Raw genomic sequence first — 57,671 nt, forward strand, 5'->3', positions numbered from 1 at the left:
CCAATAACCAATAACCAATAACCAATAACCAATAACCAATAACCAATAACCAATAACCAATAACCAATAACCAATAACCAATAACCAATAACTAATAACCAATAACCAATAACTAATGACTTCTTTTTCAGGGATTGACCGATCGCACAAACCAATTGCCATCCCCGTCGCGCCCGTAAAGCGATCGGTTCTGGGGTTCCCCCCGCAACTCCAAAAAATCCACCGTTTCCGGTTCCAACAGCAGCAAGCAAAAACTAGGCAGCGGCTCGATCGCATCTGGGGAAGCACAATCAAAAGCAGTAGCCTCAGCCTTGTCTTTCCCAGGTTCGGGCCAACCAAACTGCACCCGCGCCCCCTCAGAAAGCTCCTGCCAAGCTGTGCGGCGGGCTGCGTACAACTCTACATCTGGACAATCTGCCCCTGCCAAAATCAGTTGTCCAGCAATCCGAAATTGTTCCCGAGTTTTAGGGAAATACCAGCAAATCTCCCCCCAAGGATAGAGATTAATTTCCTCTGCCTTTTGACTGCGAATATCTGTAATAAACTTTAACTGGTTGGTGTTTTCCAAAAAGCCTCGAAACACCACAGTGCGGTTAGCAGGACGCCCGTCAGGACGAACCGTTGCTAGTTGCAAGTAGCGGGCATAGGCAAGACTGCGGTTGCGGTGGAGCGATCGCGCTAAGGGCGATCGCCAAAGTGCTAAAGACATAATGAATATCCTATTATATGGGTAATTGGCGATCGGTAGTTGGCAATCAGTAATCGGTAATCGGTAATGTACTAAGCCTGCTTCTTCCTTTTAGTTAATGACCAATGACTAATAGACCTCTTGCAAAAAAGATATATGTTATAATCAGAGGCTTTGAATTAAACATCTCCCATAATTGTGGAACAGGCATCCTGCCTGTTATTCACAGGCTTTTTGGGAGATATCTAATCAACTAAAGCAAAACTTTCCATTATATCAGAAAATTATTTTGCAAGAGGTCTAATGACTAATGCCCTATGCCCTATGCCCTATGCCCAATGACCAATGACCAATGACCAATGACCAATGACCAATGACTCTTGTTTTGCTATTAGTAATATTATGTCAAATACAGCCTCAAAACTCAAAACTATTGAAACTCCCCACAGCGGCTACCACTGGGACGGCAGTTCCCGGCGCTTTTTTGAAGGCTGGTACTACCGAATAACATTACCAATTCACGGACAATCCTTTGCATTCATGTATTCCATAGAAGACCCCAGAGGCGGTCAACCTTACAGCGGCGGTGCCGCCCAAATTCTCGGCCCCAAAGATAGCTATTTGTGCCGCACCTTCCCCGATGTAAATAAGTTTTGGGCGCACCGAGACACATTGGGTTTAGGACATTGGGGCAAAACAGATTTACAAATTAAACCAGAATATTTAGAACCACAAGTATTCGACAGCCGTATCGAAGAAGGCTATCAAGCTACTGCTACTTTGAATCAAGGTTATCTGCACGATCCAGGAACTGGAAATCACTGTTTTTGGCAATACGAAATCAAACCTGTTTACGGCTGGGGAAACTCCGACGAACTCCAAAAATCCACGGCGGGAATGCTATCTTTTTTGCCAGTGTTTGAGCCTGGATGGCAAATTTTAATGGCTCACGGTTTAGCCACGGGTTGGATCGATTGGAACGGCGAACGCTATGAATTTAAAGACGCTCCCGCTTACACCGAAAAAAACTGGGGCGGTGCTTTTCCGCAAAAATGGTTTTGGATAAATTGCAATTGTTTTCAAGGCGAAAGCGATTTAGCATTAACTGCTGGGGGTGGCAAGCGGGGCGTGCTGTGGTGGATGGAATCGGTAGCAATGATTGGCATCCATTACCGAGGCAAATTCTACGAATTTGTGCCTTGGAATTCCCAAGTAACTTGGAATATTGAACCTTGGGGAAGCTGGAAAATGCAGGCGAGAAACAGCCAGTTTGAAGTTGAGTTAAGTGGCAGTACAAAAAGTTCTGGCACCTATGTGCGAACTCCTACAGCCAAGGGTCTGGCTTTTTGCTGCCGCGATACGACGCACGGCGAATTGCGCTTGCAACTGCGAGAATTGTTGGGGGGAAATGTTGAGAAAAATGGCAAGCAGCGCTCTAAAATTATCTTAGAGGCTCAAAGTTCTTTGGCCGGTTTGGAAGTTGGCGGCGGGCCGTGGGATGCAGTTTGGCGATCGAATTAAGTCAGTAGTCATTAGTCATTAGTCATTAGTCATTAGTTAAATGTCTATTAATTACTGACTGCTGAGAACTCACAACTGCCAACTGCCAACTGCCAACTGCCAACTGTCAACTGTCAACTGTCAACTGTCAACTGTCAACTGCCAACTGTCAACTGTCAACTGTCAACTGTATTCAGACTTTACTTTAAATTAAAGCCAATTTCTTCATTATTAATAGAGCCGTCGGGCATTATCGCTCCATTCAGCACCGCACCTCTGAGATTTGCTCCCGTTAAATTAGCGCCTTCTAGATTAGCATTGCTCAGATTTGTGACTTGTTTGGAACCTCGGAAAAAGAAGCTGTGCAAATCAGCATTTGTCAAATTAGTGTCTGCCAGATTAGCATATTGCAAATCAGCACCGTGCAGGGTCGCATCAGTTAAATTAGCTTGGGTGAGATTGCTTCCCCAAAGTCTAGAATCCAACAAATTAGCATCTTGTAAATTGGCGCGACTCAGATTTGCCAAAGTCAGATTAGCATCCCACAATTTTGTGCGGTTGAAATTAGCTTCGGTCAAATTGGCTCGACTGAGATCCGTGCCCAAAATATCAGCATTTGCTAAATTGGCGCTGGTGAGATCTGCGTCAGAAAGGTCAGCATTTTTTAAATTAGCACCGGACAAGTTGGCGCCGCTCAGGTTGGCACCGCTCAAGTTGGCTTCTTGGAGATTAGCTCCTCGCAAATCGGCAGCGCTCAAATCGCATTGCTTCCACAGAAAGCTGACGCACCAATTATCTTTTAATAGCTGACTCAGATCCTCGGCATTCGCGGCAATCACAGGAGGAGTTAAGTAGAGACTAAATAGGGCGATCGCGAATACTGTCGCGAAGAAAGTTTTTAACGTCAGAACTATTTTCATTGACACTAATTGCAATAGATTCTTGATGTGTAATCAGAGCATATCAAAGAATAAGCAACTTTCATCGGCAATATTACTCAAAAATATCAGTGAAATGTCGATCGCCCTTAGCCCAGCCCCCAACTTAACTCGGCGAGTCGCGGGTGAATCCTCTTACCTAGAAAATGGGTTGCTTCACAGATGCGTCGGTGCTAGAGATTTTTTTTCCCTAAACCCTGTATCAGATGCTCGCAAGTGCGATCGGAATTTACTGATAGCATATATTGCGACAATGCAAGAAGCTGTTGCCCATTTAAATTGTATATTTTAATAAACTATTCTCCTCCAGCGTCAAATATTCTCAACCTCTTCCTCTCTCCCTCTTTCTCTGGTGAATCTGGCTAGCAAAAATAAATTGTTCAGTTCGCTTAAAACTACGAAATTTAGCGGTTTATAGACGCAATTATCCTTGGTTGTGACTGGCGTCACGAACTAAACCCAACTGTCATCACACAAATCAATCCCCGAGCATCACCAAATCTCCTCAAACTTATCACCTCCCCGAGAGTACGGATATCACTGTCAGTAGCTGAAAGATGCAAGAAAATTAGAGCATACAGTTAAACACCCGCCCTCCCATGCGTACTATCCCCTTTCTCCCGAGTCAATTAGCTGTCACAACTATTTTCAATTCGATCGAATTTTTGGGATTCGCCAATACTTCAGGTAAAGTATTTTCGGGCGAGCAAGCCCAAGCGCGACAAGAGGCAAATTTAGACGTTAGCACCAAGAAGGTTTACAGTGCAGGTTTAAAAAGTCTCGAACAAAAGGACTTGCACGCTGCGATTAAAAATTTCACCGCCACAATAAACATTAATCCGCAATTCGCACCAGCTTACAACGATCGCGGTGTTGCCCGCTACAGATTAGGCGACAAACAGTCTGCGATCGCCGATTTAACTACCGCCATCGAACTCAATCCCTATCGAGCCAAGTATTACAACAATCGGGCGTTTATGCTAGCTGGCTCAAAAGATTATGCTGGGGCGATCGCAGATTACAACTCAGCACTGATGCTCAACCCCAATTTGGCTCAAGCTTACTTTAACCGAGGCACTATCCACTTGCAAATGGAAAATTCCCTCGCAGCACTAGCTGATTTTGAATCAGCAATTCGCCTCGATCGCAATTTTGCCAAAGCTTACTTCAACCGAGGAGTGACTAGATATAAATTGAGAGAAGTTCAAGGAGCATTTGAGGATTTTCAGAAAGCAGCAGGGCTATTTAAGCAGCAATCGAGAATGGATTGCTATCAAGATGCTGTCTCTAAACTTAGAAAGTTATGTTATTAATTAAATTTGGCATAAGCCATAAAAAATAGATTGTATAACCAGGGGCTGGCATCTAATAAAAGATATGGATATTGAGCCGAAAAGTATTAGAAATTGGGTCGAGTTGAACTCAACCCAATTCACTTAAAACTACCCAATTCTTAAGGCTACATCGCCAGTGGGTAGGTCATTAGGACGAGGAACAATCGGAGACAAAGGAATTGCAAAAACTGCATTTCTGACGGAATCGACAGTAGCATTTTTTACAATAGCAGGAGACCCAGCTAAGTTAATTAAAGTATCGCTGCCAGATTGAGTGAATGTGGTATCCGATAATTTTCCTGTCAAAGCAATGCGATCGCCTTCACCTGGTTTAAAATCAAGTATTGTATGATTCGTTGGGAGTAGCAGAATAAAAGGCAGACTCGCAGGATCGACTCCGACCAAAACAAAAGTATCTGCACCACTACCTCCGGTGAGAGTATCGTTGCCTGTATCCCCAATCAAAATATCATTGCCATCGCCACCATTTAAGACATCATTCCCTTGCCCACCCCGTAAAAAGTCGTTACCAGCATCGCCATTAAGAGTATCGTCGCCGAAATTTCCGTTGATAATATCGTTGCCAACACCACCGCTAATTAAGTCGCTACCTTTGCCACCTCTGAGAAAATCGTCGCCTGCTTCCCCGGTGATAGTGTCGTTGCCTTTGCCGCCGTTGATGGCATCATCAATCGATGAACCGATAATGCGATCGTTGGCGCTACCTCCGCGCACGCCGCTGGGGTTTTGCTGAGAGTCTTGGGCAGTGACTTGATAGTTGTTCGGCGTATTAGGCAAGTTGAGCGATCGCAAAGGCAGATTTACAAAATTAGTATTATTCACAAAACTATTCAACACAGCAGCATTGGGAATAATACTCGAAACCCGACTGGGGACAATCCCTGCAACAACTTTGGCACTCGAAATGCGATCGCCCTGCTGCACCGCATTAACCGTCTCAAAACCTTGAATTACATTGCCAAAAACAGCATAATTGCCATCCAAAAACGGCAAAGCATCCAAAGTAAAATAGAACTGCGAAGAAGCCGTATTTAAACCACTATTAGAACGAGCCATTGCCACCGCCCCTTTCGTGTGAGGCAACTGTGGCTTTTGCGTGACAACTTGGTTGTAAACTGGCTGTGCCGCCCCTTGCGGCTTGATTTCCAAAGGAATAAAACGCGCCTGATTAGTATCCGGATCGATAAAATTACCCGTTCCCAATTGACCCGCCGGAATGCTAGTATCCTTGCTGCGCGGATCGCCCCCTTGCACCACAAAAGGATCCGGCTGGCGCACAACTCGGTGAAACATCACCCCATCGTAGGTGCCACGTTCAACTAAATCAACAAAATTTCCCCCAGTAATCGGCGCATTAGTGCCGTCTACTTCGATCGTCACCGGTTGACCATTAATTACCTGGACTACTGTAACTTTGCCTGTTAACGGGAGTGCAGCGCTCATAAGTAAATTGCTATTTGAGTAAGTGATATTTCGGTTTGATACCAAATCCTGGCTAAATGTTCCCTTTATTTCCTAGCCAGCAGAAGCGGGCATCCTCTGTATAAAAGCGGTTTTAAACACCGAATCATCAAAGGGGTGGGTAACTCAGATTTAGCAAGCACAGCAGAATCCCCACACCATACCTGTACTCAGGTTAGTGTGGGATGAATGCGAGGCAATGAGGAATTGACCGACGAGCAATATTGAACGCAGTTCAATTAGCGATGTCGGTCGGTGACTCATTGCCAATCTTTGATGTTGGCAATGAGTCAATCAGCTCTTCAATGACTTGAGTCATTGTCTTATCGGATTGAACAGCATATAGCCGTAACTTATGGAAACGTCGCTCAGACATCCTTAATCTTAATTGTTTATTTTTCATGTGGCTACACAATGGTTACACAATCATGCTACCATAGTGCTAACAGGAGGTAAAAGCAAATGAGGACGGCATACCAGTACAAATTACGCCCAGGCAAACAACAAGCAATAGAATTAGACAGGTGGTTGTCTATGCTTTGCGCTCAATATAACTATTTGTTGGCAGATAGATTTAACTGGTACGAGCAAAATCGTTGTCCTATCAATGCTTGTCCTCTTGTTTGTCACCTTCCAGAATTACGGGACAATCCCGATTACTACAGTCAAAAGAAAACACTACCTAACCTCAAGAAAACTCATCCTTGGTATGGCGAAATTTACTCGCAGGTTCTTTAGGATATTGTCAAGAGAGTCAAGGTAACTTTTGATAGATTCTTGAAGGGTGACAGTAACGGAAAACGTAGTGGCAGACCAAGATTTAAGTCTCGCAACCACTACAGAACCTTTACCTATCCTCAAATGAAGGATGGATGCTTGCAAAACAATTTAATCAATCTTCCGATGTTTGGAAAAGTTAAGGTTGTTTTGCATCGTTCCATTCCGAATGGTTTCAAAATCAAAACTGCTTCTGTCACTAAAAAAGCTGACGGTTACTATTTAACCCTCAGCCTGGAAGATGCGACAGTGCCAACAATTAAACCAGATTTCAATCCAGATTTAATAACTGGTATCGATGTTGGCTTAAAGGAGTTTTTGACAACTTCTGAGGGTAAAACTGTTGCTATACCTCAACATTATCGCAAATCTCAAAAACGTTTAAAAGTTATTCAGAAGCGTGTTTCCCGTCGTAAAAAAGGAAGCAATCGAAGATTAAAAGCGGTAAAACAGTTGGGCAAGCAGCATAAAAAAGTTGCCGACAAACGTAAAGATTTTCATTTCAAAACTGCTAACAACTTGTTGAAAAAATATGATGTTGTCGCGGTTGAAGATTTGAATGTCAAAGGACTTGCGCGTACATGGTTGGCAAAATCTGTTCTTGATGCCGGATGGTCAAGCTTTCTGTCGATACTGACAAACAAAGCCGAAAATGCTGGTTTGTTGGTTATCCCTGTTAAAGCGTCTGGTACAAGTCAAGATTGTTCTACTTGTGGGGTTAAAGTTCCTAAGAAGCTACATGAGAGATGGCACGACTGCCCCCATTGTGGATGTAGTCTTGACCGCGACCATAATGCAGCAATAAATATCAAAAACAGAGCGGTAGGGCATTCCGTTCTTAAAGCTCAGTTAACGTCCGAAGCAATAGCTGGAGTCGCTGAGAAGCCTACACTGTACTGTACGAGCGTCAGTGTAGGAGTATGTCACTATTAGAAGCAATTCGCGAATTGCCCCTACCCATTTAATCAGAAAACTGTAAACTTGTGTTAAGTACAGTTCTACTTGTTAATTTATGATTTCCCGGCGCAAGTTTTTTAGCACTTTATTGGCAATTTGTCTAGCCTTTCTGAGTTTCAATTTTGCCCCTCCAGCCTTGGCCCTCGGTGGCAAGCTGCCGGCAGTGAATCAAGCCGCACCAGACTTTAGCTTACCGACAAACAGCGGCGACGGGCAAATCTCGCTGTCCGATTATCGCGGGAAGTGGCTGGTAGTCTACTTCTATCCCAAAGATTTTACATCCGGTTGTACGATCGAAGCGCGTCGATTCCAGCAAGACTTGCCGAAATACTTAGCAAAAAACACTCAAATCATCGGCATCAGCGCTGATGATATCAACTCCCACGCGGAATTTTGCGACTCTGAAGGTTTGAAATTTCCGCTATTAGCAGATACCGACGGCAAAATAAGTAAAGCTTACGGTTCTTGGATGAGTTTTATCTCATCCCGGCACAGTTTTATTATTGACCCTGAAGGCATTTTGCGGGAAACCTTTGTCAAAGTTAATCCCGCCATTCACTCCAAAGAAGTATTAGCTCGTCTAGGCGAATTGCAGGCCAACAGCTAATATTGTGTCACCTAGAATAACCGCAATCAAATAGGTTCGTAGTGAGGACTTTAGTCCTTCTTCAGGATTGTAACTAATCACCGTAAAAATAGGTTAGTAGTGAGGACTTTAGTAGGATTGTAACTAATCACCGTAAAAATAGGTTAGTAGTGAGGACTTTAGTCCTTCTTCATGAGTTTATAAGGACTAAAGTCCTCACTACTAACCTTATATTACTTATTTTAGGGGACATGATGCCTGGTAACGAGACAAGCTGTAGAGCAAATCTAAAATCGCCTGTCCCGCCACAATCAGTGAGAATTGAACTTGCTATTTACAGCAACAGGCTCTGAAGAAGATTCCGGCTCTGAAAGATTTCTTTTTCGGCTAGCAAAACGGCGTTCCGGGTCAATTCCCTCAAAAGTTGGCGGCAACCAAACTCGGACTACTAACAACACTCCCAAAACTAGCAAGAATGCGCCTGTTGACAATATTTGAACCCAGGGAGTTTCCAGAACTCCCCGAACTATAACTTCTCGCAGAACAGATACAATACAAACTTCAACCGCCACGCCAATCGAAACGCGCTGCTCTTGCAAGTAAATAATGAGCAGCCGAAACAATTCCACCAAAACCAATAAAAATAGAATGTCGGCCGTCACTTCCTGAAAATTCAAAGGAGGCAGCAGCGAAAAAAACATTTCTCGCAGTTCGAGTACCATGAAACAGAACAAACCAATACACAAAGAAATTACAATTAAGTCTTGAACTGTTTCCAGACCGCTGACTATTAGTTTCAAATTCAACCATTTAGGAGGGGAATTAGTCTGGTTATTTGAACGGTTTTCCATTGACTGCTCCGGGAATCTGTTGGACTTGCTTACAGCTTAAGTTAAATTCAGCTTATATTTGCCCAAAAACAGGTTTAATTTATTTATAACCATCATCAAAATTCTGTCTAGTGACAATTTCCTAGCAACTTTTATTTATCACGCAGGCGGGTTGACTTTTTGCCAAGGTTTGTGCTATGTGAAACCTGATATTAGTAGATTTCGTGAAAAGTAGAGCTCAAAATCCTAAAATGCTGCAACTGAGATAAAATATGAAAATTGTCAATAATTATTTACAACAGCTCGATCAACTCGAGCTAGCGACTAAGGGCTCAAATCATACAAAAGCCGGAAAGTCAACCCAAAAAAGCCACCAAGAGAGGATTGAACACAATGGCATTTACACTCGCACCATTACCCTTCGCCGCTGACGCCCTAGAGTCAGGTCATATGTCGGCCAACACGTTTTCGTTCCACCACGACAAGCACCACGCTGCTTACGTGACCAATCTCAACAAACTGATTGAAGGCACCGAACTAGCCAGCAAATCCCTCGAAGAAATTGTGACGGCATCTGCTAAAGACCCATCCAAAGCCGGCATCTTCAACAATGCAGGTCAAGTTTGGAACCACAATTTCTTTTGGAATTCCCTCAAAGCGGGCGGTGGCGGCACTCCGACAGGAGCTTTAGCTGATAAAATCAATGCCGACTTTGGCAGCTTCGACAAATTCAAAGAAGAATTTAAGGCTGCTGCGACAACTCAGTTCGGCAGCGGCTGGGCTTGGCTGGTTGTGGACAACGGTACTTTGAAAGTTACCAAAACTGCTAACGCTGACACCCCGCTAGCACACGGCCAAACTCCTTTGCTGACTTTGGATGTGTGGGAACACGCTTATTATTTGGATTTCCAAAATCGCCGTCCCGATTACATTGCTAATTTCCTAGACAATTTGGCTAACTGGGATTTCGCAGCAGCAAATTTGGCTGCGGCTTAGTAACATCTGAGTTTTAGAACTGAAGTCCTCACTACGAACTTTTATCGGTTTGTAGTGGGGACTTTAGTTTTTGTTTCCGAGGACTGAAGTTCTCGCTACTAATACCGGTAATGGGTAATTGGTAATTGGTAATTGGTGAGGGGCTTTTAAGCTTTTAACCTGAAAGCTTTTTTCTGATTTCCGACTACTGATTACCAACTATCGATTACCGATTATCCTAATACCATCTTTCAGAAATCGTGCGACATAACAATTGTTGGATTTGTTGATTTTCCCCGATATCTAAGGTGCATCGCCAGTCGAAAAGTCGATTCAATGCCTGGCATTGAAAGAGAGCGACACACTCTGCAAATACAGTCGCATCATTTTTAACAAATGGTATATAGCCTTTCTCAAAAAGATGAGGTATGGCTGACAGCTTACATAAACGCTTAAATCAAGAGCGCCTTCTTCCCAACAACGTCCGCGAATCTTTGTGAGAACCGCTATAACTTAATAGGTTCGCTTAGTCCTGCAAAAGTAATGATGTAATTCGATGTAACCATTTCTATACAAGGATTAAGAATGCGAAAAACATTAATTGTAGACCACTAAGTAGGTCGGCGCTGTAAAATGCAAATATGTAAACGATTGTAAAGTATTCAAATACACATCTAGCAGCACTCGTTAGCCTTGTTTACATATTGTTACATAATAAAGTTTATTTAATCTCGCCTACCTACCTACTTAAATGGATGTAAAAATAGGTGTGGTATTTTAGGTATTTCCACTGCCTTGCACGGTATCTTAACCTGTGGAGATCGAGCCATGTGTGGGAGGGAAGGGATAGTAAAGACCTCCCGACCTCGCAAAATCGGCACTTTTCCCCTTGCTATAGCAATTTTGTTGTAACAGATAGATGTGGGGACAGATAAATGTGTGGACAGATAGATGTCTGGAGAGATATATTTTAAATATTGGGTGCAGAAACTTTTAACATAACTTTGGGAGTCTAGAAAATGACAAAAAATGTATCGGTAGTGATTCCATCTTATAATTGCGCCCAATTTTTACCGGAAGCAATTGAGAGCATTCTGGAACAAAGCTACCCTCCGTTTGAGGTGATCGTAGTAGACGATGGCTCTACTGATGATACGAAAGAAGTCTGCGATCGCTACCCGAAAGTAACATACGTCTATCAAAATAACCAAGGTGTGGCGGCTGCACGCAATACTGGTCTGCGGGTTAGTACGGGAGAGTATATTCTTTTCCTGGATAGTGATGATTGCCTGTTACCTGAAGCGATCGAGATTGGAGTCAAGCATCTCAACGCCCTGCCAGAGGTGGGCTTTGTCTTTGGTCGTTATTTCTTCTATTCCATTCAACCTGATGGCTCCTACAAAGTAGAAGAGAAATATGAGAATCAGCCTGAAGTTGCTAATTATGAAACTATTTTAGCTATCCGGCATAGGATTCAATGCGGTTGTATTATGTTTCGCCGTGCTGCCCTCGATACTGTCGCCATTGAGTCTATCGGTGCATTTGATCCAAGTGTATTAGCGATCGAAGATTACAATTTATGTTTGCGAATTGCCCGTAATTTTCCTGTCTATTTCCACGGTGAAGTCGTTTCTCAATATCGCTACACTGGCAATAATATATCCAGTAAATCGACCTACTTTCTGATCCATGCAATTCGAGATCATTCTCAGCAATGGAGTTACGTTGAACAAACTAAAAAAGAAGAATATCTAGTTGCCTATGAAGAAGGAAAAAAACACTGGACTAAGCTTTTTGGCGATCGATTGCCTTACGAAATCCAGAAATATATACGAGCTAAAGAATGGGTTGCAGCCTTGGGGATCCTGAGATTAATCTTGTATTACGATCCCAAATTCCAATCTATCGATCGGGCAATCTACGAAACATCCTATGCAACTCTGATGTCAGAGGTACGAAAGCTCCCCCTTCAAGACTCCTTAGCCTATTGGAAAAAACAACTTGCTGGAGCCCCTCCTTTATTACCCCTACCCACTGACCGACCGCGCCCCCCAGAGCAATCCTTTCGGGAAGCTTCTCTGTCTTTTGGCATTTCTGGGGAAATCGCGACTGCCTTAGGTATATTGGCCGAGCAGGAAGGGGTCACTCTCTCAACAACCCTGTTAGCCGCCTTTAATATTTTGCTGTATCGCTATACAGGTACAGAAGACGTGATTGTTGGCTCCCCTTTTGTGAGCCGTGTGAATTCAGAAAATTTTGTGAATGCTGTCCCCCTTCGTACAGATATGTCCGGCAATCCCACGTTCCTAGAGTTTCTGGGACGAGTGCGGAAAGTCGTTTTGTTAGCGCAAGCCTATCAAGATGTACCCTATTGTTTGTTGGTCGATCAATTTTGTCCCGAGATCGATTTGAGCTATTCTCCTCTGTTTCAAGTGACCTTTGTCTTTGAGGAAAATATTCCCTTCCAAACGATCGATCTGTCAAAATTAACAGCAAGTCCTTGGGTGATTGAAAATAACGAAGGGAAGTTTGACTTAACTTTGTACTTAAAACCAACCAGCGAAGGATTGGAGGGGAGTTGGTCTTACAGCAGGGATTTGTTTGATGCAGAAACCATTGAACGAATGAACGAGCATTTCCAGATTTTGTTGGCTGGGATTGTGGCTCATGCAGAACAACCGATTTCTGCATTGCCGTTGTTGCCAGACAAAGAGAAAAATTTGTTGCTTGTGGAATGGAATCAGACTCAAACAGATGAGTCACAAGATCGATGCCTCCACCACTTAGTGACTCAACAAGCAGAAGCAACTCCAGAGAAAATTGCGGTTTCCTTTGAAGGTCAAACATTAACTTACCAAGAACTGCATCAACGGTCCAATCAACTAGCCCACTATTTACAAAAAAAAGGGGTAAAACCAGATGATTTAGTTGGCATTTGTGTCGATCGTTCTCTGGAAATGCTGGTGGGATTATTAGGTGTGCTGAAGGCGGGCGGAGCCTATGTTCCCATAGACCCGAACTACCCGGACGATCGCGTGGAATACATGATCGAGAATTCCGAAGCCAAACTATTGTTAACACAACAGCAGCTTGTCAAGAACCTGCCTACCAAAGCAGCCAAAGAAGCATTGGTCATCTGTTTGGATGCGGATTGGTCTCTCATTGCCCAAGAGAGTCAGGAAACACCGATCGCAAGTGTTACGCCAGAAAATATGGCCTACGTCATTTACACGTCTGGTTCTACGGGTAAGCCCAAAGGCGTACAAGTTCTTCACCGCGGCGCAGTCAATTTTTTACGTTCGATGCGCGAGCAACCGGGAATCTGTGAGGCGGATATTTTGCTGTCTGTCACCACTCTCTCGTTTGATATTGCAGTCTTAGAACTGTACTTACCCCTGACTGTGGGAGCGCAGGTTGTCATCCTGAGTCGGGAAGCTGCCATGGATGGCAGAAAGTTATTAAGGACGATCGTCCAATTGGGGATTACGATCCTGCAAGCTACCCCAGCGACTTGGCGATTATTATTGCTGGAACCGGGTTGGGAAGGTCAGTCCCGGATGAAAATGCTCTCCGGTGGGGAAGCCATGCCCAAAGAATTGGCTGCCCAATTGTTAACCAAAGGTACAGAACTTTGGAATATGTACGGGCCGACAGAAACAACAGTTTGGTCAACGGTTTATCAAGTCAAAGATGCCGAACAGCGAATTTTAATTGGTAAGCCGATCGCCAACACCGATATCTACATCTTAGATCCTCTCCTGCAACCCGTTCCCATTGGGGTGGCTGGGGAATTACATATTGGTGGTTCAGGATTAGCCCGGGGCTATTTGCAGCGTGACGATTTAACCACAGAGAGATTTATTCCTAATCCATTTCGGGAAAGCGAACGAATCTACAAGACGGGGGACTTAGCGCGTTATTTGCCAGATGGAAATATTGAGTGTTTGGGTCGCCTAGATTTTCAAGTCAAAATTCGCGGTTTTCGGATCGAACTCGGTGAAATCGAGTCTGTTTTGGTCAAACACCCCAAGGTGCAGCAGGCCGTTGTCATCGTCAGGGAAGATGTTCCAGGCGACAAGCGTCTAGTAGGCTATATTGTCTCCCTCAACAATCAGAACCCCACCATTCAAGAACTGCGAAGTCTGCTCAAGGAGTACGTACCAGAATATATGGTGCCATCTATCTTTGTTTTCTTGGAAGCTCTACCCCTAACACCTAATGGTAAGGTCGATCGTAAAGCTCTACCCGTACCCGAACAATCTCGCGAAGCAAAACCAGTCGAATCCGCCACACCCAATCCTCCCGCTCCCTCCGAGACGACAAATAAAGTACAGCAAGAAAAGCCAAGAGAATTGGCCCGTCCCCAGGATGATTTGGAAATTCAACTCATCAAGATTTGGGAAAAAGTATTGCATACTTCACCCATCAGTACCACAGATAATTTTTTCGAGTTGGGAGGACATTCCCTATTAGCGATATCGCTAATTCGTGAAATAGAGGAAACCTACAAGAAAGAGCTATCTTTAGCTATTCTTTTCCAATCACCAACGATTCAGCAGTTGGCTAACACCCTTCGCGAAGAAGGATGTTTGTCTTCTGCACAGGCTTTAGTCACGATTCAGGAAGGCAGTTCCAAACTACCTTTATTCTTCATTTACGGCATATTTCTTTACTATGATTTGTCAAGACACCTCGGCAAAGACCAGACCTGTTATGGAGTTTATCTCAACGAGGAAGTCAGTATGTTCCAAAAGGATAAACTTGACAAATCACCAACGGATTTAGTGAGTGTTGCAGATATGGCAACTCGCTATCTCAAAGAAATCCAAAAACATCAACCTAAAGGGCCTTACCTCCTAGCGGGTGAGTCATTAGGTGGCTTAGTAGCCTTTGAAATGGCACATCTACTTCATTTACAGGGTGAGGAGGTAGCTTTACTGGGTCTTTTGGATAGTGCGATTCCAGGAAAAAACAAACTGTCATTCAGCCAGAAGCTGGCTTTTCATCTCAAAAAGCTGCGCCAACAAGGGCTTCCCTATTTGTTAAAAAAGATCCTAAAATCGAAGACTAAATCGACTTCTGGCATGATGATTAATAATCATAAGGTAGATCCTGGAGTAGAGTTTCGGAATTACGCTTTCAACAGTTACAAGCCACAACCTTATCCAGGCAGGGCGGTTTTGTTCCGAGCGAAGGATGAAAGTCACTTTAGCACTTTGGAAAACTGGAAGGATCTGGCAGTTGGAGGATTAGACATATATGATATCCCTGGAGATCATCTAAGTATTCTTCAAGAACCCAATGTCCCTGTCTTGGCCGAAAAAATGAAAGTGCATATCGATCGAGCCTTAGCAAAACTTTAGGCTGTTGAGTTGAACGACTTATAAAAGCGATTCAACAGGCTATGACAGATCGAACAATGCGTCAAAGCGTCGCCAATCTGGCGGCGCAAATCCAATCTGAAAATGGTATTTTGCCAATGCAGTTGCTATCGTACAGGAAATCTAAAATCCTGATACTGTTTGCGAATAACCGGTATTTTAGTGGAGGAATTCAAAAGGGAGCATCTCTTTTTTGAAAAAATTAATTATTATAGTGCGCCCTGTCGCGAGCTCGCGAGTGCTGCAATACTCGCTCTTCGGGGATAGCACTATAGTAAATGCAAAACTGAGATGCTCCCATTCAAAATCCCGTAAGTCATTCCCGAATCTAAAATCTAAAATCCGCGAAGGGGACAGTAAGTGCCGAGTTCGGTTCAGAAATCTCAAATTGTGTTATAGTGCTATCGGTAACTCTTTTACAAATTTTGTAGTTTCAGTGGCTGTTCGCGCGATGACCTCTTCACCAACCATAGCACCCGTTCGATCGAGTCAAGTTACCCGCAAGCCTTATCCAAATTATCGGGTAATAGTCCTCAACGACGATTTCAACACGTTTCAGCACGTTGTGGAATGTCTGACTAAGTACATTCCAGGCATGACGAGCGATCGAGCTTGGAAACTCGCCGACCAAATCCACAACGAAGGCCAGGCCACCGTCTGGGTTGGCCCGCAAGAGCAAGCAGAACTTTATCATATGCAATTGAGCCGTGCTGGGCTGACAATGGCTCCCCTAGAGTCTACTTAACTGCTATTGGCAATCCTGGACGCATTTTAACCAAAATCTCTCCTGGGCTAGCCGTGCGATGAAAGCAATCTCAGCCTCAAAGAGATTGCTTTCATCGTATTGCACCTCAGACAAGGAATCTTGGTGTTGGTGCTGATTTACCAACTCAAATTGTTGATATTTTAGGATTTACACGCGCGGGTGAGAAACCCGGTTTCTTCTTAAATACTGCGCTTCCACACCAATATTTCTCGCACAAACCGGGTTTAGAAGAGCGTTTAGTGTATTTATCTACTTAAATTTTTAAGACCACACTTTGGTTAATACATATAGCCTTTCTTAGAAAGATGAGGTATGACTATAAATGGAGTTTTTAATGCGACCTCGCTTACTATATAATAAATATAAGAGCGCTCGCATCCCAACAACGTACCTCACTTTTTTGAGAACCACTATAGATCTACAGGCTGATTTAAACCCAGAACTTATTGGAGTCCGCTTAGCTAAATTTGAAACCTGCCAAAATGGCAACATGACTCTATCTTGATGATTTAGATTATTGGAAAAGGTGAATAATCTTGCAATCACTTAGGAATGAGAATTAAATAACTTACAAATTGATGGTTTTTGTGGGATGGGCGTCCCGCCCGTCCTCTCATGACTGGCGGGACGCCCATCCCACAAATATGTATAAATTATTTAATTCGCGATGCTTATTGGGCTGGAATTGCCAAAGTCCTTTGAATCAAATTTTCGGACGGGTTCGTCTGTCCATCCCACAAGAAAAAAAAATTGTGGATGGGCTGGCGAACCCGTCCTAGCTATTTTTGCAACAAGTCTATTATCGCAGTTGACGATCGCCCGCGAGCACTCTCAATCAGGCGATCGCGCTCACATCTCAAATCTTGAACCGAAGCGACCCGAATCTGTTACAATTTTCAACATAGCCAGAACATCACACTCGCCGGAACTCACTTGCATAGGGATATAAGCCCCGACTTAAGTCGTGGAGAACCGAAAAAATAGATATTTAGTTGAATATCCCAGATTCATCTGTAGAGTCAATCTAAAATCTAAAATCTCAATTCGATGACACCGGAGTCAATCTAAAATCTAAAATCTAAAATCTAAAATCGACCGATGGAAACCCTGCAAACCCAACTTTATCAACTCGCACAATTTGCTAATAATTTAGTCAACACTCAACTGACACACCTGAGTTTAGTCAGTGTCGGAGTGATTTTTCTGGCAGGGTTGCTAACGAGCTTGACGCCCTGTATGCTTTCCATGTTGCCGATCACGATCGGCTACATCGGCGGATACGAAGCAAAAAGCCGCCTGCAAGCTGCTGCCCAGTCGGCATGGTTTGCCCTGGGATTGGCGACAACTCTTGCGGGTTTAGGCATTGTAGCATCATTTGCTGGTCAAGTTTATGGCAAAATTGGTCTGGGTTTGCCGATCGTTGTCAGCATCATCGCGATTTTAATGGGGCTGAATTTACTGGAAGCCTTACCCTTACAAATGCCGTCTTTTGACGCTGTGGGCTGGGTTCCGAAAGATTTGCCTGCGGGCGTGCGATCGTACTTATTAGGCTTAACTTTTGGTTTAGTAGCTTCTCCCTGTAGCACGCCGGTTTTAGCTACCCTATTAGCTTGGGTTTCCAAAACGGGAGATCTGGTTTTAGGCGGTGTGTTGCTGCTGTTTTACGCTGCGGGCTACGTGGCTCCGCTGATTGTAGCAGGTACTTTTACCGCGAGCATTAAAAAGTTGTTAGAATTGCGCCGTTGGTCGAGTTGGATTACGCCTGTTAGTGGCGTTTTATTAGTAGGATTTGGCGTGTTTTCTCTGCTTTCCCGCATTCTTCCCGCCTAAAATTCGCAGTAAGATTCGTAGTAAGGTTCGTAGTAAGGACTTCACTCCTTTAAGAATTACCGAAAACAATACAAAATTGAAGGATACAGAGAATTAATTAATTGTGATTGGTAGTGTGTTACCCAATTACCAATTACCAATTACCAATTACCAATTACCAATTACCAATTACCAATTACCAATTACCAATTTCCAATGATATCAAAAGAAGTATTTCTATCTAAATTATCAGACTGGGCGACTGCGCCTCTAAAGTTTTTCAAGCGAGAACTTTTGCCAGTGCTGGCAGATTTGCGGCTGGCAATTATCTTGCTGCTGGCGATCGCATTTTTCAGCATTTCCGGCACCATCATCGAACAAGGTCAATCTGTAGAATTTTACCAATCCAACTATCCAGAACACCCGGCTTTGTTCGGCTTCCTAACTTGGAAAGTTGTGCTAATTGCAGGACTTGACCACGTATACCGCACTTGGTGGTTTTTGTCAATCCTAATTTTGTTCGGCAGCAGCTTGACAGCTTGCACTTTTACCCGACAATTTCCGGCACTAAAAGCCGCCCGCCGCTGGAAATTTTATGCAGAACCGAAGCAGTTTGAAAAATTAGCTCTCAGTGCGGAATTAGAAACAACTTCTTTAAGTTCGTTAGAACAACTTTTGCAGCAAAAAAATTACCGCATATTTCGAGAAGGTGAAAAAGTTTATGCTCGCAAGGGCATAATTGGTAAAATCGGCCCGATTATTGTTCACGCGAGTATGCTAATTATTTTAGCTGGGTCGATGTTTGGCTCGATGACTGGATTTATGGGTCAAGAATTGGTTCCTAGCGGTGAAACGTTTCGGGTGCAGAATATCACTGATGCTGGGCCTTGGGCGGGGCCACAAATACCGAAGGATTGGTCGGTGCGTGTGAATCGGTTCTGGATCGATTATAGTCCGAGCGGGGCGATCGACCAATTTTACTCGGATCTGTCAGTTTTGGACAAAACAGGCCAAGAGGTCGATCGCAAAACCATTCACGTTAACGAGCCTCTGAGATACCGCGGAGTCACCTTTTATCAAGCAGATTGGGCTTTAGCCGCCGTGCGAGTTCGCCTCAACAAAAGCCCGGTTTTACAATTGCCAATGGCTCAGTTAGATACCCAAGGTAAAGGCAGAATTTGGGGTGCTTGGATTCCGACAAAACCAGATTTGAGTGCGGGAGTTTCTCTGCTAGCAAAGGACTTGCAAGGCACAATGTTAGTCTACGGTACTGATGGCAAATTGTTAACGACTGTTCGCGCCGGTACAGCAGTTGAAGTTAACGGAGTGATGCTGGCAATTGATGAAGTTGTTGGCAGCACGGGATTGCAAATTAAAGCCGATCCAGGAATTCCGCTCGTTTATACTGGCTTTGGGTTGCTAATGCTCAGCGTGATGATGAGCTATCTGTCTCACTCGCAGATTTGGGCTTTGGAAAAAAATGGCAAGCTATACGTCGGCGGGCGCACTAATCGCGCTCAGGTGATATTTGAAAGAGAAGTTGTGGAGATTTTGGACAAGTTGGCAGAATTGAAAACAGCAGATACCAAAAGTGCGATTACTGAGACTTCTCTAGCTAATTAAAACTAATTGTAGGGTGGGCAATGCCCATCTTACATCCGGGTAAAAACGATAATTAAACAGGAAATAAAGGTGATAAAAAGGATTGAATTCAGTCAACACGCCTTACTAAAAATAGAAATTCTAGAAAGTCGCGGGGTGACAATATCAACAGATTTGATTTCGGAAACTATTAGAACTCCTAGTAAGTTAGAAGCAAGTGGTGAAGGAAAGTTTATTTGTCAACAAAGATTGAATGGACTTGTCCTGAGAGTGGTTTACCAAGAATATAATGATAAAATTTTAGTAATTACTGCTTATCCGGGTAAGAGGTCAAGATATGAAAAAGATTAGATACAGCCAAGATGTAGATGCGATGCTGATCGAAATTTCCGATAGCCCGATCGCCTATGCCGAAGATGAAGGGCAAATGATTCTGCACTATTCTAGCAGCGGAGAACTGGTATTGATCGAAATATTAGATGTGAAACAATTTATCTCCTTAGAATCTCTCTCCGAAGCAATTAAGTAGGGTGTTCTACTCTAGCGTTATTTTCGAGCCAAACCAACAATCTCACTGACGCACCGAAAGCAAAAAACGGTGCGTCAGAATCATGCTTTCGGTGCTGATTGAGAATCTCAAGGACGCCCCTACCGCAATCAGTACCAGCCGCAGAAGACTCAACCTTCTACTTCTCGTGCCGCACCTCAACCACAGTGTGCACGTTCCCCCGTGGCAGAAAATCGCCCTTAATCGTCACTTCCAGCGGCGCGCAAGCTGCGACAAAATCATCTAAAATTTGATTGATCGATTCTTCGTGAGAAATGTAGCGATCGCGATAACTGTTAACGTAGAGCTTCAGCGCCTTCAACTCGACCACCCGCTCGTCGGGCACGTAAGTAACGTGAATCGCCGCAAAATCGGGATAGCCTGAAAACGGACACTTGCAAGTAAACTCCGGCAAGGTAATGTTAATCGTATAGCGCCGCCCGACTCGCGGGTTCGGGAAAGTAATTAACTCTCCTTCCAAAATCTCGCGTTCGCCGTATTTCATTTCCTCGGTACTTGACTTTTGCGACATACTTTGTGCAGTTGGGTGGTTGTTCATAGCGATCGACTGAAAACTTCTAAGATTTAATTAAACTCACTCTCAAAATCTGTAACAAATATCTTGACGAATTGTGTTGCGATCGATCTAATTGCAAATACTCTCAGGCTAAACTTAAAAAAGTTCACCCTCGCCATCTACAATTATGCAAAATACTACCTTATCTGACAATACGAACCCTGAAAACTCAAATAGTTACTCTGCATCGGTACCGATTTCCCTCTATCGAGAAGTCACGGCGGAATTGCAAGCAGCCCAAGCAATGCTCGACTCCCTCAAAACCCACAACCAGCAATTAGTTCAACAAAATCAACAACTGCGGCGAGAAGTAGAAACAGTAGTTCAAGTATCCCAGCAGCTACAACAAGTAGTCAACTCGGCTCAGAACGTCACCCAGACTGGGATGCCTCAAATGCCCTCAGTCAAATTCAATTTCAGCGTTGAACCGGAGCCCCCAGCACCTGTAACCTCGCGGACTAGCTCTGCCGTACCTCAACCACCTCAGAAAGTGGCTTTCCCCTTCCCTCTACCGGAGCCAACAGCCCCTCCCATGCCGGATACACTGCCAGAAAAATTATTTGCAGAGGTGCCGGAAACTCCTTACCGCATTCGATCTCAACCCAAAAAAGCCTCAGACTTAAGTGGATTGTGGTTGGCGATCGCCATTTTTCTGATTGTTATTGCTGCCTTCGGTGCAGGTTATTTAGTTGTTCGCCCTTTGTTAAAGGGAAAGTGACACTCCGCGTCCTAAACGCGTGGGGATTCTTGGTTCCGGCGTTGCTTAATCAGGGTATGAAAAAAAATAAGTTAAAAATCCCCAAGCTTTGTCGATAGTGGTTTCTATGACTGGCATATTTAGCCTTTCATACCGTAAATCAGCAACGCCACAAAAGATTTTGAAAGCCGCCCTAGAACGGCGGGACTTTAGACCCAATTCTTCGGTAAATTTCAACAAGAATCCCACGGCTCGAACCGTGGGATTTTAACGAAAACCTAGCATAAAATATTCAAAGTTACGCTAATTGGCTATCATCCTCTGGCTGCACTCGTTTCTACTAAACGAGGTGCATACTGCTCTTCACAAGCAGAACCTAGAATGCCCACCCCGGGCTCGAAACCGCGCGTGAACTCAGTGAGTTTTACCTGTTTAGCTTCCAAAGCTGTCTGTAGCACCTTCATGGCTCGGTGAGGGTCGCCGGCTCCGCAGAAAAATAAGTCTGCTGCAAAATAACCGTGTTCAGGCCAAGTATGGATTGCTATATGAGACTCTGCCAAAGTTGCAGTAGCCGTCACTCCGTGAGGACTAAACTGGTGTACGCACAAATCGATGAGAGTAGCTCCTCCGGCTTCGATCGCATCGAGTATGGCGCGGCGGATACGTTCAGGATCGTTGAGGAGGTCTCCAGGAGACTCCCAAGCATCAGCGACCAGATGGGTTCCCAATTGTTTCATTCTGCGGGGTTTTACCTCTAACTCACAATGTCTCAAACCTTTTGACAATAGCACGGATTCTAGAAATTTTCAAGTAAATTACCAAAAAAATTCCAAAAAATAGTTGCGAGGGCCCTCGCAACTATTTTTTGGGGCGCTTTGTCGCCAGTCAAACGCCGGTGCGAGATCTCGCACCGGCGAGTAGCGCGCCACTGCAAAAAAGCGACGTAACGTAAGTGAAGCTTTTGACTTCACGCGCGATCGCTAGCCTGCTCGCAACTGACAATCAACACGCTACCGGACATCCGATCAATCGCGGCTGTGAGTAGCCCCATTCGGCAAAATAGCCCCGCTCAAAGCCGCTTGGTTCAAATTAGCAACATTCAAGCTAGCCCCAATCAAATTAGCCTCCGACAAATTAGTTCCTGTCAAATTTGCCCCTGTCAAAGAACTCAGCAGCAAACCCGCTCCCGACAAATTGGCGTGACTCAAATTCGCTCCCCGCAAATCTGCTTCCAGCAAGCTAGCACCCGATAAATTTGCACCGCTCAAATCAGCTCCCCTGAGAGAAGCTTTGTTCAAATTCGCAGCCCTCAAATCAGCATTATGCAGAATTAAACCATTCAAATTAGCTTTACTCAAATTAGCGCCTTGCAAGTCAGCACCGCTCAAATTAGAACCATTTAAATTAGCTCCTTTCAAGTCAGCACCGCTCAAGTCAGCACCGCTCAAATTAGCAGCACAAATACAAGCCTCCCGCAGACTTGCTTCGCTCAAAATCGCCCCAACCAAATTGACACCGCTGAGATTTCCGCGATTGAGATAAGCCCGAATTAGATTTGCACCGCTCAGGTTTGCTCCGTTCAAATCTACTTCGCTCATAATTGCTCTAGTCAGATTTGCTCTGCTTAAATCAACCCCGCTCATAATTGCTCGGCTCAGCGTCGCCCCGCTCAAATTAGCCTCAATTAGTTTCGAGCCACTTAGCAAACAAGCTCCGACTAAACTCGCTCCAGTCATCACAGCTTTGCTCAAGTCAGCGCGAGACAATATTGCTCCGCTGAGATTTGCTCCGCTAAAATCGGCTCCGATCGCCACAGTTCCCGTTAAACTACAACTGCCTAGGTTCGCTTCAATTAATTTCGCCTTAGATAAATTAGCCCCGCTCAAGTCGGCACCATTTAAATTAGCTCCTATTAGTTTACTTCTAATTAAGTTGGCCCCTTTCAAATTAGTGCTGCTCAAATTAGTTCGACTGAGATTAGATTCAATCAAATGAGCGGCAATGAGGTTGGCTCCTCGAAAATCTCGTTCCCCGTTTCTATGTCTAGTTACAAGTTCATCGGCACTTAAAATCTCAGTGAAATTCATAAAAAAATTGAGTGAGTTTCCTTAATTTCTCGATGTTCAATGTTGTCTGAAAGTTTGTATGCTCGTGTTTGCTAGTCAGTTCTTAAACCAATACTGCCGCAGTAATAATTATCAAAACTGGTTGATTTCTAGCATCACCCTGATAATTTACGTAGAACTCACGAAAAGCCACCCGGTTTTTCGTAAAAGTAGGGCTTGGCTAGGGGCATTTATGAAGAAACCGAGTTTCTCGCTTCCGCCTGTAAGTCTTATGCTGCTAAGAGTTAGTTGCGGCTGATGTTAGTTGTTAATTGTTAGTTGTATTTATACTAACTGCTAATCACTAACTATTAACTACTAACTATTTACAAAATATCGATAAATCGATAAGTTGTCGATCGCATATTTTTGGGGTTCTTGCTGGCGGCACCCGCGCCACATTCACAGCCCACAAATTGCTGGTACAGGGGAGCAAATCTATTCTATTAGTTCCCGAAAGAAATAAGGACTCGAAGCTTCAACTCCGAATATCTTTTAGTTTTTGCCTTCTTTCTTCGATCGCCCATGAAAGCAGAGCCCGGTCAGCTCAGCTAGTGTCACCTCCCCCCACTGTGCTCAATGCAGCGTGAAATCGAACAGGAAGGCTGTTTCGCTCGCCTGGCCGATCGAGTCCCAGGCGAAACCAGCAATAGGCTGCCATGGGCCTGAGATTTCGCCAAAAAAAGCGCCGCGAGCCGTTCCCGTACTCCCGCGCTGCTGTGCTTGTTGTTAATGTTTACTCGATCCATGAGCGCTTGCGCTTCTAATTAACAGAACGCCCGACACCAGACGCGCTCCCGGACATAAAAGCTGTTCCTGGGCTGGAAAAAATGCTTCGCTGAGGCATTCCCAGAAAAACTATATTCCTTTAGCCGGTCTTGCCAAAGGCAATTGGGCTGCTACAGCCAACCAATGACCAGCCTAAGTCTTGCCCCAAGGCGACGACAATAATTATTCTAATAATTGCCGACCACCGCAGGCCGTACTCGGCGCGCGGGACTGGCTACTTCACCTGATATAATTTGCTGAAATTAGCCACCCCATAATTAAAGATAGTCGCTCTTTGACTAACGGGGCAATCTCTGCTGCAATTTTAGTCATCCAATTTGATAATACTCCAGGGTTTGCAACCCTTGCAGTAGTGAGTGTTACAGACTCACAAATCGCTGCGGATTTAGAGTGTAAAAATTTATAGAGCCGATCGACCAGCCGACCCAAAGCCCAGCTCGCACTCTCAAAATTCAACTTTTGCTTGGTCGCTTTTTTGAGGTTTCCCGAACAAAACAAAAGCCGGCTTTCACAGAAAAAGCCGACTTTTGAGAGAATTTTACCCGCATTCGGCTAAACGCTGCGCCCTAAACAATCCGAGTGCGCCAGTGCGATCGTCCCAGCCGTCGGTAGAAATAATAGACATCTCCAATAATTATTGTGGAACAGGCATCTTGCCTGTTCCAGACTTGCTTTTTTGGAGAGATCTAATACCCAAACAAAGTCTGAAGGATCAAACCCGACGCTTGCCAGCAACGCCCTGATTGGGGTCGTAAATACCAGGCGTAGTATCAGCGCCGGGAGTGCCGGGAGTGCCGTAATCTGCCCGAGCGGTATCCACGCTGGGAGAGTCGTAGGTGTTCCAATCCTGAATGCCTCCGCGGCTCAGAACAGCCCCAGCTTTAGCGACTTCTGCTTCGCTGCCGTCAACCAGTACCAAGTAATCTCCCCTCGCCACTCGATCGTTATAAGCTCTGGCTTCCTCTTCAGGAATTCCCAAACCGACTAAAGCTCCGATCAAGCTACCCGCAGCCGCACCCAAAGCAGTACCGGCGAGTGTAGTGGCGATCGCCGTAGCCGAGGCTCCAGCCAGCATAATCGGCCCGATACCCGGAATTGCCACCAAGCCGAGACCTACCAACAAGCCAGTCAAACCGCCCAGGGTTCCGCCTGTGAGCGCACCCTTAGTCGCCCCTTCATCGGCCTTGTTGTCTGCGCTGTCGTGCACGTCAATGCCTGCGATATCCCCTTTAGAATCGCCATCCTTAGCAATGACCGAAACCCGATCCATGTCGAAACCCCCTGTTCTCAGTTCTCCCAGCGCGTGTTCAGTCTCGCGGCGAGTGGAAAACACGCCCACAGCGCGCTTGTGGCGACCCATCGATCTGCGGCCGGTGTCTGTAGGCACATCGTAAATGCCCCAATCCTGAATGCCCCGCACGCTCATAATTCCTTCGGCGGTGGCCAACTCAGCATCCGTTCCTTCTACGAATACCAAATATTCTCCGCGCGAGAGGCGATCGTTATAAACCTGAGCTTTGGCTTCGGGAACACCCAAACCGACCAAACCGCCGACCAAACCGCCCGCAGCAGCCCCGATCGCGCCTCCGACTACAGTATCAGCAAGCAGAGTGGCGATCGCGCCCCCCGCCATCACCGGGCCAACTCCCGGAATCGCCAGCGCCCCAATACTTCCGAGCAACCCAATCAAACCGCCCGTCACGACTCCCGCTGTCGCGCCTGCTTTTACGCCGCCGCCGACTTTCTCGTCGGTACTCTTACCAGCGGTAGCGCCCGCAATTTCGCTGCGATCGAGATTTTCTCCAACTACCGAAACCTTATTCATCGGAAACCCGCTACTTTGCAGTTCCATCAAGGCTAGTTCCGTATCGCGGTAATTAGAAAACGATCCTACAGCCCGTTTGTGTTGACCTAAAGCCATTTCTTTTCTCCTTCAAAAAATACTGTTTTTACACAACTACAGAATTTACGATCTGCTTGCTGCCATCAATCACATTTAGTCATTTTTTCCCCACATTTTTCATCGGTCGCTGGGAATAACCTCGACCTCTATCTTCCGACAGGTTTCCACTAATCATCGGGAATTTTAAATCGTAAATTGCCAATGGCAAATTGCCAATGGCAAATTGCAGGTATTGCGCGAGTTTGGAACGCGGATTTTTGAGTGGGTTAATCTTCAACTCTTTAACTCAAAAAAACGCAACCGGAAGATTCACGTAAGCGTTGTAATCCACTGCGAAAGCACTTTTGAAATCCCCAATTTTCCCTCTTACTTGTATCGGTTAAATCCGTCAAACTATCCGTTACCAAATCCGTTGCCTAACTTCCTTCTAATTTATTACTTGGTAGGCGATGCGGCGGGTGCAGCGGGGGCGACAACAGCCGTAACATTCACGCTTTTGACACCCTTAATTTCTTTAGCTAGCGGCTCTATTTTAGCTAAATCAGTTTGATTTGGAACTGTGCCACCTACGGTAACAGCCCCGTCTTTTGCCTCAACAGTGAGCGCACCTTTAGTAATGTTCACTTCCAACTTAGAACGAACTTCACTTTTCAGGTCGCCATCGGCTCTGATTGCATCGCCACCAGTCACATTGTTGCGCTGTTCTCTGGCCCTGATATCAGAATTTGCTTGGGCTTTGCGAACATCGCTAGTTGCGTCGGACTGAGTTTTTTGAACATTCTCGGCTGGGGGCGGGCTCTTGACATTTTCTGTGGTAGAATTAGGAGCATCGGCGCTAGTTTTAGCCCCCTCAGTGCAAGCAGCAGCTCCAAATAATAGGAGACCGCTGATGAGAATTGGTGTTAGTTTATTCATAATATGTTAATACCCTCCGGGTAAGCTGTCGATGAGTGAGACTTCGTTGAGTGAGATTAAGCCACACAGAATTTTAGCTGCTGCTTTCTGCTCTCTAAAAAGCCTTATCTCAAACATATAAAATTTAGGAATCCGCTACATCGCTCCACAGGTGTAAAATTTACCTCTGTCCTTAGATAGAGTACAAAAAATAAAATAAGGTCTTATAGCATTTTAGATTTTAGATTTCGGCGCGAGCGTCGAACGATTTTAGATTTTAGATTTCGGCGCGAGCGCTTGTCGAAGTGTCGAAGGATTTGCGATTAGGGATGAGTTACTGAATATTGGTTTGAAGCTGACAAAGCAGTTGCATTCTTTTTTCAAACGGGTATTAGATTAAATTTAACTTAATTATTCCGGGACGCACTATTCATCATCAATCAGGTTGATTCGATATTTTTAGTTACCAAAGCTAATATTTTTAGAGATACCAAGTTCAAAAACGTAAGTTTTATTAATAGATTCGATCGCCACTCAAAACTAATTTTTCCTGATGACCAATTACCAATTACCAATTACCAATTACCAATTACCAATTACCAATTACCAATTACCAATTACCAATTACCAATTACCAATTACCAATTACCAATTACCGAACTTCCTGCTTCAATACAAACGAAAAGAGTCGAGAAATTTTTGAGCATTTTCTGGCTCTGGAGTAGTAGCAACCAGCCCGTAAACGCGCTTTTCGACCAAAAAAACTTGACCGACACCTATAGGTTCCTTGGGAGAAAGTGGCTGAAACTCAAACTCTTTTCCCGGGTAGCCGCCCAGGGAAATATCACGCACTTGCAGCAATTTAGCATTTGCAGCCACGACAAAAAAATCTACTGCATTATTTAAAGTAATTTTGATATTCTTGTTGCTAGTCCGAAAATCTAGGTCAAAATATTGAAGTAAATAAGTTTCTTTGTTTTTTAAGATCGACCTGTATGTATGAGTGGTAATTTGAGTTGAAAAAGTTTCAGTATTAATTTTGGGATTTCCCGGCATATCGATCGCAAACTGACCCATTGCCGAGCAAAACGGCTGCCACTCCGGCTGAGGAAGTGGCGCCCGCAGCGGGGCTGCTTCAGCTTTTGCGGGACTGCCAAACTTGACGGCCGAAACAAGTAACGTAGCAGTAACTAGGATTATATGCAGAAATTTCATTTGGGTAAAAATTATATTTGTCCGATCTGCGCTAGCCTAGAAATATATCCGCAAACGAGGGATTTATGCTGAATATTATACGTACTCAACGGCGAGGCAACTCGATCGGCCCAACCAAAACCAGTAAAACTAATAAAACCAATATACTCGCTACTGCAAAGACTTGGCTGGCTATCAGTCTGCTGGTTTCTGTGACAGCTTGTGCAAACAGCCCCAACAGCAAAGCCCTCGAAGAATCGGTAGCCGCCGATCCGAAATTAACCGAAACTCCGCTTCCCGTCCCTGTTGCTCCCCCAGCGACAGCAGTTGAAACCAGCACAACCGCCAAACTTCCTGCCGATTTCCCGACAGAGATTCCACTCTATCCTAATGCTCAGTTAATCGAAGTTGGTGCGCCCAGCGATGGACAGTCAAAAAACGTGCGGCTGCGCTGGGAAAGCACAGATCCGGTTAATTCGGTTCAGAACTTTTATCAGACAGAATTTGGGCGCAGGAATTGGCAAATAGTCAGCCGCCCAACCGCCGAAGGACAAGGTTCTTTGGTAGCAACCCGAGATAAATTGCGGGTAACAGTGTCGCTTTCTGGGACTCAAAAAGTAGGAGGTTCTACAGAATTTGCGATCGACTACAGCAAAGAGGGCCCAGAAATAGCAGCCAGTCCCCAACCTAACAATTCCGAGTCTAGCCCATCTCCAACCGCTTCACCAAGTCCATCAAATTCAGAAGGAACTACTCCAACCCCATCCGCCTCGCCAAAATCAGAAAAAGTTAGCCAACTAGACACCAAAATTCCTCAACAGTTGCAGCAGTACGTGGCAGATTTGGCTCAGTTAGAAGCACTGAAAGTGCGATCGAAAAGCGGTGCCAATTTAGAAACTGGCAACAGTTTACCCGAACCCAACAAAATTGTCACCCGCCGCGAATACGCCCGCTGGTTAGTAGCAGCAAACAATCAGATTTATGCCAGCCGTCAAGCAAAACAAATTAGATTAGCAGTAGAATCTAGCGAACCGGCCTTTTCTGACATACCCAAAACAGATCCAGATTTTGCAGCAATTCAAGGTTTAGCAGAAGCCGGTTTAATTCCGAGTTCGCTTTCTGGAGAAACGAAAGATATGAAATTTCGTCCGGATGCACCTTTAACCCGCGAAACAATGATTCTTTGGAAAGTACCATTAGATACTCGTCAAGTTTTGCCCACAGCTAACATTGACGGAGTAAAAGAAAAATGGGGTTTTCAAGATGCTTCTAAGATTGATTCCCAGGCGTCGCGAGCAGTTTTAGCTGATTTCAACAATGGAGATTTGGCGAATATTCGTCGGGTTTTTGGTTTTACTACTCTCTTTCAGCCCAAGAAATCCGTGACTCGCGCCGAAGCTGCTGCAAGTTTGTGGTATTTTGGCGTTCAAGATCAGGGATTGTCGGCTAAAGATGCTCTGCAAGCCAAGTCTCAACCAGCCCAGTAGAGTTGTTTGGGATGATTAAAAATTTTAAACAAAGCATCAACTTAAACAAAAAAAGGTTCGTAGTGAGGACTTAAGTCCTTCTTTTGCTGAGGACTTAAGTCCTCACTACAGGTTCGTAGTGAGGACTTAAGTCCTTCTTTTGCTGAGGACTGAAGTCCTCACTAAAAACCTGTTAGATTATCATCCTGACTCTGGTAGAAAAGTCTCGCTACTTTAATTTCTCTGCCCGAGTCACCGCCACAAATCCTTGCAAACGCCATAAATCATACATCTGCCTCTCTGTGCGCGGTGCGCGCGCTACGGGATAGATGTTTTCTATTACTCTTGCTTAGTCTTAATTTCTGTATCCTGCCAGACAAGCGCTGCATTTGGCTGGCAAACTTTGTACATATTTTAACTAACACTTGGAAAAACTCTCAGTAGAATTCCGGATGGGGTAACGGACGTAAGGATAAATGAAAAAGAGTGTTTGAGTCTGGGAGAGCGTTTTCTAATGTACGATATTACCCTATTTACCCCGCAAGACATCGCGAAATGCAGTTTAGTGCTGCGCCAGTTCGGTAGAAATTCTGCTAGTATGGAAGCTAGCAGCCAGAAAATTGTCAAGTATATTTACCAACATTTTTGCGATTCGCAAACTGGAGAAAATAGCTGTGTTTTGGTGCGTTTGTTCAAAACTCATCCCTACGGGGAATTAGAAGAATCATTGCAACAATCCGCCCGCCGCTTAATGAATGGCAAATCCCCTGCCGCCGACATGAAATGCTGGACTCTACTAGCAACCGCAGGCATAGAACCGCAGTGGAATTCTCGGCACACAGCAGTAGAAAATACAGCTATTCCCTTAGTTAGCACCGAAGTAGTAGCCAAAATGCCGGCGATTTCGGAAACCATCAGACAGTTCGGTTTAGATATTCCTACAGTCCTCGGCATCGAGGGAGAAAGGTTTCTGCAATTAGAACCAGCAGTATTAAATATTTTTCACGTATCCGAGGCAAAAGGCAGCCCCTTTATTCCGGAACAAGATTCCTTAATTATCCCGTACAAAGTCAAGTCTGTCTTGGCATTTGGGGGACTTTTGCGATCGGGAAGTTTGTTTACTGTAGTCATTTTCCTTAAAGTAAAAATTCCCCATAGCACAGCTCAATTGTTTAAACATTTTGCACTTAGTGTCAAAACTGCTCTGTCTTTGTCTGACGAAAAAGATGTTTTTAATAATTCAAAAACATCGGCAAATATTGTGCAATCTCACAATGCTTACGAAAATCAATTACTGGAAAATCAAATTGCTAGTTTGATTCAATTGCTGGATTTTTCGGAGCAGGAAATGCTCAGGCAAGCAGCTCGTTTTGAACGGATAATTGATAAGTTGCAGCGCGAACTTGCCGATCGCAAAAACAAGGAACAAGCTTTGCAAGCAAGTCAAGAATCATTCAAAGGCATCATCAATACTCCCGAAGATGTTATTGTGCGCGTCGAGGAAAATCAAGGAATGCACAGTTTTAATCAAGGTGAAGAACTGATTTAATCCAAGTTCAGCAGTCCTGGGCGCACTCCGACAAAGAAACCGGGTTTTTCCCTAAATCTGCGAATCACAACAAAGTTTTCTCGAAAAAACCCGGTTTCTGGCTCCCGCGCGTAAGTCCTATTCTGTTAAAATTGGTTTGTAGTTAGGACTTCAGTCCTTCAAAAAGTCTGAGGACTGAAGTCCTAACTACGAACCTTATTTAGGGTTGGGGGTTCGGGATGCTAAGATCGAGCCGTACCATTTATCTATTGGCGTTTGCTTTGTGACCCGAAATCCTAAATTTTCAATAACTTGTCGGGTTTCGGCGTGAGTGTGACCAGACCACAAGTGATATTCTAAAGACAGGTTTTGCACGAGTTGCCAAGAATCTCGGTCTTCAAATAACAGCCATTCTGCACCTTCGCAGTCTACTTTGGCTAAATCGACGCTGCCGCCAATGCGATCGATCGCCCTTTTCAACGATACCATCGGTACATCACCGTTTTCGCTGACGCGCGATCGCGTTTTTCCCGATACTTCCCGAATATCCAGAACTACTCTACCATCTTCGGCTCCCACAGCCTCCATAAAATAGGTAAAATTGGCAATTTCAGATTGATGTTTGAGGTAAATTTCTAAGTTTGGATTAGCTTCGTAGGCGTGAATTACAGCTTGAGGAAATCGATTCCGGGCGGCGATCGGAAATAACCCGACATTCGCCCCGATATCGAGAACTTTCATCAGCGATTCAGATAATTGTTCCACTCCGTAACAGTCATCTAAAAGCACTTCAATAAATTCTCCATCCATGCCTTTCTCCTCCGGCAAGTTTACTTGTTGGCGATTTCCTTGCACAATTAAATTACCGGGCAAATTAAAGCTAGCAACTCTCTTGAATTCTACACCTAACTTTTGGGCGCGGATTTTACGTTGCAAAAGTTGCAGTATTTTATTGACAAGCATAGAAGAATATTAAAAAAAAATCATTTTTATAATAACGCTCTCTGCGCCCTCTGCGCCCTCTGCGGTTCAAAAAAAATCAGATTCACTTCAGAAAATACGATTCCTACCCAGAAAAAATCTGCTTTAATATATGTCAAAATACGCTCCCAAATCCGGGAATCAAAAATGTTAGAGTTCGATCGCCTATTTCAAACAATCGAAGAATTAGTCATGCTGCACTCACCCAGCGGTGCGGAGTCGGAAATTAACCAGCGGTTGATGGAAAAGTTCGCCGCCCTGGGAGTGAATGCTTGGATCGATCGCGCTGACAATGCGATCGCCCTCATTCCCGGGCGCAATCCCGAAAAGTCGATCGCCATTACCGCCCACAAAGACGAAATTGGCGCCCTAGTTAAAACAATAGGCGAGATCGGCCGCGTCGAAGTCCGCAGGTTGGGTGGCGCGTTTCCTTGGGTTTATGGCGAAGGCGTCGTCGATTTATTGGGCGACAAGCAAACAATTAGCGGCATTCTCAGCTTCGGAAGTCGCCACGTTTCTCACGAATCTCCTCAAAAAGCTCAGCAGGAAGATGCTGCTGTCAAGTGGGAAAATGCCTGGATCGAAACCAAGTGTACTGCCGAGGAATTAGCCGAGGCCGGAATTCGACCGGGGACGCGGATGGTGGTAGGAAAGCACCGCAAACAGCCGATTCGCTTGAAGGATTGGATCGCGAGCTACACCCTTGACAACAAGGCTTCTGTGGCGATTTTGCTGGCTCTGGCGGAATATTTGACAGAGCCTGCGGTGAATGTTTATTTGGTGGCGTCGGCGAAGGAGGAGGTTGGGGCGATCGGAGCTTTGTATTTCACGCAGCGCCAGCCGTTGGATGCGCTGATTGCTTTGGAAATTTGCCCGATCGCGCCGGAATACCCGATCGCAGATGGCGAAAACCCGGTGTTGCTGGTTCAGGACGGCTACGGAGTCTACGATGAAGGATTGAACGGCCAATTAGGCGCAGCAGCCGCAGCAGTCGATGTAGAGGTGCAGTTGGCGGTAATTAGCGGTTTTGGAAGCGATGCTTCGATCGCCATGAAGTTCGGCCATGTGGCCCGCGCCGCTTGTTTGGCTTTCCCCACCCAGAACACCCACGGGTTCGAGATTGCTCATCTCGGGGCGATCGGCAATTGCGCCGCCATTCTCAAAGCCTACTGCGAGCAACTTTCGGACGACTAGAAAAAAACTTTCGCAAAGTAGTTGACAAATTCAGAAAGATTAGTTAAGGTAATAAAGGTGCGGAACACAAGCAAACGCAACGAAAAACGCGCCCCCATCGTCTAGAGGCCTAGGACACATCCCTTTCACGGATGCGACGGGGATTCGAATTCCCCTGGGGGTATTGAAAATCTAACTCTGATATCAAAATGATATCTAGCAAGTGGTAAAGGCAACAACCCCAACCCACACGCTAGGTATCATTTTTGCATTTGGTTGGTTGAACTTCCTCTCGTATTGGATAATTGTAAATCCAGACGCGGTTTCAACCGCCCGGTCTTCTTGCTGATTTCATGGAGGTAAGCTAAACTTGTGAATAGACGAGATTTACAAAACATCGCACTCACTCGACTTAAAGAAGTAGAAGTGCTGCTCGAAAATCGTCAATACTCTGGTGCTTACTATCTCAGCGGTTATGTTGTTGAATGCGCTTTAAAAGCTTGCATCGCAAAACAAACGCGGAAATTCGACTTTCCTGACAAAAAAACTGTTTTCGACAGTTACACCCACGATTTAGAAAAACTTGTTAAAGTTGCTAAACTTGATTCCGAATTAAAAACTCTGCTAAAAGATGTAGAGTTTTTAACTGCATGGGTAGTTCTTAAAGACTGGTCAGAAGAAAGCCGTTACCAAAAACATGACCGACAAAAAGCCCTCGATATTTACTCAGCAATTACCGACAGCAATCACGGAATTTTACAATGGGTACAGCAACATTGGTAAGTCAAGAAATAGCAGAAGGTCAAAGACTAATAGACGCTCTTAATGCAGCAGGTGTATCAGTTGATTCTGCTCTCTGGTTCTACGCACCAGAACCCGAAACCTGGCGATTGATGCTCACATCGCCTTCATATGATAAGAAAGGCCCACTTAAAACTTACCACGAGATACTATCAGTCTTTCGCGAGGTAGAGCCAGAATTGAAAATTGATTGGACAGCCCTTGTCGCAGTCAGTGTCAAAGATGAATTAATTCAGGGATTGCGCGAGTTACAACAACGTTTCAAATCAAGTTTTTCAGGGAGACGGATAACGAATCAAAGCGTCAATCATAGGTACATTGATGATGCTTACATTTATCAAATCAAGTGAATCAACTCTCGATCGAGCTGATATATCATGCAATAATGTTTACTTAATTCGTAGGGTGTGGATCCACGAAAAATTCCTAGCTACCTATCGACAATTTAAGATATCCGCACCTGAACACAATGGTTTTATAAATAAACACAACATTTATTCGGCAGTATTTTTTTGTTGAAATTCAGATCGCGACTGAGGCGGTGCGTGACCAATAATTTTTTGATGGTACCCGCCACGTGATTTATCCGTGGAATCAATCCCAAATCGAAAATCTAAAATCCTCTCTTCCCCCGAATTTATCCGTGGGGTTAATCTAAAATTTCCTGGTTTTGATGTAAAGATTTATCGCCGTCACACACCCTACAATTAACTAATCAACTCTAAATTCGAGACTAAATGATGCGTTATGCGATCGTCATTGAAAAAACACCCAATAACTATTCAGCTTATGCGCCAGATTTACCTGGATGTGCAGCCACAGGCGCTACCCTTGCGGAAGTACAGCAGGAAATTAAAGAAGCGATCGAATTTCACTTAGAAGGGTTGCGAGAGGAGGGTTTACCAATTCCCGAACCAACTACTCTCTGTGAGTATCTAGAAGCACGGTAGTAGGACAAAATATTTCATAAATTAAGTCGGCAAAATTCAATTATAATCTACTCTAAAGAGGATATTGTCGAACACTTCTTCGTCCAACAGTAACAACTATATCATTCCAAATCCGCAAGAGCGACTTTCAAGCAAGCACGAACTTCCTTCCAGTCACGTTCCGACAGATGACCAATTAGAACTAAGTTGGAAGATGGCGGTAGAGTGACAATAAAACTGCGAAAAACCGAAACGACTCGTAAACCTGCTGTGGCCCAATCTTGGAGTATATAATCAGTTATACCTAAAGCAGTTGTCTGTGTAGTCAGTAGTCCAGCTATTACATCGCGGCGGGTTGTGTTATAGGTAACTGATGATAGAATTACCGCCGGACGACGTTTAATGCCAGTGACACCAGGAAAATCTACTGTCACCACATCACCAGGATTAAAAGACACTATTAAATCTCCTCGTTTTCAGGAAAAATGGTGGCCGCATACTGCAAAGAAAATGTAGTCACATCGAGTTTATCTTCTTCAGTCCAAGTCTCGCTTTCATCGACAACCGATAGATTTTGCTGCACCAAATCGTTGAGAATAAGAGTTGCCAAGCGCAGTCTATCCTTTGGTGAAAGGGTAGAAAGAACGCGATCGTAAACTTCTCGAACAGTAGTTGACATAGCAAATCCTCCTGCTGCTTATCTTCTGGAACACTTAGGGCAGGTTGATTAGATTATAGCTTAAAAAATTAATAAATTTATGCTAGAATTGAATTCTAATTTTTAACCCCAGATTCACCTATGCCAACTTTAACTGATATTGGCACTCTCATTATCCGCGATCCGCACCTTCGCGGTGGCATCCCTATTATTGCAGGTACTGCCACATCGGTGCAGCGAATCGTAGTCTTATACAAACAAGGTAATAGTGCTGAGGAAATAGCAGCGGATCTGGATCATCTCACCCTAGCGCAGGTTTATGCTGCACTGACTTATTATCACGCAAATCGACCAGAAATAGAAGCAAATTTAGCGACCCAACAAGCAGAATATGAACGTTTTGCAGCATTAAATCTGCTAAAAATGCAGGAGACAGCATGAGCTGAATTCGTCTTTACTTTAGTGTTTTAAATGAGGACTAAAGTCCTCACTACGAACCTAATTACCAAGTAAGTATATTTATTTTTCTGCTATTCGATCGAGCTTTTCCCTCACCAACAAATCTAGCAAAGCACGCAGCACAAACAAGCCAGCGCATCCCGACACAGCAAAAGCTACGATCGCCCCCGTTTGATATCCGCCCACCAGCAGCACCGCACCCGTCAGCCCCCCAAAACCAGCCATACAGGCAAAAATCAGAGTTTTTAGGGCGAGATTGATGCGTTTCAGGGCGCGATCGCTCTCAATGTTACGCACACGAATTTGCAACTCCCCATCTTCTATCCGCTGTTCCAAACGCTTGATAAAAACTTGCGATTTACTCGGCTGCTGTAACTTGTAGGTGATAAAATTTCGTGCTTGGAGAGCCAATTCTCCGATCGCACTTCTGCGCCCTTTACTCACCGCAATACTCTTGACAAAAGGCTGAGCGCATGATAGGAAATTGTAGTGAGGGTCGAGAGTTCTAGCAATGCCGTCGAGAGTCGTCAACGACTTGACAATAAACATCATTTCTGCTGGCAACCGAAACGGTTGTTGCTCGAACATGATGTACAGTTCGTTCTTGATTTCATTGAATGCTTGAAAGTCGATCGGCTTATCAATAAACTTATCCAACAGAAAAGCAATCAGCCTGCGTACCGGCATCATATCCGGCATCGGCTCCACTAAGCCGATCGCAATTAAAGTATCCAGTACCCGATCGGTATCCTTTCTCAGCACAGCAAAAAAAGTCTTGACCATTTCGTCCTTAGCCAGAGACTTCACTTCTGCCATCATCCCAAAATCGTAAAATATCAAGCTACCATCTTCTGTTACCGCCAAATTTCCCGGATGCGGGTCAGCTTGAAAAAAACCGTCAATTAACAACTGCTTCAAGTAACAGGAAATTCCGAGTTGATTGAGCTTCGTAATATCTACTCCAATCGCCTCTAAACTGATCCTGTCGTCCACCTTAATCCCCGGCGCGTATTCTAAAGTCAGCACTTTTTTAGTCGTGTATTGCCAGTAGACTTTCGGGACAATAATCTGAGGATATTCTTGAAAATTATGGCTGAAGCGATCGGAATTTTTGCCTTCTTGTACGTAGTCAATCTCTTGATATAAAATCTTAAAAAATTCGTGATAAAGAGATTCTAGGTCGTACTTGCGCGTCCCTGGTAAATAGCGATCGCACAAACGCATTACTTGGCGCACCGCCTTGACATCCAAATCGAATAACCTTTCCAAACCCGGACGCTGCACCTTCACAATCACATCTTCCCCGGTGTGCAGCCTCGCTTTGTGCACCTGGCCCAGACTCGCCGCAGCAATGGGCAACGGGTCAAAATCCCGGTACAAAGCGTAAATATCTTTGCCTAACTCTGATTCTACAAGGGCGATCGCCTCTTCGGAACTAAACTCAGGAACCCGATCCTGCAACTGTTCCAACTCCTTCACGTACTCCAGTGGCAGCAAATCGGCGCGAGTGGAGAGAGACTGCCCGATTTTAATAAAAGTCGGGCCCAAATCCAGCAAAGTATTGACCAACCAATGGGCACGAATTCTTCTAGTATGAGCAGACTTATCTTGCAGCAGTCCATCCCACCACAAAAAAAACATAAACTTTGCCGTCGCAGCAAAAACGTCTATTTGTCGTGCCAGCGGCGAATATTTAGAACGTTGCCAACGCAGGAGTTTAGGTGCAGCTTTTGTGAGCATAAGATTCGTCGCGATCTATTGAGGTGCACCGCAACGATTTTAACTGGAAATTGCAGCAAGCGATCGGCTCAGATAGAAATACCCGACAAATAACGGAATTTACTTGCAGCCAAACACCTTCAACAGTTGACAGTTGACCTGGGACAGTTGACAGTTGACCTGGGACAGTTTGAAAGCGAACTCTACCTAGAAGGAAGAGGATTGGAGTAATGAATAGTCTGATTTTAATTTCTCCCTCAAAGACTTGGGGCTTTTAACCAATTCTTTCTGGTCAGTTTATTTCACAGCCAGATGCTTGCGTTTTTGAATCAACAATCCAATTCCAATGCTAAGCCGGGAATTACAGTCCCCTCCGGTACCGGTACGGGTGTCGAGTCGTCGGCTATGCGGTAAACAGCCCCTCTTCCCACGCGAAACTCAGAGAAGTTCCCGCAATCAGACAAACAAATCAAAAAGGATGATTTGGTAAGGTTTGCTATATTTTCTAATCTCCCTATTAACGCAAGTTTTAGCCTGTTCGCTGGCAATTCAGGGCCGCTTCTCAACCGAACTATTATTATAGATTCAACAGTTCCGCTGGAATTTTTGGCAAAGTCAGAGTAAAAGATGTGCGGCACAACTCGTCAGATTCAGAACTTTCTGCCGGACAACTAGACACATCAATAGTACCATTCAAGTGCTGCACTAAAGACTTTACCAGGGCTAGACCCAAACCCGTACCGGCGATCGCTTTGTTGGTAATGCCAGTACCGCGACGGAACTTTTCAAAGATGTGGGGCAAATCAGCATCAGGAATGCCACGCCCGAAATTAGACACACTCAGGACAATATCGCTGGCTACCTCAGACGCCTTGAAAACTACCGTTGTTTCTGAAGTCGAGTATTTTCCAGCATTCGTCAGCAGTTCCAGTAGTACCCGCTTAAGACTGTCCGGGTCGCTTTCCAAGGAAGGGGTAAACTTCGGCACATCCACCTTCAGAGTCAATCCCTTATCCGCCCACTTTTTCTCAAAATCCACAACTAAATCTTTAATTAAAAGGTTGAGATCGATGTTGACTGGATAAAGAGGGAGTGGCTGACGCTCTAATTGCTTGAAGGTTAGCAAATCCTGAACCAGGGCGGCTTCCTTAGCACAATGCTGCTCTAGAATGTCGAGATAATTAGCCCGACTTGCTGATGGCTGTTCGGCCTGTTTGAGCATCAGAATCGCCAGATTCATGATTGTCAAAGGGGTTCGCAACTCGTGACTAACATTGTCGATAAACTCGTCTTTGATCAGCTTCAATTTGCGTAGTTGATCTAGTTGATTGGCAGATTGTTCGTGCAGTTTCTCCTGCACGTTGATACTTTCTTCCAACTCAGCATCTCTTTTTTGGACTTGGGTTTGCACTTCCTTGAATATCTGAGTTTGAATAATCGCCCTGCTCGCTTGAGCGCAGACTGATTCCAGAATTTCTAATTCTTCAGGGTTCCAAGGGCGCGGCTCGGAGTGCTGCAAAACCAAGAACCCTAAGACAATTTCCTGTCTGCTTGCGTGCATGATGGGAATTACCAGCAACCCCCGAATACCTTGGAGTTTCAAGATTTCTGCGGCTCCCTCTTCTTCCTTGTCGATTAATTCGCTGGCGTCAGCAAGGGCGAGAGGTTGGGGTGCGCTCTGGAATGCTTGACCGCACAAATTAGATTCCGACAGCCAAAAAGCGGGAGAGTTATTTTGTTTGGAGTTAGAACTTTTGGATTTGGAATTAGCACTTTTTGCCTGGGTTTTGGGTTTGGCTTTCGAGCTTTGTTTTCCAGAATTTTTTGGTTCTATTGTTAGTTTACCTTCATTTTTGGTTGATGCAGATTCGCCAATTAATACTATTTTTGCTTTGGGAGTTTGATTGACGGAGGCTTTTGTTAAGGGGAAGTCTGTATCTTTGAACAGCAGTATTTGACCTCTATCTACTTGCAAGGTATTGACGGTATTTTCAATAATTTGCTGCAAAAATTGATCGACTTCTGAACTGGTGTCGATCGCAGTAGCCACTGACCTGAGTAGATTTTTGTATTTAGCTTGTTGCTGTAACTGTTCGTTTAAACTGGCAATTTCTTGAGTTTTTTGAATGTGAGCAATCGCGATACCGATCGCCTCTGATGCTGCTTCTAAGCGCTGGCGATCGGTTGCTGACCACTCGTGAGGTTGCAACTTACCAAGAACGATCGTCCCATTTACAGCCCCTCCAAATCGCGCAGGCGCTGCCAAAATTGCCCGACAAGGCAGCGGTGTCACAGGGGAATTGGGCGATGAAGCTGTCAAAGGAGTATCAAGATAGTCGGAGATCCCTACTATCTCGCCGTCTGCTAGCAGGTTTGCGAAAACAGGATGTTCGAGCGATATGCTAGGCGATTCTAATTTTGTGCTTTGGGAGTCTTCGGGTATCTTACTTGCATCCGCAGCGTTTAGCAGATCGCTCTTCTGAAGCCAGCAAGCATTCGGAATTACTACTTTCTGGTCAGCTACAGCAGCAACCAAACAGAAATCTACCCCACAAGCAACCCCCAAAGTTTTTGCTATTTGTAGCAGCAGGATTTCTCGATCGATGTTGGTCGCGAGAATTTGGTAAATTTGCCGCCCGACAAGGGCAGGATCGACCTGGTACTGCATAAGACGATCCAGAAATTTTTGGACTGATACTGGTTCTGCCATTGGTGGTAGATGCAAAGTGCGAGACTCTGAAGGCGATTGGTCGATCGGAGTAAAGTCTTGATTTCCCTGGTAATCGATCATGGCAACGAAGTCTTTCTTTTTTTTAATGATGTTTAAGCAGATTCGTGCTGCATATATAGAACCTATCTTTGACATCCTCCCCGCCTTAGAAGAGCGAGGATTCCCAAGCCTCACGATTTGGGTTTCTGCTTCCTTCCGGATCGGTTTTTCGCACCTGCCTTAACAGATTTACTCTGTTCTGGTCTTACAGTCGCTCCACAGACTGTTACCGCAAGCCCTGCGGCCAGAATATTCTTACTGGCGTTGATGTCTCGGTCATGGTGTGACCCGCAATTAGGACACTTCCACTCCCGAACATTTAACGGCAGTTTTTCAACAATATATCCGCACTCAAAACACCGTTTTGAACTCGGGAACCATCGGTCAATCTTGATTAAAGTGCGACCGTACCAATTGCACTTGTATTCAAGTTGCCTGACCAATTCACCCCAACTTGCGTCGCTGATGGCAAGAGCCAGTTTTCGATTTTTTACCATGTTCTTCACAGCTAAATTTTCTACGGCGATGGTTTGGTTTTCACGCACCAACCGCGTTGTTAACTTGTGAAGATTATCTTTCCTTGCATCGGCAATTTCTTGATGCACTCTCCCTACTTTCAGCCTTGCTTTGTGTCGGTTATTTGACCCCTTCTGTTTTCGACTTAAAGCTTTCTGCGCTCTTCTAAGTTGGCGATATTTTGCCTTAAATCCTTTGGGGTTGACAATTTTTTCGCCTGTGCTCAGTGCCAGCAAACTGGTAATTCCCAAGTCAATACCGATTTGGTTGTCTGACTCGTCGGGTAATGTTTCAATTTCCACATTTACCAACAAAGAAACTGACCACCTACCAGATGGTGCCAGCTTTACCGTAATCGTTGATGGTCGGCAACCGTCCGGTAGTGTTCGACTCCAACGAATAGGTAAGGGGTCAACAGACTTGGCTAAGTAAACTTGTCCGTCCTTGAACTTAAATGCCGACGCAGCAAATTGCGCGCTGCCACCGTTGCGTTTTTTCTTGAAATTGGGATATTTTGCTCGCCCGTCAAAGAAGTTATTGTAAGCAGTTTGCAAATGTCGCAAGCACTGCTGCAACGGTACTGAAGAAACTTCATTTAGGAATTCTAATTCAAGAGTTTTCTTCCAGGAAGTTAGCATACTTGAAGTCTCAGTATATGCTACCCGTTTTTGTTCTTCATACCAAGCTTGAGTCTTTGCAGCTAAGGCACGGTTGTAGACCAAACGAACACAACCTATCGTGCGTCGCAACAGGCTTTCCTGTTCTGGCGTTGGGTAGAATCGATAGCTGAAGGCTTTGAGTGTCATGTTTCCAGTTTCACACCTCAATCGTAAGCTGCCTGTAAAATCTTGTAAAGCCGTCGTAGAACGACGGGTTTTCAACCCAGTTTTCTGATAACAGTCGGTTGGACTGTTATGAGCCTGCTTTCTGCGTTGGCGCAGCCCGTCGGCGGGTAACTAAATCTTTAAAAGACTTACTCAGATCCGACCGAGTTCTATTTTGCTGTTTTCTACCCTTGGATCTGTACGGGATGAACTTTAGCATCCTTGACCAGATGAGGATAAATCCCATTCCCACTAATTTGAACTGTTCTGAGAATGAATTTATTTTTGAGACTGCTTTGTGAGACCCCTCTCCTGATTCTGTGATGTTTCTTATTTAAGTTTGTGATCCTGATAAAATTTTATTGTGATATAAATCATGCGATCGAGTGACGCCGATCGCAAAAAATAAAAAATAAAAAATCCTCCCTCAGGATCGATCTGAGAGTTACGAAGTTTTTGCTCGACTACTCATCGATCGCAAGTTCTAGAAACGCGCTTGCTAGTTCTATTGTTAAATTTATCCGACTTCCCTGCTTACTTATTTTGTGCTTCCTGTTGGGCTCGATCGCTATTTTGGCGATAAAGTACCGTCCGGTTAACAGCCGTTGCAGAGCGGGGATGATTTGGGGATACGGCGGCCATCAAATCCGAAGCTTGCTGCCACTTAGCGGCCACTACTAACCAATTTTCGCGAGATTGAGCGGTTTTGCCCTGGGTGGCTGCTTGCTCTGCCACCCGCACTGCTTGGGAAAAAGAGTCAACAGCAGAATTAGGATTTTCCTTAGAAGTTTTGACAGCAGGTGTTGCTTCTGAGGAACTGGGACTGGCAACTGCTTGGGTGGTGGCGGCTGTGCTGTTTGGCACTGGGGAATTGAGTCCTTTGTAGATGGCGGCCACCGCAACCAGCAACAACACGCTCAAGCTGACGCCGCCGACGATACCGCGCTTAAATTGCCGCGGTTGCTGCATCGATCGAGGAGCAGCGATTCTGGGCAAAGCCCGCTCTTCAGCTTGGCGTTCGTGATGGGCGGCGGCCAAACGCTTGAACAAATTTGGCTTTCTGAGTTTAATTTCTTGGGACCACAGCAATTGATTTTCTGGATCGCGGCTAATTTCTTCGAGCCACAGCAGTTGGTGTTCTCGCACCAGCCGGGTGTTGATGTTGACTCGGCGAATATTGCGGGGCGAGAGATTCTCCAAAATTTCTCGGATGCGATCGACCAAACTAGACTGTTCGAGCAGTTGGGGTGTTGCAGCTTCGCACAGCAGTTGCAGTATCCCAGAAGCAAACACGGCTCTAGCTCTGACACCTACGTGTGCCAGTTTGTCGTTAAGGATTTGAATAATCGATGCAACGGAGCCCTCGCGAGCTTGCCGAGCAATGTCATCTATTTGATTCGCCATAACACTATTTTGACGCTTCGCAATCTGTTAATTTTTAATCCAAAGTCTCGGATCTAATTTTTATCTATACACGTTATCACTGACAGTGCCAGGTTAAAATGAACAGATGCAAATCTTGCATACCGATCCCACTTAACACGATCGCCACAGAATTGAGCGAGACAACAGGAAATAAACTATGGGTAAAGTAATTAGCGGTCAAATTTTTGTTCTAGATGACAACATCGATACAGATCAAATTATCCCAGCCGAATACCTGACCTTGGTTCCCTCGAAGCCGGACGAGTACGAGAAACTAGGCAGTTATGCGATGATTGGGTTGCCCGATCGCTACGGCAAGTTTATGGAAGCCGGCGAAACCAAAACCCGGTATCCGATTATCATTGCGGGCGAAAATTTTGGTTGCGGTTCTTCGCGGGAGCACGCTCCGATCGCTCTGGGGGCTGCGGGCGTCACAGCGGTGGTAGCCTTGTCTTACGCGCGGATTTTCTTTCGCAATTGCTCGGCGACTGGCGAATTGTATCCGATCGAATCGGTCGATCGACTTTGCGACCTATTTGTAACAGGCCAAGAAGTGACGATCGACTTTGCGGGCGATAAAATTATCAACCACACTCAAAATCTCACTTACTCCCTCAAGCCTTTAGGAGATGTCGGGCCGGTGATTGATGCCGGAGGGCTGTTTGCCTACGCACGCCAAACGGGAATGATTGCGGCTCGTTCTTAACTGCTAAGTTAATAGACCTCCTGCGAAAGTCCTCACCTAATCGACAAAACCGATAATTACCAGTATGTCTGGCCAATCTTTTATTATTAGTTAATAATGGCTGAAATGGCGACTGTTAAAGGATCGATAAAATACTTTCGCAGGAGGTCTAATGTAGGGTGCGCCACAAGCACCTTACAAATCATTAGACTTCTTGCAAAAATATTTAGGACGGGCTAGAAGCCCATCCCACAATTTTTTTTTCTTGTGGGATGGGCTTCTAGCCCGTCCCAAAATATGATTAAAAGGACTTTTGCAAGAGGTCTATTAATAGAATATCAAATCGACTCAATAAAATTCAATAAAATCCGCTGGTGAGGAATGCCAAAAGGTCGTACATCTCCAGACTTTTCAGAATAGCATTTACCAGCCCGAATATCCTCGGCTGTCAACAACTGCATATCCCAACCCTCGTGCAACACTAAATCGTTGACATCCGCAGTAAGTTGTGAGTGAAAAACATGGCGCACAATATCTCCTTCGACATCGCGACAGAAAAAAGAGGCACTTGCAGGAACCCAGGAAATTTCCTCTAGTAACTCGCGCAGCAGAGCCACTTCGGCAGTTTCTCCCGGTTCCAAGTGTCCGCCAAACAAAGCCCAATGTCCGGGATACCTGATATGAGGAACATCGTCCCGCAACTGGCAGAGAAATTTGCCGTCTTTGTGTAAAATGGCGATCGCAACGTGAATTTTAGTCATAAGGAAGAAGGAAGAAGGAAGAAGGAAGAAGGAAGAAGGAAGAAGGAAGAAGGAAGAAGGAAGAAGGAAGAAGGAAGAAGGAAGAAGGAAGAAGGAAGAAAGAAGGAAGAAGGAAGAAGGAAGAAGGAAGAAGGAAGAGGGAAGAAGGAAGAGAAAAGAAGGAAGAGGGAAGGGGTGCATCTCAGTTTGGCGTTTGGCAAATATGTGTGTAGGGGCGAAGCATGACCGCAATCAATATGAGATGATAGCTAATAACTTATATGCGGTCATGCTTCGCCCTCTTCTCTTCAAAAGTGAAATGCACCGAGAAGGAAGAAGGAAGAAGGAAGAGGGAAGAATTTTGACTAGAGACGGGTTCACCCAAATTTGTAATAAAAACGAACAAGCTCATAAACAAGCCCAGTCAAAACTTTGTTTCACCCAATCTGTAATATAAACGAAAGAGCTCGTAAACGCGATCGCATTTCATCACCAATAACCAAAGCCAAAGCGCCAAAGCGCAACTACATACCTTGGATTTTCATGAAATACAGGTACTTAATTATTGAAAAAAAATTAGCGTGTAGCTATTTTGCTTTATCAGCCGCTGGAGTGCGGTTTAATTGTTCCATTTCCTCAATATAAACTTCACCTAAATCCTTCCCTGCCAATTCCTTGACGGTGATACTCTTAAAGCGGACTTCTCCCTTGAGCAACACTTCATCGCCAAGCTTGGGCAAAGCTTGCTTAGTTAAAATCCAAATCTTACCAGTACCGTCTTGAATTTGATAAGCCGCATTCCCCACAAACGGAGCGCGATTTTCCACCTTCCCTCGGAGATAAACTTCACCATCAACTTGCCGCTTTTGTTGAATGTCGCCAATGCTAGCAACATTCAAACCGAGATTGAGTTGAGACATGGGTACATTGCCACAACTGAGCAAACCGCTAGTCAGTATTAGCAATAAAGAGCCTATGGAGTATCTTTGAATCCAAACTTGCTGAATTATAGTAGTCATTTGTCAAAGGATTTGATATTTTAGATTGTGAGATACGACTTACTGTAACAGAATCCTCAGAGTCGATCGCGAGTCAGAAATTTCTCGCTTTGTAGTCCTTGACGGCAGTTAAGCTAAAATTTAAACTCGTCAGCCCCTAACCTAGAGTCTACAATGGATGCCAAAACTGCTCAAATACTAGATGGCAAAGCTTTAGCGACAAAGATTCAAAGCGAACTGAGCGAAAAAGTCCGCGCCCTACAACCCCAGATTGGGCGTCCTCCGGGACTTGCGGTGCTGATGGTGGGCGACAACCCAGCCAGCGCGGCTTACGTCCGCAACAAAGAGCGAGCCTGCGCTAAAGTTGGCATAGCTTCCTTTGGCCAGCATTATCCAGCAAACGTGACTCAAGCGGAACTCGAACTTGCAATTCATGCACTCAACGAGGACGATCGAGTAGACGGCATTTTAGTACAACTTCCGCTACCAGAAAACCTAGACGCAATTTCGCTGCTGTACCAAATTGCACCTGACAAAGATGCTGACGGACTTCACCCGGTAAATTTAGGTAGCTTGGTACGGGGTGAGCAAGGTTTGCGGAGTTGTACTCCCGCCGGAGTGATGCGGTTATTGCAGGAATACCAGATTGATTTGAAAGGAAAAAATGCTGTTGTTTTGGGCCGCAGTATTTTGGTGGGTAAACCGATGGCGCTGATGCTGTTAGAAGCCGATTGCACTGTTACTGTAGCTCATTCGCGATCGCAAAACCTAGAATCAATTACCAGCCAAGCCGATATTTTAATTGCCGCCGTCGGCCGCACCGAAATGATTGCAGCTAATATGGTAAAACCGGGAGCAGTAGTAATTGATGTTGGCATTAACCGCGTCGTCAATCCAGATGGTACTAGCCGTTTGGCCGGAGATGTAGATTTTAATGCTGTGAAAACAGTAGCCGGAGCGATTACGCCGGTGCCGGGAGGAATCGGGCCGATGACTGTTGCTATGTTGTTGGAAAATACAGTTTCTAGTTATACGAAAAAGATGGTTTGACGAGCGCGCGAATCATAGCGGAAATGTGCAGTTTTGCCTTGACATGAGATTGCTGTATCCGCTCTTTTGATTGCAGAAGCAGGAGCGGATACAGGAATAAAATCAGAAAATGCTTTCGGTACATCTAACTTGTGAAGAGGGCGAAGCATGACCGCATATAAGTTATTCGTTATAATCTCATATTGACGGAGGTCATGCTTCGCCCCTACAAAAATATTTTCCAAACCCAGATGTACCCAAATGCTTTTTACAAAAATGAGCGGTTCCTACTGAGATAATTCCGGCTAATTTGGGTAATGCCGACTATTTCTTGACAGCAACAACGCGAATTCGGCGATAATCTGCACTCCAATTACCATCGCGGTAAAGAGCGGGCCGCAAACGTTCTTCAACTTGTTTAATTGCGCGCGATCGCACGAACGGCGACAAACCCGACAAAAACCCGCCTGCAAACATCTCGATCCAATTTACCATACCAGCGCTGCCGCCTTCTAGGGGAGTCGGGCGATCGAACAAAACCGCATAACTCACATCAAAACCGTGGTTTTCCAGCAGCAGAGCATACTCGCCGATACTCGGAAAATACCAAGGATTAAGCGATTGGGGCTCCTCGCAGCCAATTTCCGACAAAACATTCAAAAGCGCGCGGGCGATCGCCCCCACATTCCCCTTACCGCCAAACTCAGCCACAAAACGCCCTCCCGGCTTCAGCGCTTTTTCCACGCAAGCGATCGCAGCATCCGGTTGTTTTATCCAGTGCAAAACCGCATTAGAAAACACAGCATCTAACGGCTCTTCCACTTGAAAATTCCTCGCATCCGCCGCCACAAAGTTAATGTGAGGATAATTTGATTTAGCAGTGGAAATCATCGCCAAAGAAGAATCAATACCTTGCACAAAAGCACCACTTTCAGCAATCTTTGCAGTTAACTGTCCCGTACCGCAGCCCAAATCCAGAATTCCTTCTCCCGCCTGCGGAGCCAGTAATTCTAAGAGCGATTCGCCGTATTGCCAAACAAAAGCGTGTTGCTGTTCGTAGAGATCCGTATTCCAAGAATCTTGTGTCATCATAACTACTCTAAACCTTTCTTCTCTCTCTGTGTTCTCTGTGTTCTCTGCGGTTAATAAAAAAATCCTCCTTCACAAAAGCGAGCGAATCATTTGCTAGCGAGTTCCGCGATCGCATTTTCATCAATCCTGCAAACCCTAATATTTTCCAAAATCCGCGCTCCCTGCTTCTCATAAAAAGCAACTCCCGCTGAATTTTTAGCATTCACAGTCCATTCAATTCGCCCGCAATTTGTGGATTCAGCAATTTGTGCCAAATGTTTCAACAAAGCTGTACCCACTCCCATACCGCGCATGGGAGCTTGCACAAATAAATCATCAAGCCACAGACAAGGCTGGGTCAACAAACTTGAATAGGTAGCATAAAACATCGCAAATCCTACCGCAGTGCCTGCAACTTCCGCCAACAATACCCGCACTAGCGGAGACTGACAAAATAACGCTTGTTGCAATTTATCGGCTGTTGCTGCCAACAGATTTTTAGCTCCATCGAACTCGCTTTTTTGCGCGATAAAAGTCAGAATTAGTTCTAAGTCTGCAAGTTCTGCTTCTCTAATTCTTACATCCAAATTAGCCATTGTTTAATTCTCAATCTCACCTATTAATCACTGTATGAAATATCATCATCAATGTCCAATATCTTTTTAGCTAATAACTTATACTTTTAAAATATTAATGATTGGGAAGCTATGGAACTGCGACATTTGCGTTACTTTATTGCCGTTGCAGAGGAACTGAATTTCACTCGTGCAGCGGAAAGATTGCACATGGCTCAACCTCCGCTAAGTCAACAAATTCAGCATTTGGAGGCAGAGTTGGGCTTTCAACTTTTTCGTCGCACCAAGCGGACAGTTGTGCTAACGGAAGCCGGACAGGTTTTTTTTGAGGAATCACAGAAAATTCTGCTACAAGTCGATCGCGCTATTCAACTTGGCAAACAAACCAGCCGCGGGGAACTCGGCCAACTCACTGTAGGCTTTGTGAGTTCCGCCGCGCACAATGTAGTTCCAGCCATCTTGCAGGCGTTTCGCACTCGGTGTCCCGCCGTCAAGCTCGAACTGCACGAACTCACAACTAACGAACAATTGCAGCGACTGCGGTTCGGGCGCATTGATATCGGCTTCGTGCGCCCTCCAATCGAGGAAGATGGCATAAATTCCGAAATCGTTTTTCGAGAACCTCTGATCGTGGCGCTGCCAGAAACGCATTATTTAGCCGATCGCGCTGTTGTAGAATTGCGCGAACTTTCTGCCGAACCTTTCATACTATTTCCCCGTTCCCTAGCTCCAGGATTGTACGATCCGATCGTCAGTCTGTGTCTGCAAGCAGGTTTTAGCCCGATCGCCGGTCAAGAAGCGATTCAAATGCAGACAATTATCAGCTTGGTAGCCGCCGAGATGGGGGTGGCGATCGTCCCCGCATCGATGCAAAACTTCCAGCGCACTGGGGTTGTTTACAAACATTTACAAGAACCAAGTCCGATCGTCTCAATTGCTCTAATTTGGCGCGACAATCCCACGCCAGCGGTGCAGCGGTTTTTGCAGACAGCCAGAGACTTGTCAAGTCTTCAATATTAGGGATTAGAGTCGTACCGATCGATCGCCACCGTAAAAGTCGGCGCGATCGACCTCGATCGCCGATCGATTAGTCCCAACCGAAATCTCTCCTAACGCCCGATTTCAACATCTTCAACGATACCAAGTGCGTCAGGTACTAGCACGGCTGCGGAGTAATATGCAGTAACAAGGTAAGACATAATCGCCTTTTCACTAATACCCATAAATCTAACAGATAAGCCTGGTTGGTATTCGTCAGCTATCCCCGTTTGCTGTAAACCGATCACGCCCTGATCTTCCTCACCAGTACGCAGCACAAGAATAGAACTGGTTTGGTTTTTGGTGATGGGTATCTTATTACAAGGAAGAAGAGGTACACCGCGCCAAGCAATAACTTTACTTCCGTCCATGTCGATGTTTTGTGGATAGATACCGAGGCGGTTACACTGCCGGCCGAAGGCTGCAATAGTGCGAGGATGAGCTAGGAAGAACTTCGACTTTCTGCGGCGGGTAAGCAGTTCATCGAGGTCATCAGGAGTAGGCGCACCAGTGCGGGGGTGGAGACGCTGTTTAAGGTCAGCATTGTGCAGTAAACCAAATTCACGGTTATTGATCAACTCATATTCTTGACGTTCCCGCAATGCCTCAATCGTCAGACGTAATTGTTGTTCCGTCTGGTTCATTGGTTCATTATACAAATCAGCGACGCGAGTATTGATCCTTAACACAGTTTGGGCAATACTTAACTCATATTCCCGGGGAGAAAGTTCGTAGTCAACGAAAGTCCCTGGTAATTGAGTTTCTCCAGTATGTCCTGAAGATAAAGCAATGGTGGCTTCACCCTGCTTATTCTGTGGTAATTGTGCGCGAGTTACGGCTCGATCGATCTGAGTCTGCAAAGCCGCCGACTGGTTCAGAATTTCCCTAAACGCTTGTTGTGGTAAGCTTAATACTGTGCATCGAGTCACAGCTTTAACCGTAAACTTCCAATTGCTTTGAGACGCTACTAAAACCTCATCGCCAAAATGATCCCCATCAGCTAACGCGCCCAATAAAGGTTCTTCTTCATATTTGGGAAGACCAAATTTATTAACTTTACCATGAGCGATCAGGAAAAGCCGATCGACTGGTTGACCTGATTGTACAATAATGTCACCAGAAGCAAACTCCTGTTGTACGAAGCGACTAGCTAAAGCTGTTAAGACTTCAACATCATCAAAACCTCGCAATAAGGGTAATTCGGTCAGTTCTTGAGGAATTACCTCAATATTTGCACCTGTATTCGTAAAAGTAATTCTCCCATCACCTAAAGTATAGGTTAAACGACGGTTTACCCGATAATTACCACCTTTTATCTGCACCCACGGCAACATCTTCAACAACCACCGCGATGTAATTTCCTGCATCTGTGGTGCAGATTTGGTTGTCGTCGCCAAATTACGGGCTGCGGCTGTACCTAAACTCAGTTGAGGTTGCTGACCTTCAACTTCCAAACTCGAATCATTAGAATATGTCATTACCTCATCCTTTACTTACTAACAAAAATACCCGCTCTAATAGGTGAGAGGTTAAGGCAATTGTTTTGTCAATAATTACTAGACATCTCCCATAATTATTGTGGAACAGGCATCTTGCCTGTTCCAGACAAGCTTTTTGAGAGAAGTCTACTGGATTTAACGCTTAAAATAGAGCGTAATTACCGATCGACAAAAATCATTTGCCTTAACCTCTCAGCACCAATAGACCTCTTAGACCTCTCCAAAAAAGCAAGTTTTGAACAGGCAGGATGCCTGTTCCACAATAATTATTGGAAAAGCAAGTTTTGAACAGGCAGGATGCCTGTTCCACAATAATTATTGGAAAAACAAGTTTTGAACAGGCAGGATGCCTGTTCCACAATAAATATGGTCGAGGTCTAATTAACGACCGACTTCTACATCTTCGAGGATGCCGAGTGCGTCAGGAACTAGGACGGCTGCGGAGTAGTAAGCTGTGACGAGATAAGACATAATTGCCTTTTCGCTGATGCCCATGAAGCGGACAGACAAGCTAGGTTGATATTCGTCAGGGATACCAGTTTGATGTAAACCGATAACGCCTTGTTTTTCAAGACCAGTGCGGAGTAAGAGGATAGAACTGGTGCGGGTATTTGTGATGGGGATCTTGTTGCAGGGAAAGATCGGTACACCACGCCAAGCCGGAACTTGTTGGCCGCCCATGTCAATGCTTTGTGGATAGATCCCTATGCGGTTACACTCGCGAGCAAAGGCTGCGATCGTGCGAGGATGAGCCAGGAAGAAGCCAGGGTCTTTCCATACCGTAGCCAGCAATTCGTCCATGTCGTCTGGAGTAGGTGCGCCAGTGCTACTGTAAATGCGTTGTTTGAGGTCAGCGTTATGCAGCAACCCAAATTCGGGGTTGTTGATCATTTCGTGTTCTTGACGTTCCCGTAATGCCTCAACAGTCAGACGCAATTGTTGCTCGGTCTGATTCATTGGTTCATTGTACAGATCGGCTACCCTGGTACTGATCCGCAACACGGTTTGGGCAATGCTCAAATCATATTGGCGGGGTGAGAGATCGTAATCAACGAAAGTACCTGGCAACTCAGTCTCGCCGCGATGTCCCGCAGATACATTAATAGCAGCTTCACCTTCAGTAGTTTGTGGCTGGCTGAGGATGGCGCGGAACTTATCGACCTGAGTTTGTAAAGCTTCGGACTGGTTAAGGATTTGCTCAAACGCCTGTTGAGGTAATGCTAATACGATACATCTGGTAAGAGCTTTGAGGGTATACTGCCAGGTGTCTTGAGATTCTACTAGAGATTCATCACCGAAACGATCGCCATCAGCGAGTACATCTAAAACAACCTGTTCGTCATACTTGCCAAGACCAATCTTGTTAACTTTACCACGGGCGATCAATAATACTCGATCGGCTGCTTGACCTATTTCAACGATCGTGTCCCCGGCAGCGTACTCTTCCTGCACAAACTGGTTCGCCAACGCAGTTAAAACTTCTGTGTCCTCAAACCCTCTGAGCAATGGCAACTCAGTAAGTTCTTGGGGAATTACTTGTACAGTTGCGCCAGTGTTGGTGAAAGAGACTCTTCCATCACCTACGGTATAACTTAAACGACGGTTAACTCGATATACGCCACCCTTTGTTTGCACCCACGGCAACAGTTTCAACAACCACCGTGAGGTAATTTCCTGCATCTGCGGTGCAGATTTGGTGGTCGTCGCCAAATTACGGGCTGCTGCTGTACTTAAACTCAACTGAGGCTGCTGATTCTCAACATCTGAACCCGAATCATTGGAATAGGTCATAAACTAATTCTTCACTTTCTAGTTACTCAAAAAACAACTTGGTTTTACTTCACCGAAGGGCGATCGAGAAAAACCTAAGTTAGCAAGACAGATTATCTTGTAAAAAGAGACAATCAAATCGTATCTTTGACAAAAAGATACAATTCGATTCAAATTTACCGATTATTGGCCAAAAAACTGCTTGCACCGACCAAAGATTTGATGTGTGCTGCCGAAGTGCCAAACCCTGTGGGCCCGTTGAGCAGTCGCACTACTGGGGAAGCACTATTACGCAATTCAAATTCCTTATAGCGGTCTACTTTCGTATGCCACTTGAGTACGCCACACATCCATTGTTCTAGTTTTTTGACATATGCAAGCAGTTTCTCGCGAGTGCTTTCATCCAGGTTGAAATCGTCAAAAAGGGCTGGCAGTTCGGTGGCGACAATGTGTTGAAACTGCTGCGCCCGCGCGGTCATCAGATTGTTCACAATCTCGACAGCCTGGATCATATCGCAGTTGAGGAAATTCTGCACAACCAGTACGATATTATGGATTTCCCCTTCAAATTCGATTTCTTTCTGGTAGGAGAAGATATCGTTAGTGAAACAGGCAAAGTCGGCCGCGGAATTTTCCAGCGATCGCATTGGCCGACTGTAGTAAATCTCCATTGGTATCTCGCCGCCCTGGGCTAGTCGAGACAAGCTCATTGTCAAATCCGAACCAAACGTCTTACGACGCATTTCAATATAATCGATCGGGTCTGGAATCCGATTTTGAGTTTGATTGGCAAGTTCCCACACCCAACTGTCAGTCATATCCTGGATCGCACGGCGGAACTCAGTCCGCGCATTAGCAGACATCGGGCCAGCAGTTCGAGACCAAATATCTGCCAAGCCACGTTCCACCGGATTAGTCGGCACCGCTGGGGGGGTGGAGTCGTCGAGAGGCATAAACGCCGACAGTCGGGCGTTGAACACTTTCGCGCCAGCCATGTCGCGGTTATTCCCGTAGAGTGCTGGGAAGTAATCATCGGCATAGGTTCCCCAAACCAGCCAGCAAGCTGTTAAATTTAGCTCATGCTCAGACCCATTCGGATGTATCCACGCACCGCATAGGGCTACATCAGCAACATCAAACTTGTGGTCATTCCAGATGAAAGCATCAGGAATGCCTGGTAGTGAGTCCAGCATCCCCATCCGGCGCGCCCATTCCTTAGAATGATTCCGCGCGGCATCCAGATTGGGATTCAAAGTAGTAGAGAAGGGCATATAAAAATTGGGCAATTTCACTGGCCCTACAGCCTGGTAGGGAACGTGAGTAAAGCTCTTGAACCTTCCTAAACCCAAGTTGGCGTATAACGACTCAAGCCGCGCCGCCGATGTGCCTAGTCCAGTAGGCCCACCCAGAATCGTTGGTGTCGCAGAATTATCCGCTTCCTGTTTGTTCATGTAGCGGCTCGATCGCATATGCCACTCGTGACCGCCCGACTGCCAGTCCTGAAGTCCTTTGATATAAAGGAGAACATGGGCACGCTCTACTGGATCTACTCCGTACTCCTCAAACAGGGAAGGTAACTCGGTGACAGCAGTATTATCAAACTGATATAACCGTGAGTTCAGCAGTTCATTGGTGAGGTTAGCCGCCTCTTGGGTACTCACATTGAGGAAGCGTTCTAAGACCAATACACAGTTCGAGTTCTCGCCTTCATCTTCTACTTCTCTTTGATAGGAGAATAGGTCGTTGCGTAGATGTACTCCATCGGCAAATGTTTCTTTCAAGACCCGCATTGGTCGAGTTGCGGCAATTTTGGCCGGAACTTCTACAAACGCGGCGTGTTCCACCAGATCCGCAGACCAGGGTGCGCCGCCAACTTTACGCCGCATCTCAATGTATTCGATGGGGTTGGCAATTCGATTTTGGTTGATATTGTCAAGTTCCCACATCGACTCATCCAAGAGGTTTTTGGTACTCTCAAAGAATCGTTGCCGCCATTCCACAGACTTAGTAAAGGCGGTGCGAGACCACAGGTTTGCCAAGCCCCGCTCTACTGGGTTGGTGGGAACGGGAGGGGTGTCGTTAGGGTAGATCGGCATAAATGCTGGCAGTCGATCGAGGTATTCCTTCGCCCCAACCATGTCTTGACTACGCTTGTAGATTTCCAGAAAGTGGTCGTCAAAAAAGAATACCCACACATACCAGTCGGTTACTAAGTCTAGTTCTGTTGCTGGTGCGTCTGGATGGGTATAGGAGCAAAGCAAGGCGTAGTCATGGGCATCGAATTTGCGTTCGTCCCAAATAGGCTGGCCTTGGGCTTCTTCTTTTGAGCCAAGTATCCCCATCTCGTAGGCCCATGCTTTGGAATGAACTCGCGCGGCTTCCAGATTAGGGTTCAGCCGCGCCGGCCAAGGCATATAAAATTCTGGCAATTTAAATGGTTGCATAATCGGCGTGTAACCTTCTGTTGAGTCTTATTGGTATTTTTGCCGACCAACGGCTGAGTTGTGGCGGTTGGCGATCGCTCTCGTCGGCCTAGCCAAGTCCAATATGTGGTTTGTGATTGTACAGTAGGCTAGTTCATATCCACGGTAGCGCTCGACTCAATAAAATTTAACAAAATAGTTTGGTGAAGCAGAGCGATCGATCGCACATCTCTTGACTGCTCAGAAAAGCAGATTCAGTCCCGAATCTGTTCCGGTGTCAACAACTTCATATCCCAACCCTCAAGCAAAACTAAATCCTTGACATCCACACTAATAAGTTTCTGTGCAACAACACCCGTAAAATGATTAAATTGAGTCTCAGATTTCGAGCGATCGCCCCCCTAAAAGTCGGCGCGATCGACCAAAACAACTCACAGTATCCTTTCGTCACATTCAGTACAAGAGAGCAAGGGATGGTATTTGCAGCAACAGAAATGGATTCGTCTCAACCGGAATCCGCTTTCGACTTATCTACTTACCTAGTCGAACAAAAAAAGGCGATCGAGGTAGCTCTCGACGGTGCGATCCAGGTCATCTACCCAGAGAAAATTTACGAAGCCATGCGCTACTCACTGCTAGCAGGGGGCAAACGGCTACGTCCGATCCTGTGTCTGGCTGGGTGCGAAATCGCCGGTGGCACTTCCCAAATGGCAATGCCCACAGCTTGCGCTTTGGAAATGATCCACACCATGTCGCTAATTCACGACGATTTGCCGGCAATGGACAATGATGACTATCGGCGCGGCAAACTGACTAACCACAAAGTCTACGGCGAAGACATCGCAATTTTGGCTGGCGATGGTTTGTTGAGCTATGCCTTTGAATTTATCGCCACTAAAACTGAGAACGTACCCCCCCTACAGGTGTTGCAGACGATCGCCCATTTGGCGCGCGCGTCCGGCGCTGCTGGACTCGTAGGCGGTCAGGTACTTGACCTGGAATCGGAAGGATTGAAAGATGTTTCTATAGAAACTTTGACCTACATTCACGCTCACAAAACCGGCGCGCTGTTAGAAGCCTGCGTGGTTTGTGGGGGAATTCTGGCTGGGGCTTCTGCTGCGGATTTGCAGCGGCTTTCGCGTTTTGCTAAAAATATTGGGCTGGCTTTCCAGATAATTGATGACATTCTGGATATTACTGCTACTCAAGAAGAATTGGGCAAAACCGCTGGCAAAGATGTTCAAGCCGGAAAGGTGACTTATCCGAGTTTGTGGGGAATTGAGGAGTCTCGGCGCCAAGCCAAAGAGCTTGTTGCTGATGCTAAGGCTCAATTGGCAGTGTTTGGAAGTAAAGCCCAGCCTTTATTGGGAATCGCCGATTTTATTACCAGCCGCAGTAACTAGAAATACTAAAGAATATGCAGGAAATTTGCAGCGGCATCTTACACAATCATGTACTGATAGTTGCTTTGATCGCTTGTCTGTCGGCTCAAATCATTAAATTGCCGATCGAATTAATCAAAAATCGTAAGTTTAATCTGCGGTATTTGGTAACAACGGGCGGAATGCCCAGCTCTCACTCATCTTTTGTGGGCGCTTTGGCTGCGGGAGTCGGACAAACGATGGGATGGGAAAGTCCAGAATTTGCGATCGCAGCCATCTTTGCAATTATTGTCATGTACGACGCTGCTGGAGTCCGCCAAGCAGCAGGGAAACAAGCTCAAATCCTCAACCAAATTATCGACGAGTTTTTTGAGGAAGACCACAACTTTAATGAGGCTCGCCTGAAAGAGTTGCTGGGACACACTCCTTTTCAAGTGTTCGTCGGTTTGGGGCTGGGAATCGCGATTTCTTGGATCGCAGGGCCTGCATATTAGTCATTAGTCATTAGTTAACAGTTGACAGTTGACAGTTGACAGTTGACAGTTGACAGTTGACAGTTGACAGTTGACAGTTGACAGTTGACAGTTGGTTCAAATTACCAATGACCAATGACCAATGACTAATGACCAATGACTAATGACTAATGACCAATGACTAATGACTAATGACTAATGACTAATTACCAAATTCTGCTTGCAGCAAGTCATCGTTGTCATCGGCGATGGTGGCTACAATAGTAATAGCGCGTGACATTTCCCCAGCAGAGATTTCGGCGATCGTCCGAGTTGATATTACGGCAACTTGGTTGTCAACGATCGCAAAATGAGATTCTAAAGTAGCCAGCCAATTCATTTCTAGCAGTTTCCGCATTAATTCAGCTT

Annotated in this window: 51 protein-coding genes, 1 tRNA gene and 1 pseudogene (1 of these 53 running past the window's edge); 27 read left to right on the top strand and 26 right to left on the bottom strand. The window is 45.3% G+C overall.

All coding sequences use genetic code 11. The features are described from left to right. Nucleotides 1–127: 127 nt before the first annotated feature. Entirely contained in the window at nt 128–709 is a 582-nt protein-coding gene (locus tag JGK11_RS00960) for an Npun_F5749 family FMN-dependent PPOX-type flavoprotein (RefSeq protein ID WP_293190330.1), read from the bottom strand. 381 nt (nt 710–1,090) lie between these two features. On the opposite strand from JGK11_RS00960, the gene JGK11_RS00965 reads away from it, so the two are divergent. After that, entirely contained in the window at nt 1,091–2,209 is a 1,119-nt protein-coding gene (locus JGK11_RS00965) for a tocopherol cyclase family protein (protein WP_293176445.1), read from the top strand. Nucleotides 2,210–2,388: 179 nt separating this feature from the next. Here JGK11_RS00965 and JGK11_RS00970 read toward each other — a convergent pair whose 3' ends face one another. Continuing rightward, nucleotides 2,389–3,108: a pentapeptide repeat-containing protein gene (locus JGK11_RS00970; RefSeq protein ID WP_293176447.1), complete on the bottom strand. Its 720-nt coding sequence runs from the start codon at nt 3,106–3,108 to the stop codon at nt 2,389–2,391. 617 nt (nt 3,109–3,725) lie between these two features. Here JGK11_RS00970 and JGK11_RS00975 point away from each other — a divergent pair. Then, nucleotides 3,726–4,439, top strand: coding sequence for a tetratricopeptide repeat protein (locus JGK11_RS00975; protein ID WP_293176449.1), 714 nt, complete (start codon nt 3,726–3,728; stop codon nt 4,437–4,439). 129 nt (nt 4,440–4,568) lie between these two features. On the opposite strand, the gene JGK11_RS00980 is transcribed toward JGK11_RS00975, so the two are convergent. Continuing rightward, nucleotides 4,569–5,924: a peptidylprolyl isomerase gene (locus JGK11_RS00980; protein ID WP_293176451.1), complete on the bottom strand. Its 1,356-nt coding sequence runs from the start codon at nt 5,922–5,924 to the stop codon at nt 4,569–4,571. A 480-nt stretch (nt 5,925–6,404) separates the two neighbouring features. Between JGK11_RS00980 and JGK11_RS00985 the strand changes: the two are divergent. Both JGK11_RS00985 and JGK11_RS00990 read left to right on the top strand, forming a co-directional pair. Further along, nucleotides 6,405–7,652, top strand: a pseudogene (locus tag JGK11_RS00985) (transposase). Between the two features lie 79 nt (nt 7,653–7,731). Further along, the gene (locus JGK11_RS00990; protein WP_293193812.1) at nt 7,732–8,283 is read left to right on the top strand and encodes a peroxiredoxin; all 552 of its coding nucleotides are present in this window, start codon (nt 7,732–7,734) and stop codon (nt 8,281–8,283) included. Between the two features lie 290 nt (nt 8,284–8,573). On the opposite strand, the gene JGK11_RS00995 is transcribed toward JGK11_RS00990, so the two are convergent. Next, nucleotides 8,574–9,113 (bottom strand): phosphate-starvation-inducible PsiE family protein, encoded by a 540-nt coding sequence (locus tag JGK11_RS00995; RefSeq protein WP_293176458.1) that lies wholly within the window; start codon nt 9,111–9,113, stop codon nt 8,574–8,576. A gap of 372 nt (nt 9,114–9,485) precedes the next feature. Here JGK11_RS00995 and JGK11_RS01000 point away from each other — a divergent pair, with 372 nt between their 5' ends. The 7 genes from JGK11_RS01000 to JGK11_RS01030 all read left to right on the top strand — a co-directional run bounded on the left by JGK11_RS01000 (nt 9,486) and on the right by JGK11_RS01030 (nt 20,154). Then, nucleotides 9,486–10,088, top strand: a complete 603-nt coding sequence (locus tag JGK11_RS01000; protein WP_293189523.1) for a superoxide dismutase — start codon at nt 9,486–9,488, stop codon at nt 10,086–10,088. Nucleotides 10,089–11,086: 998 nt separating this feature from the next. Continuing rightward, a complete protein-coding gene (locus JGK11_RS01005; protein WP_293176462.1) occupies nt 11,087–15,430 on the top strand; it encodes an amino acid adenylation domain-containing protein in 4,344 nt (1,447 codons plus the stop codon). A gap of 469 nt (nt 15,431–15,899) precedes the next feature. Beyond that, on the top strand, nt 15,900–16,193 hold the full coding sequence (gene clpS, locus JGK11_RS01010; RefSeq protein WP_293145351.1) for an ATP-dependent Clp protease adapter ClpS: 294 nt from the start codon (nt 15,900–15,902) through the stop codon (nt 16,191–16,193). A 1,119-nt stretch (nt 16,194–17,312) separates the two neighbouring features. Beyond that, nucleotides 17,313–18,044: a cytochrome c biogenesis protein CcdA gene (locus JGK11_RS01015; RefSeq protein ID WP_293145339.1), complete on the top strand. Its 732-nt coding sequence runs from the start codon at nt 17,313–17,315 to the stop codon at nt 18,042–18,044. A gap of 195 nt (nt 18,045–18,239) precedes the next feature. Beyond that, nucleotides 18,240–19,646 carry a cytochrome c biogenesis protein gene (locus JGK11_RS01020; protein ID WP_293210260.1) on the top strand — a complete coding sequence of 469 codons (1,407 nt, stop codon included), beginning with the start codon at nt 18,240–18,242 and terminating at the stop codon, nt 19,644–19,646. Between the two features lie 69 nt (nt 19,647–19,715). Beyond that, complete coding sequence (locus tag JGK11_RS01025) at nt 19,716–19,976, top strand: DUF4258 domain-containing protein (protein WP_293210262.1); 261 nt, start codon at nt 19,716–19,718, stop codon at nt 19,974–19,976. After that, on the top strand, nt 19,963–20,154 hold the full coding sequence (locus tag JGK11_RS01030) for a DUF2283 domain-containing protein (RefSeq protein ID WP_293176466.1): 192 nt from the start codon (nt 19,963–19,965) through the stop codon (nt 20,152–20,154). Before JGK11_RS01025 ends, JGK11_RS01030 begins: the two co-directional genes overlap by 14 nt. A gap of 157 nt (nt 20,155–20,311) precedes the next feature. Here JGK11_RS01030 and queF read toward each other — a convergent pair whose 3' ends face one another. Next, entirely contained in the window at nt 20,312–20,731 is a 420-nt protein-coding gene (gene queF / locus JGK11_RS01035) for a preQ(1) synthase (RefSeq protein WP_293176468.1), read from the bottom strand. A 145-nt stretch (nt 20,732–20,876) separates the two neighbouring features. Here queF and JGK11_RS01040 point away from each other — a divergent pair, with 145 nt between their 5' ends. Further along, nucleotides 20,877–21,467: a hypothetical protein gene (locus JGK11_RS01040; RefSeq protein ID WP_293176470.1), complete on the top strand. Its 591-nt coding sequence runs from the start codon at nt 20,877–20,879 to the stop codon at nt 21,465–21,467. 293 nt (nt 21,468–21,760) lie between these two features. Here the strand turns inward: JGK11_RS01040 and speD are convergent, their stop codons facing one another. The 5 genes from speD to JGK11_RS01065 form a co-directional block, all read right to left on the bottom strand. Further along, on the bottom strand, nt 21,761–22,183 hold the full coding sequence (speD, locus tag JGK11_RS01045) for an adenosylmethionine decarboxylase (protein WP_293176472.1): 423 nt from the start codon (nt 22,181–22,183) through the stop codon (nt 21,761–21,763). Between the two features lie 288 nt (nt 22,184–22,471). After that, nucleotides 22,472–23,533: a pentapeptide repeat-containing protein gene (locus JGK11_RS01050; RefSeq protein ID WP_293176474.1), complete on the bottom strand. Its 1,062-nt coding sequence runs from the start codon at nt 23,531–23,533 to the stop codon at nt 22,472–22,474. Between the two features lie 1,519 nt (nt 23,534–25,052). Beyond that, nucleotides 25,053–26,261 carry a general stress protein gene (locus JGK11_RS01055; RefSeq protein ID WP_293210265.1) on the bottom strand — a complete coding sequence of 403 codons (1,209 nt, stop codon included), beginning with the start codon at nt 26,259–26,261 and terminating at the stop codon, nt 25,053–25,055. Nucleotides 26,262–26,340: 79 nt separating this feature from the next. Beyond that, on the bottom strand, nt 26,341–26,520 hold the full coding sequence (locus tag JGK11_RS01060; protein WP_293210267.1) for a hypothetical protein: 180 nt from the start codon (nt 26,518–26,520) through the stop codon (nt 26,341–26,343). A gap of 158 nt (nt 26,521–26,678) precedes the next feature. Then, nucleotides 26,679–27,158: a BON domain-containing protein gene (locus tag JGK11_RS01065; protein ID WP_293176480.1), complete on the bottom strand. Its 480-nt coding sequence runs from the start codon at nt 27,156–27,158 to the stop codon at nt 26,679–26,681. A gap of 532 nt (nt 27,159–27,690) precedes the next feature. Here JGK11_RS01065 and JGK11_RS01070 point away from each other — a divergent pair. Next, on the top strand, nt 27,691–27,840 hold the full coding sequence (locus tag JGK11_RS01070) for a hypothetical protein (protein WP_293210269.1): 150 nt from the start codon (nt 27,691–27,693) through the stop codon (nt 27,838–27,840). On the opposite strand, the gene JGK11_RS01075 is transcribed toward JGK11_RS01070, so the two are convergent. Further along, entirely contained in the window at nt 27,807–28,352 is a 546-nt protein-coding gene (locus JGK11_RS01075) for a hypothetical protein (protein ID WP_293210272.1), read from the bottom strand. The genes JGK11_RS01070 and JGK11_RS01075 overlap by 34 nt on opposite strands. 65 nt (nt 28,353–28,417) lie before the next feature. Here JGK11_RS01075 and JGK11_RS01080 point away from each other — a divergent pair, with 65 nt between their 5' ends. Together JGK11_RS01080 and JGK11_RS01085 are read left to right on the top strand one after the other, a co-directional pair. Beyond that, nucleotides 28,418–29,818 (top strand): S-layer homology domain-containing protein, encoded by a 1,401-nt coding sequence (locus JGK11_RS01080; protein WP_293176484.1) that lies wholly within the window; start codon nt 28,418–28,420, stop codon nt 29,816–29,818. A gap of 493 nt (nt 29,819–30,311) precedes the next feature. After that, the gene (locus tag JGK11_RS01085; RefSeq protein ID WP_293176486.1) at nt 30,312–31,346 is read left to right on the top strand and encodes a histidine kinase; all 1,035 of its coding nucleotides are present in this window, start codon (nt 30,312–30,314) and stop codon (nt 31,344–31,346) included. A gap of 195 nt (nt 31,347–31,541) precedes the next feature. Here JGK11_RS01085 and JGK11_RS01090 read toward each other — a convergent pair whose 3' ends face one another. Beyond that, on the bottom strand, nt 31,542–32,288 hold the full coding sequence (locus JGK11_RS01090) for an FkbM family methyltransferase (RefSeq protein WP_293176488.1): 747 nt from the start codon (nt 32,286–32,288) through the stop codon (nt 31,542–31,544). A gap of 165 nt (nt 32,289–32,453) precedes the next feature. Between JGK11_RS01090 and JGK11_RS01095 the strand changes: the two genes are divergently transcribed. The 5 genes from JGK11_RS01095 (at nt 32,454) to JGK11_RS01115 (ending at nt 35,230) form a co-directional block, all read left to right on the top strand. Further along, nucleotides 32,454–33,500, top strand: a complete 1,047-nt coding sequence (locus tag JGK11_RS01095; RefSeq protein ID WP_293210274.1) for a M42 family peptidase — start codon at nt 32,454–32,456, stop codon at nt 33,498–33,500. Nucleotides 33,501–33,590: 90 nt separating this feature from the next. Then, nucleotides 33,591–33,663 (top strand) — tRNA-Glu (locus JGK11_RS01100). A gap of 188 nt (nt 33,664–33,851) precedes the next feature. Then, nucleotides 33,852–34,262: a HEPN domain-containing protein gene (locus JGK11_RS01105; protein ID WP_293176492.1), complete on the top strand. Its 411-nt coding sequence runs from the start codon at nt 33,852–33,854 to the stop codon at nt 34,260–34,262. Continuing rightward, nucleotides 34,241–34,630, top strand: a complete 390-nt coding sequence (locus JGK11_RS01110) for a hypothetical protein (protein WP_293176494.1) — start codon at nt 34,241–34,243, stop codon at nt 34,628–34,630. Before JGK11_RS01105 ends, JGK11_RS01110 begins: the two co-directional genes overlap by 22 nt. Nucleotides 34,631–35,017: 387 nt before the next feature. Then, nucleotides 35,018–35,230, top strand: coding sequence for a type II toxin-antitoxin system HicB family antitoxin (locus JGK11_RS01115; protein WP_325315532.1), 213 nt, complete (start codon nt 35,018–35,020; stop codon nt 35,228–35,230). 101 nt (nt 35,231–35,331) lie between these two features. On the opposite strand, the gene JGK11_RS01120 is transcribed toward JGK11_RS01115, so the two are convergent. Together JGK11_RS01120 and JGK11_RS01125 are read right to left on the bottom strand one after the other, a co-directional pair. Next, nucleotides 35,332–35,667 carry a type II toxin-antitoxin system PemK/MazF family toxin gene (locus JGK11_RS01120; protein ID WP_293176496.1) on the bottom strand — a complete coding sequence of 112 codons (336 nt, stop codon included), beginning with the start codon at nt 35,665–35,667 and terminating at the stop codon, nt 35,332–35,334. A 2-nt stretch (nt 35,668–35,669) separates the two neighbouring features. After that, nucleotides 35,670–35,888 carry a hypothetical protein gene (locus JGK11_RS01125; RefSeq protein ID WP_293176498.1) on the bottom strand — a complete coding sequence of 73 codons (219 nt, stop codon included), beginning with the start codon at nt 35,886–35,888 and terminating at the stop codon, nt 35,670–35,672. 120 nt (nt 35,889–36,008) lie between these two features. Between JGK11_RS01125 and JGK11_RS01130 the strand changes: the two genes are divergently transcribed. After that, the gene (locus JGK11_RS01130) at nt 36,009–36,308 is read left to right on the top strand and encodes a DUF433 domain-containing protein (RefSeq protein ID WP_293176500.1); all 300 of its coding nucleotides are present in this window, start codon (nt 36,009–36,011) and stop codon (nt 36,306–36,308) included. 78 nt (nt 36,309–36,386) lie between these two features. On the opposite strand, the gene JGK11_RS01135 is transcribed toward JGK11_RS01130, so the two are convergent. The 4 genes from JGK11_RS01135 to JGK11_RS01150 all read right to left on the bottom strand — a co-directional run bounded on the left by JGK11_RS01135 (nt 36,387) and on the right by JGK11_RS01150 (nt 43,559). After that, on the bottom strand, nt 36,387–38,066 hold the full coding sequence (locus JGK11_RS01135) for an AarF/ABC1/UbiB kinase family protein (RefSeq protein WP_293210276.1): 1,680 nt from the start codon (nt 38,064–38,066) through the stop codon (nt 36,387–36,389). 556 nt (nt 38,067–38,622) lie between these two features. Further along, the gene (locus tag JGK11_RS01140; RefSeq protein ID WP_293189537.1) at nt 38,623–40,836 is read right to left on the bottom strand and encodes a GAF domain-containing protein; all 2,214 of its coding nucleotides are present in this window, start codon (nt 40,834–40,836) and stop codon (nt 38,623–38,625) included. A 110-nt stretch (nt 40,837–40,946) separates the two neighbouring features. Further along, complete coding sequence (locus JGK11_RS01145) at nt 40,947–42,137, bottom strand: RNA-guided endonuclease TnpB family protein (protein WP_293176506.1); 1,191 nt, start codon at nt 42,135–42,137, stop codon at nt 40,947–40,949. A 552-nt stretch (nt 42,138–42,689) separates the two neighbouring features. Beyond that, nucleotides 42,690–43,559 carry a hypothetical protein gene (locus JGK11_RS01150; RefSeq protein ID WP_293176508.1) on the bottom strand — a complete coding sequence of 290 codons (870 nt, stop codon included), beginning with the start codon at nt 43,557–43,559 and terminating at the stop codon, nt 42,690–42,692. A 178-nt stretch (nt 43,560–43,737) separates the two neighbouring features. Here JGK11_RS01150 and JGK11_RS01155 point away from each other — a divergent pair, with 178 nt between their 5' ends. Further along, the gene (locus JGK11_RS01155; protein ID WP_293176510.1) at nt 43,738–44,286 is read left to right on the top strand and encodes a 3-isopropylmalate dehydratase; all 549 of its coding nucleotides are present in this window, start codon (nt 43,738–43,740) and stop codon (nt 44,284–44,286) included. Between the two features lie 317 nt (nt 44,287–44,603). Here the strand turns inward: JGK11_RS01155 and JGK11_RS01160 are convergent, their stop codons facing one another. Then, nucleotides 44,604–45,026 (bottom strand): NUDIX hydrolase, encoded by a 423-nt coding sequence (locus tag JGK11_RS01160; protein WP_293210278.1) that lies wholly within the window; start codon nt 45,024–45,026, stop codon nt 44,604–44,606. On the opposite strand from JGK11_RS01160, the gene JGK11_RS01165 reads away from it, so the two are divergent. Then, entirely contained in the window at nt 45,012–45,251 is a 240-nt protein-coding gene (locus JGK11_RS01165; RefSeq protein ID WP_293210280.1) for a hypothetical protein, read from the top strand. The genes JGK11_RS01160 and JGK11_RS01165 overlap by 15 nt on opposite strands. A 341-nt stretch (nt 45,252–45,592) precedes the next feature. Here JGK11_RS01165 and JGK11_RS01170 read toward each other — a convergent pair whose 3' ends face one another. Beyond that, nucleotides 45,593–46,024: a DNA-binding protein gene (locus JGK11_RS01170; protein WP_293176516.1), complete on the bottom strand. Its 432-nt coding sequence runs from the start codon at nt 46,022–46,024 to the stop codon at nt 45,593–45,595. A gap of 153 nt (nt 46,025–46,177) precedes the next feature. Between JGK11_RS01170 and folD the strand changes: the two genes are divergently transcribed. Then, the gene (folD, locus tag JGK11_RS01175) at nt 46,178–47,053 is read left to right on the top strand and encodes a bifunctional methylenetetrahydrofolate dehydrogenase/methenyltetrahydrofolate cyclohydrolase FolD (protein WP_293176518.1); all 876 of its coding nucleotides are present in this window, start codon (nt 46,178–46,180) and stop codon (nt 47,051–47,053) included. A 303-nt stretch (nt 47,054–47,356) separates the two neighbouring features. Here the strand turns inward: folD and JGK11_RS01180 are convergent, their stop codons facing one another. Further along, the gene (locus tag JGK11_RS01180; RefSeq protein ID WP_293176546.1) at nt 47,357–48,187 is read right to left on the bottom strand and encodes a class I SAM-dependent methyltransferase; all 831 of its coding nucleotides are present in this window, start codon (nt 48,185–48,187) and stop codon (nt 47,357–47,359) included. A 23-nt stretch (nt 48,188–48,210) separates the two neighbouring features. Beyond that, the gene (locus JGK11_RS01185) at nt 48,211–48,699 is read right to left on the bottom strand and encodes a GNAT family N-acetyltransferase (RefSeq protein ID WP_293210283.1); all 489 of its coding nucleotides are present in this window, start codon (nt 48,697–48,699) and stop codon (nt 48,211–48,213) included. Between the two features lie 111 nt (nt 48,700–48,810). On the opposite strand from JGK11_RS01185, the gene JGK11_RS01190 reads away from it, so the two are divergent. Further along, nucleotides 48,811–49,698: a LysR family transcriptional regulator gene (locus JGK11_RS01190; protein WP_293195882.1), complete on the top strand. Its 888-nt coding sequence runs from the start codon at nt 48,811–48,813 to the stop codon at nt 49,696–49,698. A gap of 89 nt (nt 49,699–49,787) precedes the next feature. On the opposite strand, the gene JGK11_RS01195 is transcribed toward JGK11_RS01190, so the two are convergent. The 3 genes from JGK11_RS01195 to JGK11_RS01205 all read right to left on the bottom strand — a co-directional run bounded on the left by JGK11_RS01195 (nt 49,788) and on the right by JGK11_RS01205 (nt 55,429). Further along, nucleotides 49,788–51,194 carry a family 2B encapsulin nanocompartment shell protein gene (locus JGK11_RS01195; protein ID WP_293210285.1) on the bottom strand — a complete coding sequence of 469 codons (1,407 nt, stop codon included), beginning with the start codon at nt 51,192–51,194 and terminating at the stop codon, nt 49,788–49,790. A gap of 402 nt (nt 51,195–51,596) precedes the next feature. Beyond that, a complete protein-coding gene (locus tag JGK11_RS01200) occupies nt 51,597–53,006 on the bottom strand; it encodes a family 2B encapsulin nanocompartment shell protein (protein WP_293210287.1) in 1,410 nt (469 codons plus the stop codon). Nucleotides 53,007–53,161: 155 nt separating this feature from the next. Further along, the gene (locus JGK11_RS01205; protein ID WP_293176528.1) at nt 53,162–55,429 is read right to left on the bottom strand and encodes a family 2 encapsulin nanocompartment cargo protein terpene cyclase; all 2,268 of its coding nucleotides are present in this window, start codon (nt 55,427–55,429) and stop codon (nt 53,162–53,164) included. 452 nt (nt 55,430–55,881) lie between these two features. Between JGK11_RS01205 and crtE the strand changes: the two genes are divergently transcribed. Both crtE and JGK11_RS01215 read left to right on the top strand, forming a co-directional pair. After that, complete coding sequence (gene crtE, locus JGK11_RS01210) at nt 55,882–56,811, top strand: geranylgeranyl diphosphate synthase CrtE (RefSeq protein ID WP_293176548.1); 930 nt, start codon at nt 55,882–55,884, stop codon at nt 56,809–56,811. 14 nt (nt 56,812–56,825) lie between these two features. Further along, a complete protein-coding gene (locus JGK11_RS01215) occupies nt 56,826–57,284 on the top strand; it encodes a divergent PAP2 family protein (protein WP_293176530.1) in 459 nt (152 codons plus the stop codon). Nucleotides 57,285–57,465: 181 nt separating this feature from the next. Here JGK11_RS01215 and JGK11_RS01220 read toward each other — a convergent pair whose 3' ends face one another. Further along, nucleotides 57,466–57,671, bottom strand: partial view of a YbjN domain-containing protein gene (locus tag JGK11_RS01220; protein ID WP_293176532.1) — the end only. The gene runs 298 nt beyond the window's last position; the window shows 206 of its 504 coding nt (coding positions 299–504); the start codon falls outside the window, past its right edge — the gene reads right to left on this strand; its stop codon occupies nt 57,466–57,468.

Source organism: Microcoleus sp. PH2017_34_RAT_O_A (assembly GCF_020737885.1).
Lineage (GTDB): Bacteria > Cyanobacteriota > Cyanobacteriia > Cyanobacteriales > Microcoleaceae > Microcoleus.

Bases quoted from the DNA above. Each gene is read 5' to 3' on its own strand.
- JGK11_RS00960 (WP_293190330.1), bottom strand. From the start codon at position 709: ATGTCTTTAGCACTTTGGCGATCGCCCTTAGCGCGATCGCTCCACCGC.
- JGK11_RS00965 (WP_293176445.1), top strand. From the start codon at position 1,091: ATGTCAAATACAGCCTCAAAACTCAAAACTATTGAAACTCCCCACAGC.
- JGK11_RS00970 (WP_293176447.1), bottom strand. From the start codon at position 3,108: ATGAAAATAGTTCTGACGTTAAAAACTTTCTTCGCGACAGTATTCGCG.
- JGK11_RS00975 (WP_293176449.1), top strand. From the start codon at position 3,726: ATGCGTACTATCCCCTTTCTCCCGAGTCAATTAGCTGTCACAACTATT.
- JGK11_RS00980 (WP_293176451.1), bottom strand. From the start codon at position 5,924: ATGAGCGCTGCACTCCCGTTAACAGGCAAAGTTACAGTAGTCCAGGTA.
- JGK11_RS00990 (WP_293193812.1), top strand. From the start codon at position 7,732: ATGATTTCCCGGCGCAAGTTTTTTAGCACTTTATTGGCAATTTGTCTA.
- JGK11_RS00995 (WP_293176458.1), bottom strand. From the start codon at position 9,113: ATGGAAAACCGTTCAAATAACCAGACTAATTCCCCTCCTAAATGGTTG.
- JGK11_RS01000 (WP_293189523.1), top strand. From the start codon at position 9,486: ATGGCATTTACACTCGCACCATTACCCTTCGCCGCTGACGCCCTAGAG.
- JGK11_RS01005 (WP_293176462.1), top strand. From the start codon at position 11,087: ATGACAAAAAATGTATCGGTAGTGATTCCATCTTATAATTGCGCCCAA.
- clpS (WP_293145351.1), top strand. From the start codon at position 15,900: ATGACCTCTTCACCAACCATAGCACCCGTTCGATCGAGTCAAGTTACC.
- JGK11_RS01015 (WP_293145339.1), top strand. From the start codon at position 17,313: ATGGAAACCCTGCAAACCCAACTTTATCAACTCGCACAATTTGCTAAT.
- JGK11_RS01020 (WP_293210260.1), top strand. From the start codon at position 18,240: ATGATATCAAAAGAAGTATTTCTATCTAAATTATCAGACTGGGCGACT.
- JGK11_RS01030 (WP_293176466.1), top strand. From the start codon at position 19,963: ATGAAAAAGATTAGATACAGCCAAGATGTAGATGCGATGCTGATCGAA.
- queF (WP_293176468.1), bottom strand. From the start codon at position 20,731: ATGAACAACCACCCAACTGCACAAAGTATGTCGCAAAAGTCAAGTACC.
- JGK11_RS01040 (WP_293176470.1), top strand. From the start codon at position 20,877: ATGCAAAATACTACCTTATCTGACAATACGAACCCTGAAAACTCAAAT.
- speD (WP_293176472.1), bottom strand. From the start codon at position 22,183: ATGAAACAATTGGGAACCCATCTGGTCGCTGATGCTTGGGAGTCTCCT.
- JGK11_RS01050 (WP_293176474.1), bottom strand. From the start codon at position 23,533: ATGAATTTCACTGAGATTTTAAGTGCCGATGAACTTGTAACTAGACAT.
- JGK11_RS01055 (WP_293210265.1), bottom strand. From the start codon at position 26,261: ATGGCTTTAGGTCAACACAAACGGGCTGTAGGATCGTTTTCTAATTAC.
- JGK11_RS01065 (WP_293176480.1), bottom strand. From the start codon at position 27,158: ATGAATAAACTAACACCAATTCTCATCAGCGGTCTCCTATTATTTGGA.
- JGK11_RS01070 (WP_293210269.1), top strand. From the start codon at position 27,691: ATGACCAATTACCAATTACCAATTACCAATTACCAATTACCAATTACC.
- JGK11_RS01075 (WP_293210272.1), bottom strand. From the start codon at position 28,352: ATGAAATTTCTGCATATAATCCTAGTTACTGCTACGTTACTTGTTTCG.
- JGK11_RS01080 (WP_293176484.1), top strand. From the start codon at position 28,418: ATGCTGAATATTATACGTACTCAACGGCGAGGCAACTCGATCGGCCCA.
- JGK11_RS01085 (WP_293176486.1), top strand. From the start codon at position 30,312: ATGTACGATATTACCCTATTTACCCCGCAAGACATCGCGAAATGCAGT.
- JGK11_RS01090 (WP_293176488.1), bottom strand. From the start codon at position 32,288: ATGCTTGTCAATAAAATACTGCAACTTTTGCAACGTAAAATCCGCGCC.
- JGK11_RS01095 (WP_293210274.1), top strand. From the start codon at position 32,454: ATGTTAGAGTTCGATCGCCTATTTCAAACAATCGAAGAATTAGTCATG.
- JGK11_RS01110 (WP_293176494.1), top strand. From the start codon at position 34,241: ATGGGTACAGCAACATTGGTAAGTCAAGAAATAGCAGAAGGTCAAAGA.
- JGK11_RS01115 (WP_325315532.1), top strand. From the start codon at position 35,018: ATGATGCGTTATGCGATCGTCATTGAAAAAACACCCAATAACTATTCA.
- JGK11_RS01125 (WP_293176498.1), bottom strand. From the start codon at position 35,888: ATGTCAACTACTGTTCGAGAAGTTTACGATCGCGTTCTTTCTACCCTT.
- JGK11_RS01130 (WP_293176500.1), top strand. From the start codon at position 36,009: ATGCCAACTTTAACTGATATTGGCACTCTCATTATCCGCGATCCGCAC.
- JGK11_RS01135 (WP_293210276.1), bottom strand. From the start codon at position 38,066: ATGCTCACAAAAGCTGCACCTAAACTCCTGCGTTGGCAACGTTCTAAA.
- JGK11_RS01140 (WP_293189537.1), bottom strand. From the start codon at position 40,836: ATGATCGATTACCAGGGAAATCAAGACTTTACTCCGATCGACCAATCG.
- JGK11_RS01145 (WP_293176506.1), bottom strand. From the start codon at position 42,137: ATGACACTCAAAGCCTTCAGCTATCGATTCTACCCAACGCCAGAACAG.
- JGK11_RS01150 (WP_293176508.1), bottom strand. From the start codon at position 43,559: ATGGCGAATCAAATAGATGACATTGCTCGGCAAGCTCGCGAGGGCTCC.
- JGK11_RS01155 (WP_293176510.1), top strand. From the start codon at position 43,738: ATGGGTAAAGTAATTAGCGGTCAAATTTTTGTTCTAGATGACAACATC.
- JGK11_RS01160 (WP_293210278.1), bottom strand. From the start codon at position 45,026: ATGACTAAAATTCACGTTGCGATCGCCATTTTACACAAAGACGGCAAA.
- JGK11_RS01170 (WP_293176516.1), bottom strand. From the start codon at position 46,024: ATGACTACTATAATTCAGCAAGTTTGGATTCAAAGATACTCCATAGGC.
- folD (WP_293176518.1), top strand. From the start codon at position 46,178: ATGGATGCCAAAACTGCTCAAATACTAGATGGCAAAGCTTTAGCGACA.
- JGK11_RS01185 (WP_293210283.1), bottom strand. From the start codon at position 48,699: ATGGCTAATTTGGATGTAAGAATTAGAGAAGCAGAACTTGCAGACTTA.
- JGK11_RS01190 (WP_293195882.1), top strand. From the start codon at position 48,811: ATGGAACTGCGACATTTGCGTTACTTTATTGCCGTTGCAGAGGAACTG.
- JGK11_RS01195 (WP_293210285.1), bottom strand. From the start codon at position 51,194: ATGACATATTCTAATGATTCGAGTTTGGAAGTTGAAGGTCAGCAACCT.
- JGK11_RS01200 (WP_293210287.1), bottom strand. From the start codon at position 53,006: ATGACCTATTCCAATGATTCGGGTTCAGATGTTGAGAATCAGCAGCCT.
- JGK11_RS01205 (WP_293176528.1), bottom strand. From the start codon at position 55,429: ATGCAACCATTTAAATTGCCAGAATTTTATATGCCTTGGCCGGCGCGG.
- crtE (WP_293176548.1), top strand. From the start codon at position 55,882: ATGGTATTTGCAGCAACAGAAATGGATTCGTCTCAACCGGAATCCGCT.
- JGK11_RS01215 (WP_293176530.1), top strand. From the start codon at position 56,826: ATGCAGGAAATTTGCAGCGGCATCTTACACAATCATGTACTGATAGTT.